The organism is Arenibaculum pallidiluteum (assembly GCF_017355985.1).
GTDB classification, from domain to species: Bacteria; Pseudomonadota; Alphaproteobacteria; order Azospirillales; family Azospirillaceae; genus Arenibaculum; species Arenibaculum pallidiluteum.
This window is the reverse complement of the sequence record NZ_JAFIQU010000006.1, coordinates 1-54369: the sequence shown is the minus strand read 5'-3', so window position 1 is coordinate 54369 and position 54369 is coordinate 1. Positions and strand designations below refer to the sequence as shown.

The 54369-nt window shown below is 70.8% G+C and carries 55 protein-coding genes and 2 tRNA genes (1 of these 57 only partly in view); 26 read left to right on the top strand and 31 right to left on the bottom strand.

Translation table 11 applies throughout. From position 1 onward, the window contains the following. Both gltB and JUB13_RS14070 read right to left on the bottom strand, forming a co-directional pair. Positions 1-4275 carry the 5' portion of a glutamate synthase large subunit gene (gene gltB, locus JUB13_RS14075; protein ID WP_207479941.1) on the bottom strand. Its footprint begins 276 nt before the window's first position, so only the first 4275 of its 4551 coding nucleotides appear in the window; it begins with the start codon at positions 4273-4275; its stop codon lies off the left edge, out of view. Between the two features lie 29 nt (positions 4276-4304). Next, the gene (locus JUB13_RS14070; RefSeq protein ID WP_207480512.1) at positions 4305-5759 is read right to left on the bottom strand and encodes an NAD(P)-dependent oxidoreductase; all 1455 of its coding nucleotides are present in this window, start codon (positions 5757-5759) and stop codon (positions 4305-4307) included. A gap of 341 nt (positions 5760-6100) precedes the next feature. Here JUB13_RS14070 and JUB13_RS14065 point away from each other — a divergent pair, with 341 nt between their 5' ends. Beyond that, the gene (locus JUB13_RS14065; protein ID WP_207479939.1) at positions 6101-7258 is read left to right on the top strand and encodes a sensor histidine kinase; all 1158 of its coding nucleotides are present in this window, start codon (positions 6101-6103) and stop codon (positions 7256-7258) included. Here JUB13_RS14065 and JUB13_RS14060 read toward each other — a convergent pair. Continuing rightward, positions 7248-8219: a complex I NDUFA9 subunit family protein gene (locus JUB13_RS14060; RefSeq protein ID WP_207479937.1), complete on the bottom strand. Its 972-nt coding sequence runs from the start codon at positions 8217-8219 to the stop codon at positions 7248-7250. The two genes, JUB13_RS14065 and JUB13_RS14060, sit on opposite strands and share 11 nt — an antisense overlap. 236 nt (positions 8220-8455) lie before the next feature. Here JUB13_RS14060 and JUB13_RS14055 point away from each other — a divergent pair. The 7 genes from JUB13_RS14055 (at position 8456) to rpoN (ending at position 14474) form a co-directional block, all read left to right on the top strand. Beyond that, a tRNA-Leu gene (locus tag JUB13_RS14055) sits at positions 8456-8542 on the top strand. A 97-nt stretch (positions 8543-8639) separates the two neighbouring features. Then, positions 8640-9251: a ribonuclease D gene (locus JUB13_RS14050; RefSeq protein WP_207479935.1), complete on the top strand. Its 612-nt coding sequence runs from the start codon at positions 8640-8642 to the stop codon at positions 9249-9251. A gap of 187 nt (positions 9252-9438) precedes the next feature. Then, the gene (locus tag JUB13_RS14045) at positions 9439-10410 is read left to right on the top strand and encodes a KpsF/GutQ family sugar-phosphate isomerase (RefSeq protein WP_207480510.1); all 972 of its coding nucleotides are present in this window, start codon (positions 9439-9441) and stop codon (positions 10408-10410) included. A gap of 1 nt (position 10411) precedes the next feature. After that, positions 10412-11107, top strand: a complete 696-nt coding sequence (gene lptC, locus JUB13_RS14040) for an LPS export ABC transporter periplasmic protein LptC (protein ID WP_207479933.1) — start codon at positions 10412-10414, stop codon at positions 11105-11107. Next, positions 11104-12117, top strand: a complete 1014-nt coding sequence (locus JUB13_RS14035) for an LptA/OstA family protein (protein ID WP_236024946.1) — start codon at positions 11104-11106, stop codon at positions 12115-12117. The genes lptC and JUB13_RS14035 overlap by 4 nt, the downstream gene beginning before the upstream one ends. Further along, positions 12114-12911, top strand: coding sequence for an LPS export ABC transporter ATP-binding protein (gene lptB / locus JUB13_RS14030; protein ID WP_207479931.1), 798 nt, complete (start codon positions 12114-12116; stop codon positions 12909-12911). Before JUB13_RS14035 ends, lptB begins: the two co-directional genes overlap by 4 nt. A gap of 15 nt (positions 12912-12926) precedes the next feature. Further along, a complete protein-coding gene (gene rpoN / locus JUB13_RS14025; protein ID WP_207479929.1) occupies positions 12927-14474 on the top strand; it encodes an RNA polymerase factor sigma-54 in 1548 nt (515 codons plus the stop codon). Positions 14475-14504: 30 nt separating this feature from the next. On the opposite strand, the gene bla is transcribed toward rpoN, so the two are convergent. Then, on the bottom strand, positions 14505-15365 hold the full coding sequence (gene bla / locus JUB13_RS14020; RefSeq protein ID WP_407928146.1) for a class A beta-lactamase: 861 nt from the start codon (positions 15363-15365) through the stop codon (positions 14505-14507). Between the two features lie 230 nt (positions 15366-15595). On the opposite strand from bla, the gene JUB13_RS14015 reads away from it, so the two are divergent. Continuing rightward, positions 15596-16468, top strand: coding sequence for a LysR family transcriptional regulator (locus JUB13_RS14015; RefSeq protein WP_207479927.1), 873 nt, complete (start codon positions 15596-15598; stop codon positions 16466-16468). 26 nt (positions 16469-16494) lie between these two features. Here JUB13_RS14015 and JUB13_RS14010 read toward each other — a convergent pair whose 3' ends face one another. After that, the gene (locus tag JUB13_RS14010) at positions 16495-17046 is read right to left on the bottom strand and encodes a DUF3016 domain-containing protein (protein ID WP_207479925.1); all 552 of its coding nucleotides are present in this window, start codon (positions 17044-17046) and stop codon (positions 16495-16497) included. A gap of 189 nt (positions 17047-17235) precedes the next feature. Here JUB13_RS14010 and JUB13_RS14005 point away from each other — a divergent pair, with 189 nt between their 5' ends. Further along, positions 17236-17556, top strand: a complete 321-nt coding sequence (locus tag JUB13_RS14005) for an antibiotic biosynthesis monooxygenase family protein (protein WP_207479923.1) — start codon at positions 17236-17238, stop codon at positions 17554-17556. Positions 17557-17647: 91 nt separating this feature from the next. Beyond that, positions 17648-18253, top strand: coding sequence for a gamma carbonic anhydrase family protein (locus JUB13_RS14000; RefSeq protein ID WP_207479921.1), 606 nt, complete (start codon positions 17648-17650; stop codon positions 18251-18253). Positions 18254-18283: 30 nt separating this feature from the next. Here the strand turns inward: JUB13_RS14000 and JUB13_RS13995 are convergent, their stop codons facing one another. The 3 genes from JUB13_RS13995 to JUB13_RS13985 all read right to left on the bottom strand — a co-directional run bounded on the left by JUB13_RS13995 (position 18284) and on the right by JUB13_RS13985 (position 22188). Beyond that, positions 18284-19216 carry an NADP-dependent oxidoreductase gene (locus tag JUB13_RS13995; protein WP_207479919.1) on the bottom strand — a complete coding sequence of 311 codons (933 nt, stop codon included), beginning with the start codon at positions 19214-19216 and terminating at the stop codon, positions 18284-18286. Between the two features lie 154 nt (positions 19217-19370). Then, a complete protein-coding gene (eat, locus tag JUB13_RS13990; RefSeq protein WP_207479917.1) occupies positions 19371-20930 on the bottom strand; it encodes an ethanolamine permease in 1560 nt (519 codons plus the stop codon). Positions 20931-21126: 196 nt separating this feature from the next. Next, positions 21127-22188: a zinc-binding metallopeptidase family protein gene (locus tag JUB13_RS13985; RefSeq protein WP_207479915.1), complete on the bottom strand. Its 1062-nt coding sequence runs from the start codon at positions 22186-22188 to the stop codon at positions 21127-21129. Between the two features lie 593 nt (positions 22189-22781). Here JUB13_RS13985 and JUB13_RS13980 point away from each other — a divergent pair. Continuing rightward, positions 22782-23657 (top strand): hypothetical protein, encoded by an 876-nt coding sequence (locus JUB13_RS13980; protein ID WP_207479913.1) that lies wholly within the window; start codon positions 22782-22784, stop codon positions 23655-23657. A 26-nt stretch (positions 23658-23683) separates the two neighbouring features. Here JUB13_RS13980 and JUB13_RS13975 read toward each other — a convergent pair whose 3' ends face one another. The 3 genes from JUB13_RS13975 to JUB13_RS13965 all read right to left on the bottom strand — a co-directional run bounded on the left by JUB13_RS13975 (position 23684) and on the right by JUB13_RS13965 (position 27292). Continuing rightward, positions 23684-26083 (bottom strand): adenosylcobalamin-dependent ribonucleoside-diphosphate reductase, encoded by a 2400-nt coding sequence (locus JUB13_RS13975; RefSeq protein WP_207480503.1) that lies wholly within the window; start codon positions 26081-26083, stop codon positions 23684-23686. A gap of 178 nt (positions 26084-26261) precedes the next feature. Next, positions 26262-27014, bottom strand: coding sequence for a lysophospholipid acyltransferase family protein (locus JUB13_RS13970; RefSeq protein ID WP_207479911.1), 753 nt, complete (start codon positions 27012-27014; stop codon positions 26262-26264). Between the two features lie 89 nt (positions 27015-27103). After that, positions 27104-27292: a hypothetical protein gene (locus JUB13_RS13965; RefSeq protein ID WP_207479910.1), complete on the bottom strand. Its 189-nt coding sequence runs from the start codon at positions 27290-27292 to the stop codon at positions 27104-27106. 211 nt (positions 27293-27503) lie between these two features. Between JUB13_RS13965 and JUB13_RS13960 the strand changes: the two genes are divergently transcribed. Continuing rightward, a complete protein-coding gene (locus JUB13_RS13960) occupies positions 27504-27971 on the top strand; it encodes a hypothetical protein (protein WP_207479908.1) in 468 nt (155 codons plus the stop codon). Positions 27972-27986: 15 nt separating this feature from the next. Here JUB13_RS13960 and JUB13_RS13955 read toward each other — a convergent pair whose 3' ends face one another. The 4 genes from JUB13_RS13955 to ftsE all read right to left on the bottom strand — a co-directional run bounded on the left by JUB13_RS13955 (position 27987) and on the right by ftsE (position 30731). Beyond that, positions 27987-28265, bottom strand: coding sequence for a hypothetical protein (locus JUB13_RS13955; protein WP_207479906.1), 279 nt, complete (start codon positions 28263-28265; stop codon positions 27987-27989). 248 nt (positions 28266-28513) lie between these two features. Further along, positions 28514-29197, bottom strand: coding sequence for a YdcF family protein (locus JUB13_RS13950; RefSeq protein WP_207479904.1), 684 nt, complete (start codon positions 29195-29197; stop codon positions 28514-28516). Then, positions 29194-30072 carry a cell division protein FtsX gene (locus JUB13_RS13945; protein ID WP_207479902.1) on the bottom strand — a complete coding sequence of 293 codons (879 nt, stop codon included), beginning with the start codon at positions 30070-30072 and terminating at the stop codon, positions 29194-29196. The genes JUB13_RS13950 and JUB13_RS13945 overlap by 4 nt, the downstream gene beginning before the upstream one ends. Further along, the gene (gene ftsE, locus JUB13_RS13940) at positions 30069-30731 is read right to left on the bottom strand and encodes a cell division ATP-binding protein FtsE (protein WP_207479900.1); all 663 of its coding nucleotides are present in this window, start codon (positions 30729-30731) and stop codon (positions 30069-30071) included. Before ftsE ends, JUB13_RS13945 begins: the two co-directional genes overlap by 4 nt. Before the next feature lie 191 nt (positions 30732-30922). Here ftsE and JUB13_RS13935 point away from each other — a divergent pair, with 191 nt between their 5' ends. The 3 genes from JUB13_RS13935 to JUB13_RS13925 all read left to right on the top strand — a co-directional run bounded on the left by JUB13_RS13935 (position 30923) and on the right by JUB13_RS13925 (position 32380). Beyond that, positions 30923-31588, top strand: a complete 666-nt coding sequence (locus JUB13_RS13935) for a DUF3426 domain-containing protein (RefSeq protein ID WP_207480501.1) — start codon at positions 30923-30925, stop codon at positions 31586-31588. A gap of 100 nt (positions 31589-31688) precedes the next feature. Next, positions 31689-32087 (top strand): response regulator, encoded by a 399-nt coding sequence (locus JUB13_RS13930; protein ID WP_207479898.1) that lies wholly within the window; start codon positions 31689-31691, stop codon positions 32085-32087. Positions 32088-32182: 95 nt separating this feature from the next. Beyond that, positions 32183-32380 carry a hypothetical protein gene (locus JUB13_RS13925; protein WP_207479896.1) on the top strand — a complete coding sequence of 66 codons (198 nt, stop codon included), beginning with the start codon at positions 32183-32185 and terminating at the stop codon, positions 32378-32380. Positions 32381-32434: 54 nt separating this feature from the next. On the opposite strand, the gene JUB13_RS13920 is transcribed toward JUB13_RS13925, so the two are convergent. From JUB13_RS13920 to argH, 4 genes are all read right to left on the bottom strand, one after another. Then, positions 32435-35059 carry a TIGR02302 family protein gene (locus JUB13_RS13920; RefSeq protein WP_207479894.1) on the bottom strand — a complete coding sequence of 875 codons (2625 nt, stop codon included), beginning with the start codon at positions 35057-35059 and terminating at the stop codon, positions 32435-32437. A 202-nt stretch (positions 35060-35261) separates the two neighbouring features. Next, positions 35262-36521: a diaminopimelate decarboxylase gene (gene lysA / locus JUB13_RS13915; RefSeq protein WP_207479892.1), complete on the bottom strand. Its 1260-nt coding sequence runs from the start codon at positions 36519-36521 to the stop codon at positions 35262-35264. Further along, the gene (locus JUB13_RS13910; RefSeq protein ID WP_207479890.1) at positions 36518-36766 is read right to left on the bottom strand and encodes a hypothetical protein; all 249 of its coding nucleotides are present in this window, start codon (positions 36764-36766) and stop codon (positions 36518-36520) included. The genes lysA and JUB13_RS13910 overlap by 4 nt, the downstream gene beginning before the upstream one ends. Beyond that, a complete protein-coding gene (argH, locus tag JUB13_RS13905; RefSeq protein ID WP_207479888.1) occupies positions 36763-38190 on the bottom strand; it encodes an argininosuccinate lyase in 1428 nt (475 codons plus the stop codon). Before argH ends, JUB13_RS13910 begins: the two co-directional genes overlap by 4 nt. Positions 38191-38241: 51 nt before the next feature. Here argH and JUB13_RS13900 point away from each other — a divergent pair, with 51 nt between their 5' ends. Continuing rightward, positions 38242-38826: a TlpA family protein disulfide reductase gene (locus JUB13_RS13900; RefSeq protein WP_236024945.1), complete on the top strand. Its 585-nt coding sequence runs from the start codon at positions 38242-38244 to the stop codon at positions 38824-38826. Between the two features lie 21 nt (positions 38827-38847). Here JUB13_RS13900 and JUB13_RS13895 read toward each other — a convergent pair whose 3' ends face one another. The 6 genes from JUB13_RS13895 to JUB13_RS13870 all read right to left on the bottom strand — a co-directional run bounded on the left by JUB13_RS13895 (position 38848) and on the right by JUB13_RS13870 (position 43678). Continuing rightward, a complete protein-coding gene (locus JUB13_RS13895; protein WP_207479884.1) occupies positions 38848-40017 on the bottom strand; it encodes a hypothetical protein in 1170 nt (389 codons plus the stop codon). Between the two features lie 117 nt (positions 40018-40134). Continuing rightward, positions 40135-41007 (bottom strand): 3-hydroxybutyryl-CoA dehydrogenase, encoded by an 873-nt coding sequence (locus JUB13_RS13890; RefSeq protein ID WP_207479883.1) that lies wholly within the window; start codon positions 41005-41007, stop codon positions 40135-40137. A gap of 37 nt (positions 41008-41044) precedes the next feature. Continuing rightward, a complete protein-coding gene (locus JUB13_RS13885; RefSeq protein WP_207479881.1) occupies positions 41045-41992 on the bottom strand; it encodes an electron transfer flavoprotein subunit alpha/FixB family protein in 948 nt (315 codons plus the stop codon). Between the two features lie 2 nt (positions 41993-41994). Next, positions 41995-42744 carry an electron transfer flavoprotein subunit beta/FixA family protein gene (locus JUB13_RS13880; protein ID WP_207480499.1) on the bottom strand — a complete coding sequence of 250 codons (750 nt, stop codon included), beginning with the start codon at positions 42742-42744 and terminating at the stop codon, positions 41995-41997. Positions 42745-42912: 168 nt separating this feature from the next. Then, on the bottom strand, positions 42913-43476 hold the full coding sequence (locus JUB13_RS13875; protein WP_207479879.1) for a cob(I)yrinic acid a,c-diamide adenosyltransferase: 564 nt from the start codon (positions 43474-43476) through the stop codon (positions 42913-42915). Position 43477: 1 nt separating this feature from the next. Continuing rightward, on the bottom strand, positions 43478-43678 hold the full coding sequence (locus JUB13_RS13870) for a twin transmembrane helix small protein (protein ID WP_207479877.1): 201 nt from the start codon (positions 43676-43678) through the stop codon (positions 43478-43480). A gap of 271 nt (positions 43679-43949) precedes the next feature. Between JUB13_RS13870 and JUB13_RS13865 the strand changes: the two genes are divergently transcribed. Next, positions 43950-45068, top strand: coding sequence for a TRAP transporter substrate-binding protein (locus JUB13_RS13865; protein ID WP_207479875.1), 1119 nt, complete (start codon positions 43950-43952; stop codon positions 45066-45068). A 27-nt stretch (positions 45069-45095) separates the two neighbouring features. Here the strand turns inward: JUB13_RS13865 and JUB13_RS13860 are convergent, their stop codons facing one another. After that, positions 45096-45833, bottom strand: coding sequence for a TetR/AcrR family transcriptional regulator C-terminal domain-containing protein (locus JUB13_RS13860; protein WP_207479873.1), 738 nt, complete (start codon positions 45831-45833; stop codon positions 45096-45098). Between the two features lie 62 nt (positions 45834-45895). On the opposite strand from JUB13_RS13860, the gene JUB13_RS13855 reads away from it, so the two are divergent. The 4 genes from JUB13_RS13855 to JUB13_RS13840 all read left to right on the top strand — a co-directional run bounded on the left by JUB13_RS13855 (position 45896) and on the right by JUB13_RS13840 (position 48795). Then, entirely contained in the window at positions 45896-46708 is an 813-nt protein-coding gene (locus JUB13_RS13855) for a GNAT family N-acetyltransferase (RefSeq protein ID WP_207479871.1), read from the top strand. A 135-nt stretch (positions 46709-46843) separates the two neighbouring features. Then, positions 46844-47314, top strand: a complete 471-nt coding sequence (locus JUB13_RS13850) for a hypothetical protein (RefSeq protein WP_207479869.1) — start codon at positions 46844-46846, stop codon at positions 47312-47314. Positions 47315-47491: 177 nt separating this feature from the next. Further along, positions 47492-47818 (top strand): hypothetical protein, encoded by a 327-nt coding sequence (locus tag JUB13_RS13845; protein WP_236024944.1) that lies wholly within the window; start codon positions 47492-47494, stop codon positions 47816-47818. 125 nt (positions 47819-47943) lie between these two features. Then, a complete protein-coding gene (locus JUB13_RS13840) occupies positions 47944-48795 on the top strand; it encodes a DUF4743 domain-containing protein (protein ID WP_207479867.1) in 852 nt (283 codons plus the stop codon). On the opposite strand, the gene gluQRS is transcribed toward JUB13_RS13840, so the two are convergent. Further along, on the bottom strand, positions 48792-49640 hold the full coding sequence (gene gluQRS, locus JUB13_RS13835; RefSeq protein ID WP_207479865.1) for a tRNA glutamyl-Q(34) synthetase GluQRS: 849 nt from the start codon (positions 49638-49640) through the stop codon (positions 48792-48794). The two genes, JUB13_RS13840 and gluQRS, sit on opposite strands and share 4 nt — an antisense overlap. 3 nt (positions 49641-49643) lie before the next feature. Then, entirely contained in the window at positions 49644-49955 is a 312-nt protein-coding gene (locus JUB13_RS13830) for a hypothetical protein (RefSeq protein ID WP_207480556.1), read from the bottom strand. 81 nt (positions 49956-50036) lie between these two features. On the opposite strand from JUB13_RS13830, the gene JUB13_RS13825 reads away from it, so the two are divergent. The 3 genes from JUB13_RS13825 to JUB13_RS13815 all read left to right on the top strand — a co-directional run bounded on the left by JUB13_RS13825 (position 50037) and on the right by JUB13_RS13815 (position 51995). Next, complete coding sequence (locus JUB13_RS13825) at positions 50037-50738, top strand: alpha/beta hydrolase (RefSeq protein WP_236024943.1); 702 nt, start codon at positions 50037-50039, stop codon at positions 50736-50738. Positions 50739-50939: 201 nt separating this feature from the next. Next, complete coding sequence (locus JUB13_RS13820; RefSeq protein WP_207479863.1) at positions 50940-51503, top strand: HNH endonuclease; 564 nt, start codon at positions 50940-50942, stop codon at positions 51501-51503. Between the two features lie 81 nt (positions 51504-51584). Beyond that, positions 51585-51995: a DUF3293 domain-containing protein gene (locus tag JUB13_RS13815; RefSeq protein ID WP_207479861.1), complete on the top strand. Its 411-nt coding sequence runs from the start codon at positions 51585-51587 to the stop codon at positions 51993-51995. Between the two features lie 64 nt (positions 51996-52059). On the opposite strand, the gene JUB13_RS13810 is transcribed toward JUB13_RS13815, so the two are convergent. Both JUB13_RS13810 and JUB13_RS13805 read right to left on the bottom strand, forming a co-directional pair. Then, on the bottom strand, positions 52060-52617 hold the full coding sequence (locus JUB13_RS13810; RefSeq protein ID WP_207480494.1) for a demethoxyubiquinone hydroxylase family protein: 558 nt from the start codon (positions 52615-52617) through the stop codon (positions 52060-52062). Positions 52618-52730: 113 nt separating this feature from the next. Continuing rightward, complete coding sequence (locus tag JUB13_RS13805; protein WP_207479859.1) at positions 52731-53249, bottom strand: disulfide bond formation protein B; 519 nt, start codon at positions 53247-53249, stop codon at positions 52731-52733. A gap of 167 nt (positions 53250-53416) precedes the next feature. Here JUB13_RS13805 and JUB13_RS13800 point away from each other — a divergent pair. Continuing rightward, positions 53417-53503: transfer RNA gene (locus JUB13_RS13800), tRNA-Leu, on the top strand. Positions 53504-53613: 110 nt separating this feature from the next. Here the strand turns inward: JUB13_RS13800 and JUB13_RS13795 are convergent. Beyond that, entirely contained in the window at positions 53614-53973 is a 360-nt protein-coding gene (locus tag JUB13_RS13795) for a cysteine hydrolase family protein (RefSeq protein ID WP_207479857.1), read from the bottom strand. Positions 53974-54369: the final 396 nt, after the last annotated feature.

Below are 54369 nucleotides of genomic sequence, written 5' to 3'. Positions count from 1 at the left end.
GCCGCCCGTCATGCCGGCGGCGAAATTGTCGCCGACCGCCCCCAGGATCACGGCCACGCCGCCCGTCATGTACTCGCAGCCGTTGGAGCCGCAGCCCTCGACCACCACCGAGGCGCCGGAGTTGCGGACGGCGAAGCGCTCTCCCGCCTGGCCCGCCGCGAACAGCTTGCCCGCGGTGGCGCCGTACAGGACGGTGTTGCCGATGATCGTGTTGGCGTTGGACGCCAGCTTCGAGGACACGGTCGGCCGCACCACGATGGTGCCGCCCGACAGGCCCTTGCCCACGTAGTCGTTGGCGTCGCCGAAGACCTCGAGCTTCAGGCCGTGCACGGCGAAGGCGCCCAGCGACTGTCCGCAGGAGCCGCGCAGCCGGACGGTGACGTGGCCGGGCTGCAGCCCCGTCATCCCGAACTTCCGCGTGATCATGGAGGACAGGCGCGTGCCGATCGCCCGGTGCGTGTTCCGGACATTGTAGGCGAGCTGCATCTTCTCGCCGTCCTCGAAGAGCGGCCGGGCGTCCGCGATGATGCGCGCGTCCAGCGTGTCCGGCACCTCGTTCCGGCCCTGCACCGTGCAGTACCGGGCGCCGTCGCCGGGGTCGACCTGGGCGAGCAGCGCGTTCAGGTCGAGGTCGTCCAGGTGCTCCGCGCCGCGGCTGACCTGGTGCAGCAGGTCGCTGCGGCCGATCACCTCCTCCAGGGAGCGGAAGCCAAGCCCCGCCAGGATCTCGCGGACCTCCTCGGCCAGGAAGGTGAAGAGGTTCACGACCTTCTCGGGCGTGCCGGTGAACCGCTTGCGCAGCTCCTCGTCCTGCACGCAGACGCCGACCGGGCAGGTGTTGGAATGGCACTGGCGCACCATGATGCAGCCCATGGCGATCAGGGCCGCCGTGCCGATGCCGTACTCCTCCGCGCCCAGCATGGCGGCGATCACCACGTCCCGGCCGGTCTTGATGCCGCCGTCCGTGCGCAGCCGCACGCGGTGGCGCAGCCGGTTCAGGGTCAGCACCTGGTTGGCCTCGGACAGACCCATCTCCCAGGGCACGCCCGCGAACTTGATCGAGGTCTGCGGGCTGGCGCCGGTGCCGCCGGAATGGCCCGAGATCAGGATGATGTCGGCATTGGCCTTGGCCACGCCCGCGGCGATGGTGCCGATGCCCGAGCGCGCCACCAGCTTCACGCAGACCTTGGCGTCGGGGTTGATCTGCTTGAGGTCGTAGATCAGCTGCGCCAGATCCTCAATCGAGTAGATATCGTGGTGCGGCGGCGGGCTGATCAGCATCACGCCAGGGGTCGCGTGGCGCAGGCGGGCGATCATCTCGGTGACCTTGAAGCCGGGCAGCTGCCCGCCCTCGCCGGGCTTGGCGCCCTGGGCCACCTTGATCTCGATCTCGCGGCACTGGTTCAGGTACTCGGCGGTCACGCCGAACCGGCCCGAGGCGATCTGCTTGATCGCCGAGTTCCAGTTGTCGCCGTTGCGGTCGGGCTTGAAGCGCGCGGAATCCTCGCCTCCCTCGCCGCTGTCGGACTTGGCGCCGATGCGGTTCATGGCGACGTTCAGCGTTCCGTGCGCCTCTGGGCTGAGCGCGCCCAGCGACATTCCTGGCGTGATGAAGCGCTTGCGAATCGAGGTGATGCTCTCGACCTCGTCGACGGCGATCGCGCTCTTGGGCGAGCGGAACTCCAGGAGGTCGCGGAGCTGCATGGGCGGCCGCTTGTTCACGGCCTCCGTGTAGCGCTTGAAGGTCTGGTAGCTGTCGGTGCCCACCGCCTGCTGCAGCGTGTGGATCAGCGCGGCCTCCCAGGCATGGCGCTCGCCGCCGCGGCGGTACTTGTAGAAGCCGCCGACGGGCAGCGCGACCGCGTCCTCGCTCCAGGCGATCTGGTGCTGCTCCAGCACCTTCTTCTGGATGCCGGCCAGGCCGATGCCGGAGATGCGGCTGACCATGCCGGGGAAGCAGTCGGCGACCAGCGCGCGGGACAGGCCCACGGCCTCGAAGTTGCAGCCGCCGCGATAGCTGCTGATGATCGAGATGCCCATCTTGGACATGATCTTCAGCAGGCCCTCGTCGATGGCCTTCTTGAACCGCGCGAGGCACTTCTCCAGCGGCATGTCGCCGAACAGCCCGCGGCGGTGCCGGTCGGCGATGGCCTCCTGGGCGAGATAGGCGTTCACGGTGGTGGCGCCGACGCCGATCAGGACCGCGAAGTAGTGCGTGTCCATGCACTCGGCCGAGCGCACGTTCAGCGAGGTGAAGGTGCGGAGCTGCTGGCGCACGAGGTGGCTGTGCACCGCGCCCGTGGCGAGGATCATGGGGATCGGCGCCCGCGCGGCCGAGGTCGCCTCGTCCGTCAGGATCACGTGCTCGGCGCCGCCACGCACGGCGTCCTCGGACTGCTGGCGCACGCGCCGCAGCGCGTCGCGCAGCGCGTTGGGGCCGGCGGCCGTGTCGAAGGTGCAGTCGATCTCGGCCGCGGTGTCGCCCATGTAGCGGCGCATGGCCCGGAACTCGGCCGTGGTCAGCACCGGGCTCTCGAGCTGGAGCAGCCGGCACTGCGAGGAGTCCTCGTCCAGGATGTTGCCGAGGTTGCCCAACCGGGTGCGCAGGCTCATCACCCGGCGCTCGCGCAGGGAATCGATGGGCGGGTTCGTGACCTGGCTGAAGTTCTGCCGGAAGAAGTGGTGCAGCCCGCGGTACTTGTCGGAGAGCACGGCAAGCGGGCCGTCGTCGCCCATGGAGCCGATGGCCTCCTTGGCGTCCTCGACGGTCGGGTGGAGGATCACCTCGAGATCCTCGAGCGTGACTCCGACGCCGAGCTGGCGCTTGCGCAGCTCGTCCCGGGACAGCTCGGCGGCCTCGGCCGGGGCGGCCTGGACGAGCGTGTCCAGCTCGGTCGTGTTGCGCGTCCAGTCCGAGAAGGGCCGGCGGCCGGCCAGAAGGTCCTTGATCTCGGTGTCGCGGTACAGCCGGCCGTCCTTGAGGTCGACCGCGATCATCTGCCCGGGGCCGAGGCGGCCCTTCTCGACGACCGCGTTCTCGTCGACCTTGACCATCCCCGTCTCGGAGCCTGCGACCAGAAGCCCGTCGGAGGTGACGGTGTAGCGCATCGGGCGCAGCCCGTTGCGGTCCATGCCGCCGATCACCCAGCGGCCGTCATAGGCCGCCAGCGCCGCCGGCCCGTCCCAGGGCTCCATCACCGAGTTGGCATAGCTGTAGAGGTCGCGGTGCGCCTGCGGCATCACCGGCCGGTTGGACCAGGCCTCGGGGACCAGCATGGTCTTCGCCATGGGCGCCTCGCGCCCGGCATGGACCAGCAGCTCGAACACGGCGTCGAGCGCGCCGGAATCCGACGTGCCGTTGGGGATCACCGGCTTCAGGTCGTGGATCCAGTCGCCGAAGGCCTCGTGGGCCATGCGCGGCTCGTGCGCCTTCATCCAGTTCACGTTGCCCTTCAGCGTGTTGATCTCGCCGTTGTGGGCGAGGCAGCGGAAGGGCTGGGCCAGCGGCCAGGTGGGGAAGGTGTTGGTGGAGTATCGCTGGTGATAGATCGCGAAGTTGGAGACGAACCGCTCGTCCAGCAGGTCCGGGTAGAAGGTCGTCAGCTGCTCGGCCAGGAACATGCCCTTGTAGATCAGCGAGCGGGCGCTCAAGGAGCAGATGTAGAAGTCGTTGATCTGCTCGGCCCGCACGGCGGTCTCGATCCGCCGCCGCAGGATGTAGAGCTCGAGCTCGAAGCGCGCGGCCGGGACGCCCTTGGCGTTGCCGATGATGATCTGCTCGATCTCGGGCCGGGTGGCGTTCGCCTTCTCGCCGATGATGTCGACGTTGATGGGCACCTGCCGCCAGCCATAGATGTAGTAGCCGAAGCTCAGCACCTCGGTCTCGACGATGCAGCGGCAGCGTTCCTGCGCGTCCTGGCTCAGGCGCGGCAGGAAGACCTGGCCGACCGCGAGGTCGCGCTCGGGCGCCGTATGGCCGATGGTGGTCACGTGGTCACGGAAGAACGTCTGCGGCACCTGGATGTGGATGCCCGCGCCGTCGCCGGTCTTGCCGTCCGCGTCCACAGCGCCGCGGTGCCAGACCGCCTTCAGCGCCTCGATGCCCTTCTCCACGACGACGCGCCGCGGCTGCCCGTCCAGCGCCGCGATGAAGCCGACGCCGCAGGCGTCGTGCTCCTCGGCCAGGTCGTAGCCGTTGGCGGCCTCGAGCTGGGCGCGGCCTTCGACGAACTCGCGCGCGAACCGCTCGCCCTGGTTCTCGATCATCTCGCTCATGGTCGTTCCTCTCGGATCCAGGGGAGGGGTCATTCGGCGGCGACGGCCGATGCGGCCGGCGCCAGGGCCTTGCGGCCGAGATAGGCATGGATCTGCTCCGCGACGTCGCGCCCGTCACGGATCGCCCAGACGACCAGGCTTGCGCCGCGCACGATGTCGCCGGCGGCGAAGACGCCGTCCAGGCTGGTCATCATGGTACGGAAGTCGATCTTCAGGGTGCCCCAGCGGCTCACGGTCAGGCCGGGCTCGCCGAAGAGCTGGGGCATGTCCTCGGGATCGAAGCCCAGCGCCTTGATCACCATGTCGGCCTTCAGGTCGAACTCCGAGCCCTCGACGACCTGCGGGGTCTGCCGGCCGGTGGCATCGGCCACGCCCAGATGGATGCGCACGGCGCGAACGGCCTCGACCCGGTCGCGCCCGAGGAAGGCCTGGGGCGCCGACTGCCAGACGAACTCGACGCCCTCCTCCTCGGCATTGGCGACCTCGCGCTGCGAGCCCGGCATGTTCCTGCGGTCGCGGCGGTACAGGCAGCGCACCGACCGGGCGCCCTGGCGCACCGCCGTGCGCACGCAGTCCATGGCGGTGTCGCCGCCTCCGATCACGACCACGTCCTTGCCGGCGGCGTTCAGGGTGCCGTCGGCGAAGGCTGCGACCGTGTCGCCGAGACCGACCTTGTTGCTGGCGGTGAGGTAGTCCAGCGCCGGCACGATGCCGGACAGCGCGCTGCCGGGGGCCTCCAGGTCGCGCGCCTTGTAGACGCCCGTGGCCACCAGCACCGCGTCGTGGCGCTGGCGCAGCTCGGCCAGGGTGACGGTGCCGCCGATATCGGTGTTGGGATGCAGGCGCACGCCCTGCTCCTCGAGCTGGGCGACGCGCCGGGCGACGACGTCCTTCTCCAGCTTGAAGCCGGGGATGCCGTAGACCATCAGCCCGCCGATGCGGTCGTAGCGGTCGTAGACATGGACCTGGTAGCCCTTGGCACGCAGCATCTCGGCCGCCGCCAGGCCACCCGGCCCGCCGCCGATGATGCCGACCGACTGCGCGCGCTCGCGCAGGGGCTTGCGCGGCTTCACCCAGCCACGCTCCCAGGCGGTGTCATTGATGAACCGCTCGATCGCGCCGATGGTGACGGTGCCGTGCCGGGACTGCTCGATCGTGCAGTTGCCCTCGCACAGCCGGTCCTGCGGACAGATGCGGCCGCAGATCTCGGGAAAAGTGTTGGTGGCCGACGAGACCTCGTAGGCCTCCTCCAGCCGCCCCTCGGCCGTGAGCTTCAGCCAGTCCGGGATGTTGTTGTGCAGGGGGCAGTGCACCTGGCAGAACGGCACGCCGCATTGCGAGCAGCGGTTGGCCTGCTCCTCCGCTCCCGGGACGTCGAAGTCGCCGTAGATCTCGTTGAAGTCGGTGCGGCGCAGGTCGGCGGCGCGTTTTTCCGGCATCCGCTTGTCGGTGTGGACAAAGCCGAGCATCCGCTGCTGCGCCATCGCTGCCTCCAGGACCTTCATGTCGTAGTTCCGGCGTGCGCGGGCAAGCTTCTTGCGTCGGCATCCGGCGATCATGGCTATACGCTATGAATTCGGCACAGGCGAGCAAAAAATTGCAGATGGTTACCTGGTGCTGACCTAAATCCGTGGCGATCCGACTGGCGCTCGCTTTTTGTGCAGCGCGCGGCCGCGAAGAAAGGTCCGAAATGGTACTATCCGAATTTCGCGGATCGGCACTCGTTCGGAAGGCTGGGGAGCTACATCCGGCCTAGGGAATTCGGAAGCATAGGCCCGGGCCCCGTCCTGTGAGAGGGTCAAGGCGCAACTGACAATCCGCTGCCATGCCCAGCCCCGGCGTCCAGGACCCTGAAGGCTCATCCGGCGACGGCAACCGTGCCGACCTGATCCACCTTGCCCTCAGGTCCGCATGCATGGCGGCCTGGGACTACGACTACGGCAGCCGGCGGCTCGATGCCTCACCGGAACTCGCCGCGATCTTCGGCCTGGCCCCGGGCTCCGGAATCGCGACCCTCGCCGAGTGGCAGGACCGCGTGCATCCGGAGGACCGGTCGGCACCGGACTTCGTCCTATGGGCGGAAGCCGTGCCCGGGCGCTGTCCCAGCGGAGCCGAGTACCGCATCCTGGTCGGGGACGGGGCCGCGGAGGCAGCCGGGACGGGGGCGGTGCGCTGGGTCTCGGCGACCGGAACCATCGTCCGCGATGGCTCAGGGCAGCCGATCCGCGCCGTCGGCATCCTCCGCGACGTGACGGAGCAGCGCCGCGTCGCCGGGGAGCGCGAGGCCGCCCTGCGGGGACGGGCCGAGGCGCTGCAGGAGCTCAGCCACCGGGTCAAGAACTCACTCCAGGTCGTCGCCTCGATGATCCGGCTCCAGGCGAGCCGCGCGCCCGAGGGCCCGGTGCGGCGGGCCATGACCAGCCTGTTCGACCGGATCGCGGCGATCTCGGACGCCCATGCGCGGATGTACATGAACGGCGCCGTCGGCACGCTCGACCTTGGCGTCTATGTCGAGGACCTCTGCGGACGCCTCGGGCAGGGGGCCTCGCGGGAGATCCCGGTGTCGGTCGCCGGGACGCCGGTGCAGCTCGAGGCCGACCGGGCCGTGCCGCTGGGCCTCGTGGTCAGCGAGCTCGTCTCGGCCGCGATGCGCGGCGCGGAGCCCGGGAAGCAGGGCGAGGGTGCCTGGCCGGAGGTCGCGCTGAACCACGACGCCGGGGGCTGCCGACTGACCATCCGCGGCATACTGGCGCTGGACGACCAGCCCGGCGTGGACGGGCTCGGCCTGACCCTGGTCCGTCTCCTGGTGCGTCAGGCCGAGGCGGACCTGATCCTGGACAGGACAGGGGCGCGGATCATCCTGACGCTCCCCGACGGCCGGTCGCCGGCGCCGCGCGCGGGCGACGCCGCGCCGAATCCGGTGGCCGCTCAGCGATCCGCGCGCGCGGCCGCGTCGGCGGGTCCCGACAGGATCAGTGGGTGACGCCGCCCGAGCTGCGCTGGCCAGCAAAGCGGCCGCCGATGCGGAAGCGCTCGAGATAGCTCGGCAGCACCAGCTCGGCCGCGGTCGGCATGATGCCGAGCGCGCGCAGGTCGGCCGCGCCGGGGGAGACCACGTTGTCGCGCTTGAGCAGCTCGACCTGGTCGGGGGTCAGCGGCGGGTTCGGCAGCAGGGCCAGGATCTTCGCGAGCCGTGAGGCGGTGCCCCAGGACAGGTCGACCAGCCGCTTGCGCCGGCGGGTGACGGACAGCATCAGCTCCATCAGCTCGCGGAAGGTGTAAATGCGCGGGCCGCCCAGCTCGAAGGTGCGGCCCCGGGTCGCGGGATCCATCAGCGCCGCCATCACCGCGTTGGCGACGTCATTCACGTAGACCGGCTGCATCAGCGTCTTCCCGCCCCCGATCAGGGGCAGGAAGGGCGAGAACTGCGCCATGGTCGCGAACCGGTTGAAGAACTCGTCCTCGGCCCCGAAGACCACGGAGGGGCGCAGGATCGTCGCCTCGGGAAAGGCTTCAAGCACGGCCTTCTCGCCCTCGGCCTTGCTGCGGGCGTAAAGGGACGGCGAGGACGGATCGGCACCGAGGGCCGAGACGTGGATCAGGCGGCTTGCGCCGGCGGCCTTGGCCAGGCGGGCGATGCGCGCGGGCCCCTCCGCGTGGCAGAGGCGGAAGCTCTGGTTGCCGGATTCGAAGAGCACGCCGATCAGGTTCACGACGAAGTCGGCACCCTTCACGGCGGCAGCCACGCTGTCGTCGCGGCTGACGTCGACGGCGATGGGCGTGATCTGCCCGACCGTGCCCATCACGCGCAGCCAGCCGGACCGGCTCGGCCGGCGCGAGGCCACGCGCACGATCGTGCCCGTGCGGGCGAGTTCCTGGACGAAGTGGCGCCCGAGAAAACCCGAGCCGCCGAAGACGGTCGCGACCCGATACTTGAACGACATGCTGCTCCACCCCTTCCGGCTTCCGGCAGGGCGCGGCGTCTCCGCGGGATCGGCACGCTCCCCCGGGCACCCTGCGGATGGTGCTTATATAGAATGCGCGTGCGGTGGGCCAGAGGCAGGGGCGCCGCGCCCCGAGGGGGCGTCAGATCGGGCCGCCCGCGCGGCGCGAAAGTGTTTGACAGGCCCGGGACGGGGACCTATATCACCGCTCCACCGGCGGGGGCACCCGCCGGTGAGCCCAGGTGGCGGAATTGGTAGACGCGCTGGTTTCAGGTACCAGTGGCAGAAATGTCGTGGAGGTTCGAGTCCTCTCCTGGGCACCACCGCCTTCGTTTGGCCGCTTGATCCCAAGCCCCTGAGGGGCCCCCGGATCAGGGCGGCCTTTCTGTTTCAGGGCCATGGTTCCGAGGACCGCACGCCGTGTCCATCAATCTTCATGACGGCGACCTGCCGGATGGTCTCGATCTCGGCCCCGTTGTGGCCGTCGACACCGAGACGATGGGCCTGAACCCTGCCCGCGACCGCCTCTGCCTCGTCCAGATGTCCGCCGGCGACGGGGTCTGCCACATGGTGCAGATCCGCCCCGGCAGCCCGCCCGGCCCGAACCTGCAGCTCCTGCTTGCCGATCCCGACGTCACCAAGCTGTTCCATTTCGGACGCTTCGACATCGCCGTCCTGAAGGCCTATCTGGACGTGGTCGCCGCGCCGGTCTACTGCACCAAGATCGCATCCAAGCTGGTGCGGACCTACACCGATCGCCACGGCCTGAAGGACCTCTGCCGCGACCTCCTCGGCGTCGAGCTGAACAAGCAGCAGCAGTCCTCCGACTGGGGCGCCGACGAGCTCAGCGCCGAGCAGCTCCGCTACGCCGCCGACGACGTCCTGCACCTGCACCGGCTGCGCGAGCGCCTGGACGCCATGCTGGAGCGCGAGGGGCGGACCGAGCTGGCCCGCCAGTGCTTCGAGTTCCTGCCGGTCCGCGCGCTACTCGACCTTGGCGGGTGGGAAGACCCGGACATTTTCGCCCATTGAAGCGTCGGCGGGACGCTGCATCTATAGGGCTGCTGTAGGGCTGCCGCCCTTTACCCGTCGCCGGGCAGTGGGCATACTCAGCCCGGCGGGCCTGGCCCTCACCGACGCGCCAGACGAGGACCCGTTGAACGAGCTCTCCCAGACCATCGATCCTGCCGCCTGCGTTCAGGCCGGAGCCGCGGAATCCCTGTCCTCTGGACGCGACGGCGATGCCGATCGCCGCGTGGCCGTCCGGGTGCTGGGCACCGAGGCCGAGGCGCTGCAGGCGCTGGCCGAGTCCCTGGACGGGAGCTTCTCGCGGGCCGTCTGTCTGCTGGCCGGGATCGAGGGGCGCGTCACCGTCACCGGCATGGGCAAGAGCGGCCATGTGGCGCGCAAGATCGCGGCCACGCTGGCCTCGACCGGCACGCCGGCGCAGTTCGTCCATCCCGCCGAGGCCAGCCACGGCGATCTCGGCATGATCACCGCCGCGGATGCGGTGATCGCCCTGTCCAACTCCGGCGAGACGACCGAACTCTCGGACATCGTCGCCTATACCCGCCGCTTCGGGATCCCGCTGATCGGCATGACCCGGCGCGCCCGATCGTCGCTGGCCGAGCAGGCCGACGTCGCGCTCCTGCTGCCGCAGACCCCCGAGGCCTGCCCGCTCGGGCTCGCCCCCACCACCTCGACCACCATGATGATGGCGCTGGGCGACGCGATCGCCGTGGCGCTGCTGGAGCGGCGGGGCTTCTCGGCCGCGGACTTCCAGGTGTTCCATCCCGGCGGCTCGCTGGGCCGCCAGCTCCTGCGCGTGCTCGACGTGATGCATTCGGGCGAGGCCCTGCCGCTGGTCGGCGAGGACACCCCCATGGGCGAGGCGCTGCTGGTCATGTCGGCCAAGAGCTTCGGCTGCGTGGGCGTGGTGAACGGCGAGGGGCGCCTGGTCGGGATCGTCACCGACGGCGACCTGCGCCGCCACATGTCCCCGCGCCTGCTCGAGGAGCGCGCGGCCGACGTGATGACCCGCGATCCCAAGACGATCCGGGCGGGCGCCCTCGCGGCCGAAGCCCTGGGGCTGATGAACGCTCGGACGATCACCAGCCTGTTCGTGACCGACGAGGGCAGGCCGGTCGGCATCCTGCACATCCACGACTGCCTGCGGGCCGGGGTGGCCTGAGATGAGCGTCGAAGAAGCGCCGCGCCCGCGGCGAACACCGTCCATGCAGCGCGCCCGCCAGACGCAGTCCGTGTTCTCGCGCCCCTCCGGCGGCCGGCGCGGGCAGGTGCCCGGGCGCGTCTACACCCGGTTCGTGGGCCTGCTGAAGGTCGCGCTGCCGGCCCTCGCCGTCGGCATCCTGATGCTGCTCGTGGCCTGGCCCCGCCTTCACGAGGGCGGCCCGCCGCCGGCGCCCCCGCAGGCGGCCGACACGCTGGAGATGAGCCATGCCCGCTATGTCGGCGTGGACGAGCAGCAGCGCCCCTTCTCCGTCGATTCCGAGAAGGCCGTACGCTCGGCCGAGGCACCCGAGGTGATCGACCTCGTGAAGCCCCGGGCCGAGATGACGCTTGAGGACGGGACCTGGGTGTTCCTGAGCGGGGACCAGGGCCGCTACAACGAGAAGACCGGGAAGCTGCTGCTGCTCGGCCATGTCGACCTGGTCCACGACAAGGGCTACGAGTTCCGCACCGACGAGGCCCATGTGGACGTGGGCGCGGGCAACGCCTGGGGCGACCGACCGGTCGAGGGCCAAGGCCCGTTCGGCGAGATCTTCTCCCAGGGCTTCCGCCTGTTCGACAAGGGCAAGACCATCGTCTTCCTGGGTCAGGCCCGGCTCAACCTGGCGCCGGGCGCGAGCGGCAAGGTGCAGCGATGATGGCGCCGGGCCTTCGCTTGGGTGCAGTGCTCGCGGCTGCGGCGCTGGCGGTGACGCTGGGTTCGTCGGCGGGCTGGACGCCGGCCTTCGCGCAGCAGCCCGCGGCGCGCGCTCAGCAGCAGGCCCCTGCGGCCGAGCAGGGGCCTGGCGCCAGGCCTGCCGCGCCGCCGCCGGCGCCCGCCACGGCGCCGGTGCCGGGCGGGCTGGGCGGCGGCAAGAGCCTGCCCATCGCGGTCGATGCCGACAACGCCATCGAATGGCACCAGGAGCAGAAGGCCTATGTGGCGCGGGGCAATGCCGTCGCCACGCGCGGGGACCTGTCCGTCGCGGCCCCGGTGCTGATCGCGTACTACCGCGAGATCGCGCAGGGCGGCACCGAGATCTACCGCCTGGCCGCGGACGGCGGCGTGCGGATCAAGACGCCGACCCAGGAGGTGCAGGGCGATCGCGCGGTCTACGACATCGACCAGCAGGTGGCGGTCGTGACCGGCGGGAACCTGAAGCTGACGACGCCGCGCGACGTCGTCACCGCGCGTGACAGCCTGGAGTACTGGGAGGGCCGCCAGCTCGCCGTCGCACGGGGCGATGCTGTCGCCGTGCGCGAGCGGAACAAGGTCCAGGCCGACTTGCTGGTCGGCCAATTCGCCGAGACGACACCTGGCCAGCTCGAGATGGAGCGCATGGACGCGCAGGGGAACGTGACGATCACGACGCCGACCGACATCGCGCGCGGGCGCGAAGGCACGTACAACCTGCGCACCGAGATTGCGACCTTGACCGGCAATGTCCGCCTGACCCGCGGGCCCAACCAACTCGTCGGCGACGCGGCGGAGGTCAACATGCGCACGGGGGTGAGCCGCCTGGTGACGCTGGCCGCGGGGCAGGGCGGCACCGCCGGGGCACGGGTCCGCGGCCTCTTCCTGCCCGGCCAGCAGCCGGGACAGGCGGCGCCCGCGCCTGCCCCGAACCAGGGTGCCCCGTCGGGTGGCGCATCGGGGGCGCCGCGATGACCCCGCCGGATACCGTTCCGCGCACGGGCCAGGGGGCGGGCCAGGGGAGCGCCCCGCGCCTGGTCGCCAACAACCAGGGTCTCGTCGCCAGCAATCTCGGCAAGTCCTACAAGCGGCGGCCGGTGCTGCGCGACGTCTCGGTCAGCGTCCAGCGCGGCGAGGCCGTCGGCCTGCTGGGGCCCAACGGCGCCGGCAAGACCACCTGCTTTTACATCGTGACCGGCCTGATCTCGGCGGATTACGGGCGCATCTCGCTGGACGGGCAGGACGTGACGACGCTGCCGATGTACCGGCGCGCGCGGCTCGGCATCGGCTACCTGCCGCAGGAGGCCTCGATCTTCCGCGGGCTGACGGTCGAGCAGAACATCCGCGCCGTGCTGGAGATCGTCGAGCGGAACCGCGACGCGCGCGAGGCCATGCTCGACGAGCTGCTGGCGGAATTCTCGATCTCGCATCTCCGCCGTACGCCGGCGCTGGCGCTGTCGGGCGGCGAGCGGCGACGGGTCGAGATCGCCCGTGCGCTGGCCTCCCAGCCCCACTTCATCCTGCTCGACGAGCCCCTCGCCGGCATCGATCCCATCGCGGTCGGCGACATCCGCGAGCTCGTCAGCCACCTCCGGCACCGTGGCATCGGTGTGCTCATTACCGATCACAATGTGAGAGAAACGTTGGAGATCGTCGATCGGGCATACATCTTGCACGACGGTATGGTATTGATGGAAGGACGCCCCTCGGAGATCGTGGCACACCAGGACGTGCGCCGGGTCTACCTGGGCGAAAAGTTCAGCCTCTAGGGATCCTTCCTTCTCATGGCGCTTTCGCAACGTCTCGACCTGCGCCAGTCCCAATCGCTCGTCATGACGCCCCAGCTGCAGCAGGCCATCAAGCTGCTGCAGCTCTCCAACGTCGAGCTGGCGGAATTCGTCGACCGCGAGATGGAGCAGAACCCGCTGCTCGAGCGCGACGAGGGGCAGGGCGACGGACCGGCACCGGATGGCGCCGAGGCGGCGCGCTCGGAGACGCGGGAAGCCGAAGAGCGTGCCGCCCAGCCCGAGCTGGACCCCACCCGCATGGACGCGGCCCAGCTGACGGGCGGCGACCAGTTGCCCGGGGACGAGCACGCGCCGCTCGACACCGACTACGAGAATGTCTGGACCAACGGCAGCCTCTCGGACGGGAGCGGCGGCGAGAGCTTCGGGGACTGGAGCGGACGCGGTGGGCGTTCCGACTTCGAGGACGACGAGTTCGGGCTCGAGCAGACGCTGACCGGCACGCTGGGCCTGCGCGACCACCTGTCCGAGCAGCTCGGGCTCGAGATCCAGGATCCCGTGGACCGGCTGATCGGCAGCGCCCTGATCGACCTCGTGGACGAGGCCGGCTACATGACCGGCGACCTCGACGACCTGGCGGCGCAGCTCGGCGTCGATACGCACCGGGTCGAGGCCGTGCTGCTGCGCATGCAGCGCTTCGACCCGCCGGGGGTCTTCGCCCGCAGCCTGCGGGAGTGCCTGGCCCTGCAGCTCCGCGAGCGCAACCGCCTGGATCCCGCGATGCAGGCGCTTCTCGACCATCTGGAGCTGCTGGCGGCGCGCAACGTGCCCGCCCTGCTGAAGGTCTGCGGGGTCGATTCCGAGGACCTCTCCGAGATGGTCGGCGAGATCAAGGCCCTGGATCCCAAGCCGGGGCTGCGCTTCGACCATCAGGTCGCGCAGACCGTCGTCCCGGACATCCTGATGCGGGCGGCGCCGGGCGGCGGCTGGATCGTCGAGCTGAACTCCGACACCCTGCCCAAGGTGCTGGTGAACACCCACTACTTCGCCCGCGTCTCGGCCAAGGCCCGCGACAAGGGGGAGCGGGAGTACCTGGCCGAGCGCTACAACTCCGCCAACTGGCTCGTGAAGTCGCTGCACCAGCGGGCCGGCACGATCCTGAAGGTGGCGACCGAGATCGTGCGCCAGCAGGACCGCTTCTTCCTGAAAGGCGTCCAGTACCTGAAGCCGCTGATCCTGCGCGACATCGCGGAGGCTATCGGCATGCACGAATCGACCGTCAGCCGCGTCACCACCAACAAGTTCATGGCGACGCCGCGCGGCCTGTTCGAGCTGAAGTACTTCTTCACCTCGGCCATCGCGTCGGCCGACGGCGAGGCCGCACATTCCGCGGAATCGGTGCGCCACCGCATCAAGGCGCTGATCGACGGCGAGAAGCCCGACGAGATCCTCTCGGACGACCGGCTCGTGGAGATCCTGCGGGGCGAAGGGATCGACATCGCCCGGCGCACGGTCGCCAAGTACCGCGAGGGCCTGCGCATCCCCTCCTCGGTCCAGCGCCGCCGCGAGAAGGCTCTCGGGATCTAGCCGCGAGCCCACCCGGGCAAGCGGCTGGTCTCAGCCGGTGAGAGCTCCGTGCAGCGCGCGGCCGATCTCGGCGATCCCCGCATTGCGGTCGGCGAAGGATGCCGCGGTCTCGGTCATGTAGACGGTGACGATCACCGGCTTGCGTCCCGGCGGCCAGATCACGGCGACGTCGTTCATGGTGCCGTGATCGCCTCCGCCGGTCTTGTCGCCGACCCGCCAGTCCTTTGGAAGACCCGCGCGCAGCTTGGCGTCGCCGGTCTTGTTGGAGACGAGCCAGGCCGCGAGCTGCGCGCGCGAGGGGCCGGACAGCCGGTCGCCGAGCACCAGCAGGCGCAGGTCGGCGAGCATGGCCTCGGGCGTCGTGGTGTCCCGCGGGTCACCGGGCGTCGCCTCGTTCAGCTCGGTCTCCCAGCGGTCGAGGCGCGTCGCCGTGTCGCCCAGGGAGCGCGCGAAGGACGTCAGGGCCGCCGGCCCGCCGAGGCTGCGCAGGATCAGGTTGCCGGCGGTGTTGTCGCTTCGCGTCACGGCGGCCTCGCAGAGCTCGGCGAGCGTCATGCCGTCGCCGCCGGTGCGGCCCTCCGTGACCGGCGAATAGGTCACGACGTCCCGGGCCTCGAAGCGGATGCGCCGGTTCAGGTCTTCCTGGCCGGCGTCGACCCGCGCCAGCACGGCGCCGCTGGCGAGCGCCTTGAACGTGCTGCACAGGGGAAAGCGCTCGTCCGCGCGATGGCGCCATTGGCGCCCGGTCTCCGTATCGAGGATGGCTGCGCCCAGTCGCGCCCCGAGCCGCCGCTCGACCTCGGCGAGCTTCGCCGCGAGGCCGTCGGATCCCGGCGCCGCGAGGAGGATGCCGGGGCGTGCGGTCACGCCGCCGGCCAGGAGGGTTCCCATGACTGCCGAAAAGCCGCGCCGAGTCAGCATTGCCCGCACGTTACGCTCCATGAAAAGGTCCGGATCGAAGGCATGCCCGCCGGCGTCCCGCAGTGCTTGAGACCACTTTGAATTTGTGGCTAAGCAATCGTTCGGGACGCGCCGGGCGCCGGGAGCCCGAGATTTGGCCGGTTTGACCGATGCGGCAAACCACGTTATTTGGGGCGAGCCATAAACTTGATTAGGCCATCATGGTCCGGCCGTATCTGCCCCTGAATGCCTTGCGCGCCTTCGAGGCGTCGGCACGGCACCTGAGCTTCACCCGTGCGGCCATCGAGCTCTGCGTCACGCAGGCAGCCGTCAGCCACCAGGTCAAGGTCCTCGAGGGCCGTCTGAACGTCACCCTGTTCAAGCGCCTGCCGCGCGGCCTGATGATCACCGCCGAGGGCGAAGCCCTGCTGCCGGTGCTGCGGGAATCCTTCGACCGGATCGCGGACATGATGGACCGGTTCGAGGGCGGCCACGTCCGCGAGGTGCTGATGATCGGCGCAGTCGGCACCTTCGCCGTTGGCTGGCTTCTGCCGCGCCTTGCGGAATTCCGGGAGAAATACCCGTTCATCGACCTGCGCCTGTCCACGAACAACAACCGTGTCGACATGGCGGCCGAGGGGCTGGACTACGCGATCCGCTTCGGCAACGGCGCCTGGCACAGCATCGAGGCGGTGCCGCTGTTCGAGGCGCCGCTCTCCGCGCTGTGCATCCCGGAGATCGCGGAGCGGCTGCGGGACCCCGCGGACCTGCTGAAGCAGACACTGCTGCGCTCCTACAGGGCGGGCGAATGGCCGAGCTGGTTCGCGGCGGCGGGCGTCGACAGTCCGCCCCTCCTGTCGAAGGGAATCGTCTTCGATTCGTCCCTGGCCATGATGGAGGCGGCGCTCCAGGGTGCGGGTGTCGCTCTCGCACCGCCCATGATGTTCTCCCGGCAGATCACCAAGGGCGAGATCGAGAAGCCCTTCGACGTCTACACCTCGGCCGGGAGCTACTGGCTCACGCGGCTGAAGTCGCGCTCCCCGACCGCTGCGATGACGGCCTTCCAGAACTGGATCCTGTCTGCGGTTGCGTGAGGCCCGCACCGGGCGCGAGCCCGTCCTCAGCGGGCCGCGGCGCCGGGCGACGTTCCGGCGAGCGCTTCCTGGGAAAAGCGCCGGCGGAACCACTCGTCGAGCATGGCCTTCTCGTAGCGCAGGGCATCACTGCGCGACAGGGCGGCCACGCCCATGAGATAGTTCGGGTCGGAGACCGTCTCCTCGGCGGCGGCCAGCACCTGCCCGTTCCGGCGCAGCTCGTAACGCAGGCGCATCCGCGGCCAGGTGGCGTCCTGCAGGACCCGGACATGATCGGCGAAGGGGCGCCACCACTCGATGCGGCCTGCCAGGTCGATGTCCAGGACCGTGAGGGCGAGGGCTTGGCCCGGCGCCAGATGGCGCTCCCCGAGCTGCTCGAGATGACGGCGGATGGCCTCCAGCGTCGTCTCGCGCCGCGTCCTGGTCCTGGTGCCGTCCAGGTCCAGGTCGGCATAGGTCCCGGGGGCCTCGAAGACGACGCTCACGGCGGCGTCGGACGGCGCTGCCCGGGCGGCCGCAAGGACGCCGGCCAGCAAGGCAGCCGGAAGGGAGATGGCAAGTGCGATGAGCCGCAGCATCCGCATTGGGAACCCCGTCGGCCGCACGCGACAATGCAGCATATTGCTCCTGATACTCAGTCGCAATAGCCTGGGCTCGCAGCGTTACCGACAGCCTGTGCTGACGGCTCGTGCCACCGGGGGCGGCGACCTCCGGAACGCCGCTCGACATCTTACCCGATCAGGCCGATGCAGGAAGGAGCCGCCGACATGTTCATCGCAATGAATCGCTTCAAGGTCCGGTCGGATGCGGAGCAGGACTTCGAACAGGTGTGGCTCGGCCGCGAGGTCCGCCTGCACGAGGTTCCGGGCTTCGTCTCCTTCGAACTGCTGCGCGGACCTCGGCGGGAGGACCACCGTCTCTACGCCTCCCACACGGTCTGGCAGTCCGAGGACCATTTCGTCGCCTGGACCAAATCCGAGGCCTTCCGCGCCGCCCATGGAGGGGCCGGTGGCGCCAAGCCGCTCTATCTCGGTCATCCCGAGTTCGAGGGCTTCGAAGTCATCCAGGCCATCGCCGGGAAGACGTGAGGTCCGGGCGGCGCTGCCGCCACGCCCATGATGCGAAAGACATTGGATCCCGGCCGTCCTGGCGGCCGGTCCACAGGGATGGAGGGATAGGATGCTGATCGAGCACGAGGGCGTGCGCCCGCGGGTAGACCCGACGGCGCGGATCGCGCCCAATGCCACGATCTGCGGCGACGTGACGATCGGCCCCGGGAGTTCGGTCGGCTTCGGGGCCGTGATCAGCGCCGAAAGCGGCCCGGTCGTGATCGGAGCGGATTGCGTGATCATGGACACGGCCGTGCTGCGCGGCGTCCGCGGCGCGCCGCTGACGGTCGGCGATCGCGTGCTGGTTGGGCCGCGGGCTTATCTGACGGGCTGCGCCGTGGCTGAGGAGGCGTTCCTCGCCACCGGGGCGACGGTGTTCAACGGGGCGCGCATCGGCCGCCGGGCCGAGGTCCGCATCAACGGCATCGTGCATCTGCGCACCGTCTTGCCCGAGGGGGCCGTGGTCCCGCTGAACTGGATCGCCGTCGGCGATCCCGCCGAGATCCTGCCGCCCGATGCGCATGAGCGCATCTGGGAGATCCAGAAGACGCTGGACTTCCCGCGCGCCGTCTTCGGCGTCGAGCGCCCGCCCGACGGCGAGTCGATCATGCCCGTCGTGATGCCCCGCTACGCGCGGGCGCTGGCCCGTCGCCATGCGGACGACCGGGTTCTGTAACGCGTCCGAAGCCCCCGCGGGCACGCACCGTCACGGCGCCATCGTCAGCACCACCTTGCCCCGGAGATGGCCATGCTCCAGGGCGTCCTGCGCCGCGCCGACCCGCTCGAAGGGGAAGGTTCTCGCGACCGTCACGCGCACGGCGCCGTCGTCGATCAGGCGGCCGATCTCGGCGAGCGCCGCGGCATCCGGCTGCGCCACGTAGCCGCTGGCCCGCACGCCGTGCGCCGCAGCCTTCGCCTCGTCCGGCTGGCCCAGGCTCGACACCAGGATGCCGCCCTTGCGCAGCACGGCCCAGGACCGCTCGCGGGTCTCGCCGGACACGAGGTCGAGCACCATGTCGAGGTCGCGGACCTCGTCCTCGAAGCGCTGCCCCTTGTAGTCGATGACCTGATCGGCGCCGAGCGCGCGGGCGAAGTCGAGGTCGCCTGCGGAGACCGTGGTCGCCACATGGGCGCCCCGTGTCTTCGCGAACTGGACCGCGAAATGGCCGACGCCGCCCGCACCGCCATGGATCAGGACGCGCTGTCCGGGGCCGAGCCCGCCATGCTCGAACAGCCCCTGCCAGGCCGTCAGCGCCGCCAGAGGGACGGCGGCCGCCTGCACGTGGTCCAGCGAGGCCGGCTTCGCCGCCATCTCGACTGCCTTCACCACGGCGTATTCGGCATAGGCCCCGCGCTCGCGCCCCAGCAGCGCGAAGACCGCGTCGCCCTTGCGCAAGGTATGGGCGCGCGTGCCGCAGCTCTCGACGGTCCCCGAGAGGTCGCGCCCCAGGATCTTCGGCAGGTCTCCCTCGCGCACGGCCGGATAGCTTCCCGACCGGGTCTTGTAGTCGACGGGGTTCACGCTGGCCGCATGGATGCGGACGAGAACCTCGTCGTCCTCGGGCTGCGGAATGGGGACCGCATCCCGCTCCAGCACCTCCGGCCCGCCGAACCGATGGATGCGCACGGCTGTCATCATCGCTGCCTCCTGCCGCGGTATCCGGGACATGCTCCGGGGCATGCCCGCCCCGCAGGGCAACAGAGGCCGCGCGAAGCGCCGCGCTTTCGCGATGGGAGTATTCCGGAGGGAGGGGCGCGGGGCCGTCCCTCCCTCCGGGACTCTTCCCCGGCCTCTACCCGGGATGGCCGGCTTGGCCGCCGGAGAGGGCGAACTCCTCCTCGGGCGACAGGATCAGCTTGTGCCGCCCGACTAGCGCGAAATAGCTCAGCCCGGCCAAGTACCAGATCGCGGCGCCGATGACCCCCGCGCGATAGACCGGGTCCAGGAGCTGGAAGTAGATCGTGACGGCCGCGATCACGATCGTCGCCACGGCGCCCGGGATGCCCAGCGGACTGAGATAGGGCCGTTGGATGTGGGGGAGCTTCCGGCGCAGCCGGATGAAGGCGGTGGCCTGCATGATGTAGGAGATCATCGCGCCGAAGACCGCCATGTTCAGCAGCGTGCCGCCGATGAAGGCCGCGCCCCGCTCGGCCCCGGCGACGACCCACACGATTATCAGCACGGCGAGCCCCGCGAGCCCGCCCGCGACCAGGGCGACATGGGGTGTCTTGCGGGTCCCGTGCGTTACCGAGAGCCAGGACGGGAAGTAGCCGGCCCGCGACAGTGAGTAGATCTGCCGGCCATAGGCGAAGATGATCGTGTGGAAGCTCGCGATCAGGCCGACCACGGCGACCAGCGCCAGGATCCTCGCGATGCTGTCCCCGTAGATCGCCTTGAACCCGTCCAGCAGCGGCTCGCCCGACTTGCCCAGCGCGAAGGCGCCATTGGGAATGCCGCTATTGAGGAAGAGCACGAGGAAGGCCGAAAGGATCAGCGTGCAGATGCCGAGGATTAGGCCCCTGGGCATGTCGCGCTTGGGATCGACGGCCTCCTCCGCGGCCAGCGGAAGCTGCTCGATCGCGAGGAAAAGCCACACCGCGAAGGGCATGGCGGCGAGGGCGCCGCCGAGACCGAAGGGCAGGAACGCGCCGCCGCCTTCCGCGAGCTCGACCGGCTGGCCCGCGGCGTCGAGGCCGACGTTCAGCGCCCAGCGGGAGAACTCGAAATGGGGCGCCGCGGAGATCCAGAACACCGCCAGCACGCCCAGGGCCAGCAGCGTGACGACCAGCGACAGACGGAAGGACAGCTCGACGCCGACCAGGTTCAGCCCCACGAAGACGAGATAGGCGCCGACCCACCAGACCGGCTGGAAGCCGGGCCCCGTGCCGAAGATGCTGCCGAGATAGCTTCCGATGAAGAAGACGATCACCGCCGGCGTCAGGATGAACTCCATGTTCTCGGCAAGGCCGGTGACGAACCCGCCCCACGGACCCATGGCGGTGCGCGAAAAGGAGTAGGCGCCGCCGGTGTGCGGCAGGGCCGGTGACATCTCGGCGATGCAGAAACACAGCCCGAGATACATCGTCATGATCAGCAGGGTGGCGATCATCATGCCACCGAAGCCGCCGACCGACAGGCCGAGATTCCAACCCGAGAAGTGGCCCGAGATCACCGCGCCGACCCCCAGAGCCCAGAGCGACCAGACGCCCGCGTAGCGCTTCAGCCCGCGCCGCTCGAAATAGCTGCTGTCCACCGCGTTGTAGGTCACACCGCCAGCCTTGCGCTGGTCGGTCCCGGCCGGGGTGGTCCCGGCCAGATCGATCGCCGGGCCGGTCATGGATGGATCCGTCATTCGCCTCTCCCTGTTCTGTTGCCGACCTCCGCCTGAAAGCAGTTCTCTCCGGACATGCAGTGTTCTCGCCGGACGGGATCCGGCGCGCCTGCTGTCCAAGAGTATCCATGGCGCAGCCCGGCCGTGAAGCCGCATGTTCGTCTTGCGGCCGGAAATGTCCGGGACGGCGGAGCGGGAGAGGGAGGGCGCGTCTGCTTCAGCGCCCGTGGACGAGGTCGTGCATCCAGGTGAGCTTCTCGATGACGGCTGGCGCCAGGATGAACGGGTAGAGGTCGGGCTGGCCCATGCTCCGGTTCAGGCTGTTGATCGCATAGGTCAGCGGCAGCCATGCGTCGATGACGTCGGCCATGGTGCCGGACTGGTAGGGGTTGAAGTCGACCTCGGCCTGCAGCTCGGCGCCCTCGCGGATCCGGGGCCGGATCCTGATGCCGAAGGAGCGGGCGGTCTCCAGCGTGTCGATGATGTGCAGGTAGTGGGCCCAGGTCTCCGCGAAATCCTCCCAGGGATGGGCGGTCGCGTAGCTGCTGACGAACCGTTCCCGCCAGTCGGCCGGGGCCCCGTTGGCATAGTGCCGCTTCAGCGCCTCGCCATAATCCTCGCGCTCGTCGCCGAACAGCGTCCGGAAGCTTTCCAGCGCCGGCGTGTCGCGCACCAGCCGGTCCCAGTAGTAGTGGCCGATCTCGTGGCGGAAATGCCCGAGCAGCGTGCGGTAGGGCTCTCCCATCTCGGTGCGCCGGCGTTCGCGCTCGGCATCGTCGGCCTCGGCCACATTCAACGTGATCAGGCCGTTGTCGTGCCCGGTCAGGACCGTCGTCGCGGGGCCGGGACCGTCCGTCGCATCGGCCAGGAAGTCGAAGGCTAGGCCGTTCTCGGGATCCTCGGTGCGGCTCTTCAGAGGCAGGTGCAGCTTCAGCAGGCTGTAGACCAGGTGGTGCTTGGCCAGCTCGATCTTGCGCCAGCGCAGGAGGTTCTCGGGCACCGCGAGGTCGGGGATCGTCCGGTTGAACCGGCATGCGGCGCAGTAGTCGCCGCCGTCATCGGTCTCCAGGAGCCAGTTGCAGGCCTCGTGCCCAGCGTTCAGGCAGAGGCGCAGGCTCCGGTCCGGCGCGGCTAGGGGGCGCCAGCGCTCGCCATCGGGCTTCAGCGCCGACAGGGTCATCGCATCTGAAAGGAAGCCCAGGCGGAGACCGCAGCGCTCGCAGACGGTGTTCTCGAAATAGATGGGCTGGCCGCAGTTCTGGCATTCGAAGAGTTTCATGCGCGCGCTCCGCCCAGGGCACCGGGATCCGTGCCGTTCGATCTCGTCCAGGGGAAAACGCCGGACCGGCCGCGGGGTTGCCGGCCTTCGTTCGGGACGGGCTATTCCGTCCATGTCCTCCCGCAGCGCAGACATCGCACCCGGATCCGGCCCGCAGGACGCTCGGCCGATACCGCGCGCTCGGCATCGCCCGCCGGAGTCGCGACCGTCGGTTCGGGGCACGCCTCGCCGGTTTCCTGGTTCCTGCGCGTGCACGGCGCGCGATGCGGTACGTCCACGATCACCGCCTCAGCCGGGAATGGTGGGCAGTGATCGCTACCACATTCCGCGCCGCATTTGCTGCAACGCACAAGAGTTAGCGGGGCCTCCCCATACCGTCCGGGGGGCGCCGCCTGCGGCCAGCCGTGCCGCAACGGGGTGGACATCACGGCGCACCTGCCTTAAGGGCAGAAGACGGATCGGCGCCCCGCCCGATCCCAGGAGTCAGGTGATCGATTTTGTTCCGCTCGTCATACCGTGATTGGCTGGCGCACGAAATAAAACCTCCGGATATTGTTCTTGCCGACGGTAATTACGACGGCGCCAAGCTGGTGATGGGCTACGCGACTGGCTACGATACGGAGAAAATCTCCGTATTCGTGCGCTCGTTGCGCGAGCATAGCGACTGCAGGATCGCGCTTTTCGTCAGGGAAGCCGATTTCGGCGCGCTCTCCGGCTTCTTCCGGGAGCACGGCGTAGATGCCGTTCTGGTCGAGGGGGGCAGCCAAGCTCGACGGTTCCAGCCCCACATCGTGCTCGGGCGGTTCATGGGCTACGTGTCCGCCCTGCGCAGCTATCCGGCTGCGAGCAGGGTCCTGCTGACCGATATCCGCGACGTCATGTTCCAGGGGGATCCCTTCCCGGCGGGGTCGCCGCCGCTGGAGCTGTTCGTCGAGTACGAGCGCGGAACGATCCGCGAGCATGGCGCCAACTATCGATGGATGCGGCGCGCCGTCGGCGACAGCCTGACCCGGCGCTTGGCGGGATGTCCCTGCATCTGCGCGGGAACCATCCTGGGCCATCGGGAGAACGTCCTGGCGCTGCTGAACGTGATGCTGATCATGGCCGCCATCCCGCGCTCCTCGCTGACGAGGACCTTCGGGATCGACCAGTCCATCCTGAACTTCGCCGCGCATTCCGGCGCCTTGCCCAACGCCGTCATTCGGCAGAACTATGGGCATGTGGCGACGATCGGCAAATCCAATGGGGCGGGGTTCTCGATCGCACCGGACGGCAGGGTGCTCAATCCCGACGGCTCTGCGAGCGCGATCGTCCACCAGTACGACCGCCACCCCTCCATCCACAGGGCCGTCGCCAGGAAGTACGGCCTGCCGGAGCCCCGGCAGGAGGGCAGGGTCGGGGCGGGCATGGCGGGCCGGCTGAGGCGGCTCTTGATGGTCGTCTCGCGGAGCATCCCGGAGATGCGCTGAGGCGAGATCCGCCGTTCAGGCGGAGCCTAGCCGCATTTGGAATAGCCGCAGTTCAGGCAGAGGTCGCAGCCCTCCTGGCGGCGCAGCGTGGCCTGGCCGCATTTCGGGCATTGCGGGATCCGGGCCGAGCCCGCCGCGGGAGCCGGCCCGCCTGCGGCCGCGGCAGCGGCGGCATCGGGTGTGCCCGCCGCGACGGCCTGGCGCAGGGGCTCCGCCTGCGCGTCGCCCTCGCCGCCGGGCAGGAAGCCGATCGCCCGCATATGGCGCTCGATCACCTGTCCGATGGCGGCCAGCAGCGAGGGCACGTAGCGGCCGCCAACCCATTGGCCGCCACGCGGGTCGAAGACCGCCTTCAACTCGTCCACCACGAAGGACACGTCGCCGCCGCGCCGGAAGACCGCGGAGATCATGCGCGTCAGCGCCACGGTCCAGGCGTAGTGCTCCATGTTCTTCGAGTTGATGAAGACCTCGAAGGGCCGGCGGCGGCCGCCCTCGACGATGTCGTTCAGCGTGATGTAGAGCGCATGGTCGCTCTCGGGCCAGCGCAGCTTGTAGGTCTCGCCCGGCAGGGCTTCGGGCCGGTCCAGCGGCTGGGTCATGTAGACCACCGAGGATTCCGCGTCCCGGCCCGCCGCCGTTGCGGCAACCGCGGCCGTTGCCGCCCCGGCGGGCTCGCTTTCAAGGGGCTCGCTTCCAGCGGGTTGGGCCGTGGCGCGCTCGCCTGGCCCGTCCGCCTTCACCGCCAGCACCGAGCCGGTCACCGGGTTCGGCCGGTAGGTCGTGCACCCCTTGCAACCGAGCTCGTAGGCCTGGGCATAGACATCCTTGAACGCCTCGAAGGACAGGTCCTCCGGGCAGTTGATGGTCTTCGAGATGGAGCTGTCGACGTAGCGCTGGGCGACCGCCTGCATGACCAGATGCGCCGAGGGGTCCAGCCCCTGGGCGTCGATGAAGTAGTCCGGCAGCGGGGCATCCTCGCCGAAGCTCGCGCGGAAGAGCCGGTAGGCGTGGTCCGTGACCTCCTCCTCGCGCCGCGTGCCGTCGGGCATCAGGACGGTCCGCGTATAGCGGTAGGCGAAGACCGGCTCGATCCCGGAGGAGATGTTGTCCGCGAAGAGCGAGATCGTGCCGGTGGGGGCGATCGAGGTCAGCAGCGCATTGCGGATCCCGTGGCTCCGGATATCCTCGCGCAGCTCCGGCTCCAGCGTTCTCAGATTCGCGCTTTCCAGGAAGGGCTCGGCATCGAAGAGGGGGAAGGCCCCCTTCTCGCGGGCGAGATCGATGGAGGCGCGGTAGGCCGTCCTGCGGATCGCGCCCAGCCAGGTCTCCGTCAGGGCGACCGCCGCCTCGGTGCCGTACCGCGCGCGGCACAGGATCAGCGCGTCCGCGAGGCCCGTGACGCCGAGGCCGATTCGGCGCTTCGCCCTCGCCTCGGCCTGCTGCTCGGGCAGCGGAAATCGCGAGACGTCCACCACGTTGTCCATCATGCGTACGGCCAGCGGCACCAGCGTCTCAAGCCGCGCCATGTCGAGCCGGGCCTTCTCGGTGAAGGGGTCGAGCACCAGCGCCGCCAGGTTCACCGATCCCAGCAGGCAGGCGCCGTAGGGCGGCAGCGGCTGCTCGCCGCAGGGATTGGTGGCCTCGATCGTCTCGCAGTAGTGCAGGTTGTTGAGCTGGTTGATACGGTCGATGAAGATGACTCCGGGCTCGGCATAGGCGTAGGTCGCCCGCATGATGCGGTCCCAGAGCTCGCGCGCCCGCACGGTCCGGTAGGTGTGCCCGCCATGCACCAGTGGCCAGGCGGCGTCCTGCTTGACGGCCTCCATGAAGGCGTCCGTGACCAGGACCGACAGGTTGAACATGCGCAGGCGGCCGGGCTCGCGCTTGGCATCCACGAACAGCTCGATGTCGGGATGGTCGCAGCGCAGCGTCGCCATCATGGCGCCGCGGCGGGCGCCCGCGCTCTGGATCGTCCGGCACATCGCGTCCCAGACATCCATGAAGCTCACCGGGCCCGAGGCGTCGGCGCCGACGCCCAGCACGGGTGCGCCCTTGGGCCGGATGGGCGAGAAGTCGTAGCCGATGCCGCCGCCCTGCTGCATGGTCAGCGCGGCCTCGCGCAGATGGTGGAAGATGCCGTCCAGGCTGTCGTCGATCCGCCCCATCACGAAGCAGTTGAAGAGCGTGACGGCACGCCGCGTGCCAGCCCCGGCCAGGATGCGCCCCGCCGGCAGGAAGGCGAAGTCCCGGAGCGCTTCCATGAAGCGCTCCTCCCAGGCCGGAGGGTCCGCCTCGACGACGGCGAGGGCGCGGGCCACGCGGCGCCACGTGTCCTCGACGGTCCCGTCCACCGGGACGCCGTCGAGCCCCTTCAGCCGGTACTTCATGTCCCAGATCTGGGTGGAGATCGCGGCGAGCGGCTGCATGGCGCGAGGCTGCATGACGGTGGGCTCCCGAGCGGCCGGTTCCGAACCCAGGCAAACACGGCCGGACCGGAAACGATGCGTTGCCTTTTTGTTCCTGTGCCAGGATAGCGCGGGACGCGGTGACGATCCAGCAATGGCGATCCAGCGGCGGCCGGCGGGGGCGTCCGCCGGGCGGCGCTCAGGCTGCGGCGTTCGTCGTGATGCCGGGCGTCGGCGGGCCACCGGCCGAGACCACCAGCCGGTCGGTTGCCGCCTCGAGCCGGGTTTCGAGCTCGGCCATGGCCTGCGCGCGCGTCAGCCCCGGCAGGATCGGCGGCAGGAACTCGACCACGATGCGCCCCGGGCGCTTGCGGAAGCTGCGCCGCGGCCAGTAGACCCCGGCGTTCAGCGCCATGGGAACGATAGGGATGCCGAGATCCTCGTAGAGGATCGCGGCGCCCGGGCGGTAGGGACGGGCCGTGCCGGGCGCGACGCGGGTTCCCTGGGGGAAGATCACGATCGGCCGGCCCTCGGCCGCGGTGCGCCGGGCGCCCCGGAGCATGGACGAAACGGCCTTGCCGCGTGCGCCGCGGTCCACGGCAATCATCTGCGCCTTGGCGGCGTACCAGCCCCAGATGGGGATCCACAGCAGCTCTCGCTTCAGGACGATGGCCGGGTCGTGCACCAGCAGGTGCAGCTTCATGGTCTCCCAGGCGGACTGATGTTTGGCTGCCAGGACGAACGGGCCCTTGGGCAGGTGCTCCGCCCCGCGGACCTCGTAGTCGAGGCCGAGGATGTGCCGCTCCAGGAAGTACACCGAGCGCAACCAGAACAGCACGGCCTGGATCATGCGCGGCCGGGGCAGCAGCAGGGACCAGAGAATCCCGAAGCACATGAAGCCGGTCCAGCCATAGAAGGCGATGTTGAAGAGCAGCGAGCGGATCAGGATCACGGGCCGGGAACCGAAGGAATGCGGGGCGCCCAGTGTTAGACGCCGCAACGCCCGGGGGCAAGCCGGCGATGCCCGGCCTGCCGCCGGCCTCAGGCCGCCCGTCCTTGCGCTGTGTCGTCGGCCAGGGTTGCCTCGACGCGGCGCAGCCGGTCCGAGACCAAAGCTCGGTCCTCGGCCGTCAGCAGGCCGTGCGCCGCTGCCGCGTGCAGCAGCGCCGCGGCTTCGTCCAGCATGTCGATGGCCGTATTCAGGACGGCCCGCGAAGATGTGTCGCTCACCGGTTGGCCCTGCTGCGCGGTTCGGCGTCCGCGTAAAGCCCGCGGCGCAGGCGGGGCGACGCCTGCATCGGCGTTACGCCGCCTGCCGCGGGCCCGCGGCGCTGCGGAGCGGACAGGAAGCGAAACTCTTGCGCTACCCCGCCCGCCGCGATGGCGCTGCGTCCGGCGGAGGCTGTTGAATGCCGCGGCGAGTTCATCGTCGGAGCCCCTGATGCCAGTGCCGTCGCGTCCGCGCGGAACGAAGCCAAAGCCCGCATGGATGGTGCTTGCCTGCCTGCTGTCGGCCTGCGTCGCGCATGGTCCTCTGCCCGCCGACGGCCTGGGCGTGTCCGCGGCCGCGCCTGCCGATCCCGTGACGTCGAGCCGCATCGTGCGCAATCACGTCCGGCTGGCCGTGGCCGGGCTGAGCTGCGGGCCCCATTGGCGGGACCCCGGCGCCGCCGCGCGATATGCGGCCTTCGCCGAGCGCAACGCGCGGACGCTCGAAGGCGCCCAGCGCGTGGTGACCGCGCATCTCGGCAGCCGGTCGGAGTTCGATACGGAGCATACGGAGCTTCACAATCGCGAGCTGCTGCGCCTGCGGCGGATGGGCGCCGGCGCCTACTGCGCGGAGATGCGGGCGCCTTTCTACGCGGCCATGGATGGCTCCCGGGTGGATCTCGCCGCCGTCCCGCCGTGACGCGACTGCCGGGGATCAGTGCGCGATCAGCCGCCCGGGCAATGCGCCCCCGCCGGCGGAAACCGAAATGGCGGCGCCGGTCGCGAGATCGCCGACGTCGAGCGTGCCGGCATCCGGTCCGTCCGCAACCAGGGTCTCCTGCGGCGGCACCATAGCGAGGCCGATCAGGCAGGCCAGCATCACGGCTGCCAGCGCAAGCGCAGCACCCCGGATCCGCCTTTGCCCCGTGAGATCCTGGCCCGGGGCGTGGAGCAGGAGGTTGTCGTCCCGGAGGTATTCGTCTTTACGCAGCATCCTTGTCTTTCCTCCCAAGTCTTCTTGTCCGGGAGTGGCGTCTTGGCAGGCCGGCCCGGCGGGGAAGCCGCCGCAAGGCGAACTCCGGATTCCCGCGATTTTCGGCGAAGCGAAGACCGCGTTCAAAGGCCCGCCGGAGAAAATGCGGGCGTTGCGGAAGTACCCAGGCCGATAGTTCGAAAAGCTGTGATCTTATCCAGACATCCGAACGTTCGGGCTGCCCTCCGGGCAGCGGGGCTCCGTCGGCGTCAGGAACGATGTCCGACGGCCTCGACGGACAGGGACGCGGAGCGCCTGAGATCCTGCAGCGAGTGGAAGTCCAGGAGAAGCGTCGCCCGGCAGGCGCTGGCCAGGAACTTGGTATATTCAGCCGCCAGCAGGCGCAGCGTTCCCGGCCGCCGCCACCATTCGTCCAGCCGCACCGACGCGGGCGCGATCGGGTGGGGGACGATGTGCGCCTCGGGCAGGGCGCGGCGGAACTCGAGCATGCTGCGCCGCATGTGGTAGTTGGCGGTGACCAGCCGCAGGGAGCCAAGGCCCTCGCGCCGCATCCATGCGGCCGTCTCCTCGGCATTGCCGATGGTGTCGCCCGCGGCGTGGCCGAGCACGATGCAGCACTCGGTCGAGTCCTCGGGCAGGGCTGCCGCCTTCAGCAGATCGTCGAGCTCGACGCCGCGATGCACCCCGGACACGAAGAGGCGGCGGCCCAGCCCGCGCGCAAGCAGGTCGACGCCGGCCGCCAGCCGCTCGCTTCCGCCGGTCAGGACGACGATCGCGTCCGTCGCCTCGTGGGGCTGCGGCGCCTCGCGCGGGAGGGAGGCGACGAACCACAGCATTCCCATTCCCCAGGCCGTCGCCAGGATGGCCAGTGCCGCGGCGGTGGCTCCGGCCCAGCGGCGCAGCGCCGTCGGAAAGGCCGCACTCCCCGTCATGGCAGGCGGCCCAGCGCCCGCAGGACCGTCAGGCGGGCGGTCAGCGCCGCGAGCGCGGCGGCGGCCAGGGGCACGAGGACCAGCGCCGCCCAGGCGCCCGCCGGTGCGGCCGGCACGCTGTCCCCCGCGGCCAAGCCGAACGCCGCCAGGGTCAGCGCGGCCGCGGCGCCGCCGACCAGCGCGCCGCGTCCCGCGAGGCGCAGGACATGGCGCTGGAACTGCCCGGCCACGTAGCCGTCCGTAGCGCCCACCAAGTGCAGCAGCTCAACCACCTGCGCATGGATCGCGAGGCCCGCCCGGGCCACGAAGACCACGGCCAGGGCCAGGGCCGCGCCGACCAGCACGACCACGGCCAGCGCAATGGCCTCGATCGTCCGTGCCAAGCGCAGCGCCTCGCCGAGCCAGGCCTGATGGTCGTCCACGCTGGCGCCGGGCGCCGCCTCGGCCAAGCGGGTGCGCAGGGACGGAATGTCCACCGCGGCGCCGGGGGCCAGCGTCACGTCGATCAACCCCGGCAGCGGCAGCTCGCGCAGCAGGTTGCCGTCGCCGCCCAGCCAGGGCGAGAGCAGGCCGCCCACCGCCTGGGCGTCCAGCGGCTCGGCGGCGGCAACCCCGGGGGTCTCGCGCAGGACGCCAAGCGCCGCGTCGAGCCGGGCCTGCAGCGAGGCGGGGCCGCGGCCTGCAGCCGGCGCGACCTGCACCGTGAGAGAGCCCGACAGCCCGCTGTCCCAGCGCTGCGCCAGCCCATGCACGGCGGCCGCGCCGGCCAGCGCCAGGATCGCGAGATAGGCCATCAGCGCGACGATCCAGGGCAGGAATCGCCCGGCCTCGTCGCGCTCCAGAGGCAGGTCGTAGCGAGCAGCCCGCCGCCTCACGGGGACGCCCCGCTCAGCCGGCCATCCTCCAGCACCAGGCGCGGGTGGCGGAAGCGATCCAGCAGCGCCTCGTTGTGCGTGGCGATCACCACCGTGGTGCCGAGCTTGTTCAGCTCCTCGAACAGGTGGAGCAGGCGCCGGCCGGTACGATCGTCGACATTGCCCGTCGGCTCGTCCGCCAGCAGCAGGGACGGGCGCGTGATCACCGCACGGGCGATGGCGACGCGCTGCTGCTGCCCGCCCGAGAGCGTGGCCGGCAGTCCGTCCAGGTGATCGCCGAGGCCGACCCAGCGCAGCAGCTCGGCCACGTGCTCGCGCAGCTCGGCCTCCCGGGCGCCTGCGACGCGCAGCGGCAGGGCGACGTTGTCCAGCGCCGACAGGTGGTCGAGAAGGCGGAAGTTCTGGAAGATCACGCCGATGCGCCGGCGCAGCGCGGGGAGTTCGTGGCGCGGCAGCGTCGCGACATCCCGCCCGAACAGGGTGACGAGGCCGCGGGTCGGCCTCTGCGCCAGATACATCAGGCGCAGCAGCGAGGACTTGCCGGCGCCGCTGGCCCCGGTGAGGAAATGAAAGCTTCCGGGCGGGAGCGAAAAGCTGACGTCGCGCAGCACCTCGGGTCCCGACCCGTAGCGCATCCCGACATTCTCGAAACGGATCACCGCACCTCGCTGACGCTCGCCGCAGCCTATGGGCCGCAGCCTTCGGGCCACGGGCGGCCGGAGGATGCCATGGCCTCCGAAAGCAGTCCATGCCGCGGCCGCCCGTTATTTGTGCAGCCGTGCCGTCATTGCTTAATACCTCTTTAGTTCCTATAAGGCAGGGTGACCGCGGTATCGCAATATCATCCCCGATGATCGTCACCTGCCCCGCCTGCTCGACGCGCTATCTGGTGGACCCCGCCTCGCTCGGCAGTGAGGGGCGGACGGTGCGCTGCGCGCGTTGCGCGCACAGCTGGATGCAGCGCCCGCCGGTCGAGCCTCCAGCCTTCCCCCGCGAGGAGCTGGAGCCGCCGCCCGCCGCGGTCCGGCCGATCCCGCCGGGCTCGAACCTGCCTGCCCGGCCGGGCCATGCCCGGCGCAGGAAATCGTCCAACGCCACCTGGTGGGCCGTCCTCGCGCTGGTGGTGGGCGGCCTCGGGCTCGGGCTGGTCGTCGGGCGCGAGCAGGTGGCCGCCCTGTGGCCCGCGGTGACGCCGCTCTACGAGGCGGCGGGCCTGTCGATGGAGACGCTGGGCAGCGGCCTCGAGCTGCGTGGCGTGCAGTCCGAACGGCGGCTCGAGAACGGCGCGACCGTCCTGGTGATCACCGGGCAGATCGCCAATGTCTCCGAGCGCGAGCGGCCGGTGCCCGGCCTTCAGGGAACCGCCTTCGGGCCCGGGCGGCGCGTGCTGCAGAGCTGGGAGATCCAGCCCTCGCGCACAGAGCTCTATCCAGGCGAGATCGCGACCTTCGAGTCCGTCCTCCGGAACCCGGACGAGGCGATCTCCGAAATCGCGATCAGCTTCCGCCCCCGCTGACGGTCCGCGGGCCGTTCCCTCCCTGAGGGCTCGCGGCGCTGGCGTCCGGCAAGGTCCTGGCCTTAGGCTTGCCCATCGCGGTGCAGCGGGGATGCGGGGCGTGGCACAGAGCGGTGGCGAGCGGGAGCCCTTCCGGGCGCTGGTGGCGGATGACGAGGAAGCCATGCGCGCCTTCGTCGCGCGGGCCCTGACCAGGGCCGGATTCCGGGTCACCGAGGTTCCCGATGGCCAGCGCGCGCTGGAGGCGCTGGGCGAGGAACGCTACGACCTGCTGGTGACAGACATCGTGATGCCCGTGATCGATGGGATCTCGCTGGCCCTGATCGCCACCAAGGACCAGCCCGACCTCAAGGTGCTGCTGATCACGGGCTATGCCGAGGAGCGCAGGCGCGCCATGAACCTGGAAGCGCTGATCCATGGCGTGCTGGAGAAGCCCTTCAGCCTGAACGACCTGACGCGCGAGACGCTGGCCGCGCTGGGCCGGCGCGCCGAGGGCTAGCGCGACGAGCCACAGTCCTATACGCAATTTCGAGTTGACCCTACCGCAAAGGGGTTCAATATGGGGCTGCTATTTAGTTATGCAGCGGGGCCGCAGTGTCGTCCAAGGCGCATGACGCCGCCCCTTCTGCGGCGCATCCCAACACGGTCTCCGTCCCGATCAAGCCCACCATGGCGATGATCGAGGCGGCATCGCGCCTGGTGCGGCTGACGCCGCGCGAGATCGTCGAGCTCTACAACGCCATGGTCAGGGCAGCGCTGGCGCCCGATGCGCAGGCCGACGACATGCGCTGACCGGCAGCCCCCGAAGGGGGGCGCCGGATCGATTCCCCGCCAGCCTGACCGCCGTCAGAACTGCCGCAGCAGCCGGTCGATGTAGTCGCGCTCGAGCTTCGGCCGCGCGCCCTCGCCGGCGCGCCGGCGAAGCTCGTCCAGGATCTCGCGCGCCCGCTGCAGGTCGCCCTCGTCCGGGATGCGGACCGAGTTGGTGTCCTGGCCGAAGCCCTGGTTGTCGCGCATGCGGCCCAGCGGGTCGCGGTTGGCGCGGCGGAACTGCTGGCGGCCGGGCTGCCCCATCATGTCCTGGCCCTGACCAGGCATGGGCATGCCCATCATCTGCTGCGCCATCTGATCCATCATCGACTGCAGACCCTGCTGCAGCTCGTCCACCGCCTGGGTCTGCGGGCCGACGGCATCGCCGGGCTGCCCCTGCTCGAGGGCCTGGGCGGCGTCGCGCATGGCCCGCTCCGCCCGGCCGAGGGGCCGCGGGATCTCGCCGCCCATCTCGCCGAGCTGGCGCATCAGCTCGCCGAGCTGGCGGCGTAGCGCCTCCTGCTCGGCCGAGCTCATCTGGCCGCCGCCCTGACCCTGCTGGCCCTGCTGGCCTCGCTGCCCCTGCTGGCCCCGCTGTCCCTGTTGCTGGCCGCGCTGGCCCTGCTGCCGGTTGGGCTGGCGTCCCTGCATGCCTTGCTGTCCCTGCTGCCCTTCCTGGCCCTCCATGCCCTGCTGCCCCTGCTGGGACTGCTGGAAGCTCTGGTCCAGCAGCTCCTGCTGGCGCCGCAGCAGATCCTGGAGCTGGTTCATGGCCTGGGCCTGCTGGCTCTGCTGGGGCGACATCTGGCCCATCATGCCGGCGCGCAGGTTCTCCATCATCTGCTGGAGCTGGCTCAGCATCTGCCGGGCGGCGTCGCGGGCACCGGTCTCGGCCATATTGCGCATCTGGTCCATCATCCGCTGCAGGTCCTGGCGGTCGACCATCTGCGACATCATGCCCGGCGGGATCTCCATCATCGGCTCGCCGCGCTCCATGGCCTCGCGCATCTGCTCCTCGAGCGCCGCCATGAACTCGTCCATGGCACGCTGGAGCTCGTCCATCAGGCGGTTCAGCTCCTCGTCGCTGGCGCCGCGCTCCAGCGCCTCGGCCAGCGCCTGCTGAGCATCGCGCAGCGAGCGCTCGGCGACGTTCATGCCACCGTCCTCGATGCGGTTGGCGAGGTCCCACAGCAGCTGCTGAACGGCCTGGGTCGCCTCGGGCGAGCGTTCGAGGACGAGCCGGTTCGCGGCCAGGCGCAGGCCGAGATAGACCACCGCGTCCTCGCCGTAGCGGTCGGGACGCGCGCCGATGATCGCGAGGTTGCGCGCGATCTCCTCGCGCTCGGCCTCGGGCTGGAGGGTCAGCCTGCGGCGCTCCTCGATGATCAGCCGCGCGATGGGATGGTTGAAGCGCCGCTCTGGCAGGACGAAGGTCACCTCGTCGGCGGTCCCGGTCTGGCCGAGCCCGTCCGTGGCCGTCAGCGTCAGGGTCACGGGCAACCCGGCCCAGGGATGGGCCGCCAGATCCTGGAAGCTCGTGCTCCGGCCCTCCTTGCCGCGGGCAGGCGGGGCGGGAAGCTTCAGCTCCAGCGGCGCGGCCGTCGCGGCCGCGGCCTGCTCGCCGTGCAGGCGCAGCTGGCCCGACACCGCGGCGATGCCGTAGTCGTCGAGCACGGAATAGGCGAGCTTCAGCGCGCCCCGCTCGGTGGGGGAGGGCGGCTCGGTCAGGCGGACCGTGGGCGCCCGGTCGGGGATGATCTCGATCGGCCAGGCGCCGAGCGTGTCGCTGCCCTGCTGCACGGCGATCCGATTGCCCGCGGAGACCGTGCCGGCGACCTGCCAGCTCGTCGGCTCGACCGTGTCGAAGGGCTGCTCCCGGCCGTCGACGTTCAGCGTCGGGGTGCGGCTGCCGCCGTTCACGCGCGCCAGCACGGCGCTGCCCACGGGGACCATCACCGTCATGGCGGGCTCGCCAGGCGGCTGCGTCTTCAGGAAGATCGGCGGCAGGCCGGTGTATTCCGGCGGGGTCAGCCAGATGTCGAGAGCCGCCGTCGCGCGGGCGCCTCCGCCGAACTCGGGCAGGACGGCCGCCGCCAGGCGGGGGCGCCAGTCGCCCCAGGTGCCTGCGCCCGCGACGACCAGGATCAGCAGCACGGCGGCGCGCAGAGCCCAGGGATCGCGCGCGGCCAGGTTCGGGTGGGGCAGGCGCAGACGCAGCCGGCGGGCCTGGGCGGCCAGCCGCTCCTGGTGCAGGCGCCACAGGGCGGCCGTGGCGGGATCGCCGGCGCCCCCGGCCAGCCGGTCCCGCAGGCCCGAGAGCGGCCGGTGGGCGAGATCGCTGTCGCGCTCCAGCCGGCGCAGCGCCGCACCCTCGCCCGGGCGGCGGGCATGCCGCGCAGCGCGCGCGAGCGCGCCCAGGAAGGCGAGCGCAAAGAGCGCCAGCAGGGCCGCGTGAAGCCAGGCCGGCAGCACGGGCAGCACGCCGAATAGCGCGAGCGCCAGGAACAGTCCGGCGATGGCGGCCGCAGGCCAGAGTGCAGGCCAGAAGCCTTCCCAGAACAGGGCGGCCTGGGCCAGCCTCAGCCGTCGCCGCGGCACCAGCGCCGCGCCGGGCGCCGCATCGTCCTGCCGTTCCGCTCCGCGCTCCCGGATCTCGGGCATGCTTCCGCCTCCTGTCGGCCCCATGGGAGGCGGGTCCACGGTGCGGGCGGCGCCGCCGGGCCGCGGACCCGACCCTGCGGGATCCATTCAGAGCGGGTCTTCATGACCAAACGAAGGCCGTCGGTCGGAATACCGCTCCCCCGGTCCCCGAAAGTCACCGCGGATTGATACGATCCAGCGTCCAGCCGGATCGCGATCCGCCCTAGAGCCAGGCGGGGATGGCCTCCGCCGCCAAGATCTCCTCGATGGTCGGACGCCGCCGGACGACGGCGAAGTCCGATCCGTTCACCAGCACCTCGGGGATCAGAGGGCGGGTGTTGTAGGTCGACGCCATCACGGCGCCGTAGGCGCCCGCCGACAGGAACGCCACCAGCTCGCCCTCCGCGACCGGCGGCAGGGGCCGCTGGACCGCGAAGGTGTCGGTGCTCTCGCAGACCGGTCCCACCACGTCGATGGGTTGCACCGCCGATCCGGGACCGGGTTCCTTGACAGGAACAATAGTGTGCCAGGCATCGTAAAGCGAGGGGCGCATCAGGTCGTTCATGGCCGCATCAAGGATCAGGAAGTTACGGCCTACCCCTTCCTTGCGGTAGATGACGCTGGAGACCAGGATCCCGGCATTCCCGACGAGCGCGCGGCCGGGCTCCAGCGTGACGTGGCAGCCCAGGGCGCCCGCGACCTCGCGCACGATGCGGGCGTACTCGCCGTGGGACGGCGGCGCCTCGTCACGGTAGCGGATGCCGAGCCCCCCGCCGAGATCCATGCGCCGGATGTCGTGCCCGTCCTCGCGCAGGACGCGGACCAGCTCGGCCACCCGCTCGAAGGCCATGCGGAAGGGCTCGAGCTCCATGAGCTGGCTGCCGATATGGACCGCGACCGACACCGGCCGGATTCCCGGTAGCGCCGCGGCCTCGGCATAGACCGCGCGGGCCAGGTCGATGTCGATCCCGAACTTGTTCTCCTTGCGGCCGGTCGAGATCTTGGCGTGGGTGCGGGCATCGACGTCGGGGTTCACGCGCACCGCGACGGGCGCCCGCCGGCCGAGCCCGGCCGCGACGGCCGACAGGGCCCGCAGCTCGGGCAGGCTCTCGACGTTGATCTGGTAGATCCCGGCCTCGACCGCCTCCGCCATCTCCGCGGCGGTCTTGCCGACACCGGAGAAGACGATGCGCTCGGGCGGGATGCCGGCGGCCAGCGCCCGGCGCATCTCGCCGACCGACACCACGTCGGCCCCAGCGCCCCGCTGCGCCAGCGTGCGGATCACGGCAAGGTTCGAGTTGGCCTTCACCGCATAGCAGATCGTGACGTCCGACCCCGCGAAGGCATCGGCGAAGGCATGCCATGCCGCGTCCAGCGCGGCCGTCGAGTAGCAGTAGAAGGGGGTCCCGACGCTCTCGGCGATCCGGGGCAGTGGGACCGCTTCGGCGTGCAGGACGCCGCCGCGGTAGGTGAAGGCGTTCATCGTATGGGAGCCTGGGAGTTCGCGGCCGGGGAGGCCTGGGTGTTCGGGGCCTGTGCGGTCGGCGCCGGGGTGTTCCGGGCCTGGGGCGCCTCGGGCGGCTGCGGCCTGTCATATTTCGGGTTGGGATAGGGCGCCGGGAAGCGGACGGGATCGCTGCCCTCGGGCGCGCGCAGCGCGCCCGGTCGCTTGCCGCAGGCCGCCAGCGCGGCGGGCAGCAGCGCCAGGAGAAGCAGGCGCCGGTTCACAGGAACCGCTCCCGCGCGGCGCCCGCCGCCTTCCGAACAGCCTCGGGCGCGGTCCCGCCGTGGCTGGTCCGGCTGGCGACCGAGGCGTCGACGCTCAGCACGTCGTAGACCGCCTCGGTGATCCGTGGCTCCACCGCCTGCATGGCGGCGAGGTCCAGCCGGTCCAGGCCGACCCCGCGCTCTTCGGCCGCCTTCACGATCCGGCCGGTGATGTGGTGCGCCTGCCGGAACGGCATGCCGAGCACCCGGACGAGCCAGTCGGCGAGGTCGGTCGCGGTGATGAAGCCGCGCTCGGTCGCGGTGCGCATGGAGTCCGGCTGCGGTTCCATGTCGCGCACCATGCCGGCCATGGCGGCGACGCACAGCGCCAGCGTGTCGTCGGTCTCGAAGACCGGTTCCTTGTCCTCCTGCATGTCCTTGGAATAGGCCAGCGGCAGGCCCTTCATGGTGACGAGCAGGCCGTTCAGCGCCCCGATCACGCGGCCGGTCTTGGCGCGCACCAGCTCGGCGGCGTCGGGATTCTTCTTCTGCGGCATGATGGAGGAGCCGGTCGTGAAGGCGTCGCTGAGCCGCACGAAGCGGAACCCGTGCGAGCACCAGACCACGATCTCCTCGGCCAGGCGGGAGAGGTGCACCGCGGCGATGGAGGCGGCGGCCAAGTATTCCAGCGCGAAGTCGCGGTCCGACACGCCGTCCAGCGAATTCGCCATGGGGCGGTCGAAGCCGAGCGCGCGGGCCGTGGCATGGCGGTCGATGGGGAAGGAGGTGCCGGCCAGCGCCGCCGAGCCCAGCGGGCTTTCGTTCAGCCGCGCCCGGGCATCGCGGAAGCGCCCGCGGTCGCGCCCGAACATCTCCACATAGGCCAGCAGGTGATGCCCGAAGGTCACGGGCTGCGCCGTCTGTAGGTGGGTGAAGCCCGGCATCACCGTCGCAGCGTGCGCCTCGGCCTTCTCGATCAGCGCCGCCTGAAGGTCCCGCAGGCCCTGGTCCATGCGGTCCATGGCGTCGCGCACCCAGAGGCGGAAGTCGGTCGCGACCTGGTCGTTTCGCGACCGGGCCGTGTGCAGCCGGCCCGCCGGCTCGCCGATCAGCTCGGCCAGCCGGGCTTCCACGTTCATGTGGATGTCCTCGAGCTCGGTCTTGAAGGAAAAGGCTCCCGCCTCGATCTCCTCCCTGACGCGGTCCAGGCCCGCCCGGATGGCGGCGGCATCCTCGCGCCCGATGATCCCCTGCTCGGCCAGCATGGCGGCATGGGCCTTGGAGCCCTCGATGTCCTGGGCGTAGAGGCGCTTGTCGAAGCCGATCGAGGCGTTGATGCGCTCCATGATGGCGGCGGGGCCGCGCGCGAAGCGGCCGCCCCAGAGCTGGTTCGCGGCCTTGGGCGCGCTGTCGGACGGCTTGCTTTTCGGGTCGTCGGCGGTCATGGATCGCAGATGGGGAGGGTTGTGGCCGAAGCCATGGGAAGGCACGTCAGTATGCGGAAAATCCTTGCCGCCGCAATGCTCGTGGCCCTGGCCGCGGGCGGGGTCTGGTGGTCGGCCGCGCGCGGCGGCGCGCCGGCAACGGACCTGCCGAAATGGTCGGCCATCGACCCGCCGACCCCGGCGCCGCAGCTCGCCTTCACCGATGGCGACGGCCGGCCGGTCAGCCTCGGCGACTTCGGCGGGCGGGTGGTGCTGCTGAACCTGTGGGCCACCTGGTGCGCGCCCTGCGTGGAGGAGATGCCCGCCCTGGACCGCCTGCAGGCAAAGCTGGGCGGCCCGGACTTCGCGGTCGTCGCCCTGTCCCTGGACCGCGGGGGCCGCGACAAGGTGGAGCCCTTCCTGCGCGGCCTGTCGCTCGAGAACCTCGCGCTCTATCTGGACCCGCGCGCCGCCTCCACCGCCGCCCTGGCGGCCCGGGGCCTGCCCACGACCTTCCTGATCGACCGCCAGGGCCGTCTGGTCGGCAAGGCTGAGGGCGCGGTCCCCTGGGACTCCCCCTCCGCCTTCCGCCTGATCGAGCACTACATGGGACGTGGCGAGGGCGGTGCCGGTGGGGCCGTGCGCACCAGCGGCTGAGCGCCCCCCACTCCGCCGCGTTCAATATTCCGGCGCCGCGTTCGCCGGCAGGCGGGGGCCGGCTGCCCCAACATCCGCGCCCGTCCGCAGCGCCGGCGACAGCGCGATCTCGCCGGGACCGGCGTCGGCGGCCAGCGCCAGGGCCGCGGCGACTCCGGATCCAGGGTCGCCTGCGGGTTCGTCGGCACCGGGACGTGGGATGCGGGCGAGCGCGACTCCGACCCCGGGGCATCCGTGCCGGGGATCCGCCGCGGCGCCGGCCGCTTCGGACAGCGCCCGGGCAGCGTGGATCGCCGCCTCCGCGGACGGGAAGGCCGCGGCCAGGTGGTGTCCCGGCCGGCTGCAGGGCTCTCCGCCAAAGGCGCGCATCACCGCCTCGACCGCTGGCAGGTGGCGCGGCTCCAGAGGCGCGATGGCCACCACGACGGCCCATCCGTCCGCCTCGCCGGCCGGCTCCGCCTCCCAGGCGTCGGCCCAGCGGGTCAGCGCGCCGACGAAGGCATCGCCGGGCGTGGCGCCGCTCGCGAGGTCGGCCTGCCCGGCACGGTAGAGGTCCAGATGAGCCGGCGAGACCAGGAACCCGTCCAGCACCGAGGCGAAGCGCCGCGCCTCGGCCGCGTCCTCCCCCAGCAGGGCCATGCAGGCATCGAGCACGGCGCGGGCCTCGAGGCCCAGCGCCGCGGCGCGCGCATCGGACGCCCCGGCGGCGTAGAGCCGGCAGGCCAGGCGGATGGGGCGCCGGGCGACCGGGGCGCCGACGGCGCGCAGCCGGTCGAGGTTCGCCGCCATCAGCCGCAGCACCGGCAGGAGCGCCGCCTCGTCCGGGCCCTGGGCCGCCGGCGCGGAGAGCATCCGCCCGGGCTCCATGGGCGGCAGGGGCCCGGATTGGGCATCCGGCATCGCGGGCGGCGCTTCGAGCCGGATCGCGCCGTGCATCAGCAGCAGCCCCGAGACCAGCAACACGCCCATGGCGCCGCCCGTCGCCAGAGGCTGGCGGCTGCCGAGATCGAGGATGCCGAGGCGGAGGACGAGGAGGGCCGAGAGGCTGAGCGCCACCAGCGCGCCCGGCAGGGCCAGGCGGCGCAGCGGACCTGCCCGCACCGCCGGCTCGGGCAGCGGATGCAGGAGCACCAGCGGCAGCCCTGCGGGACCGTTCCTTTCCTCTGCGCGCAGGTTCGGGACATCGGACATGTCCCCGAGACTACCACGAATGGGTGGGCGGCGCTGCCGTCCAGCGCAGGGCGCCTGAAACGCCAGGAGCCCGTCCGCGCGGGCGGACGGGCTCCTGCGTGCGGCGGATCGCCGGTCTCAGCGGGTCGGGACGGGAGGCGTCTTCGAATAGTCGTAGAAGCCGCGGCCGCATTTCTTGCCGACCCAGCCGGCCTCGACATACTTCACCAGCAGCGGGCAGGGCCTGTACTTGCTGTCCGCCAGCCCCTCGTAAAGCACGTGCATGATCGCAAGGCAGGTGTCGAGCCCGATGAAGTCGGCGAGCTCCAGCGGGCCCATGGGATGGTTGGCGCCCAGCTTCATCGCCGTGTCGATCGCCTCGACCGAGCCCACGCCCTCGTAGAGAGTGTAGACGGCCTCGTTGATCATGGGCAGCAGGATCCGGTTCACGATGAAGGCCGGGAAGTCCTCGGCCACCGCCGTGGTCTTGCCGAGCTTCACGGTCACCTCGCGCACCGCCGTGAAGGTCGGCTCGTCGGTGGCGATGCCGCGGATCAGCTCGACGAGCTGCATCACCGGCACCGGGTTCATGAAGTGCATGCCGATGAACTTGGACGGCCGGTCCGTGCAGGCCGCCAGGCGCGTGATCGAGATCGACGAGGTGTTCGTCGCGACCAGCGCCTCGGGCTTCAGGTGCGGCACCAGCGATTTGAAGATCTGGCGCTTGATCTCCTCGTTCTCGGTCGCCGCCTCGATCACCAGGTCGCACTGGCCGTGGGCCGACAGGTCGGTTCCCGTCCCGATGCGTCCCAGCGCCGCGCTCTTCTCGGCTTCGGTGGCCTTGCCCTTGGCGATCGCGCGGTCGATGTTCCTCGAGATGTTGCCGACGGCCCGGTCGAGCGCCTGCGCGTCGATGTCCGTCAGCATCACCTGGAATCCCGCCATGGCGCAGACATGGGCTATGCCGCTGCCCATCTGCCCGGCGCCGATCACGCCTATCTTCTCGATCATCTAACGATCCTTGCGAAGGTGAAACGTTGAGACCCGCTCAACGCACCTTGTTCAGCGTTTCCGTAAGCTCGGGCACGGCCTTGAAGAGGTCGGCGACGAGGCCGTAGTCGGCGACCTGGAAGATGGGCGCTTCTTCGTCCTTGTTGATGGCGACGATGACCTTGCTGTCCTTCATGCCCGCAAGGTGCTGGATCGCGCCCGAGATGCCGACCGCGATGTAGAGCTCGGGCGCCACCACCTTGCCGGTCTGCCCGACCTGGTAGTCGTTGGGGACGTAGCCGGCGTCCACCGCGGCGCGCGAGGCGCCGACGGCCGCTCCCAGCCTGTCGGCCAGGGCGTTCAGGATCGCGAAGTTCTCGCCGGAGCCCATGCCGCGGCCGCCGGAGACGACGACGCGCGCCGCGGTCAGCTCCGGCCGCTCGGACTTGCTGAGCTCCTCGCCGAGGAAGCGCGACTGGCCGGCATCGGCGCCGGCGGGGATGCTCTCGACCGTGGCCGAGCCGCCGGTGGCCGCGGCCGCCTCGAAGGCGGTGCCGCGCACCGTGACGACCTTTACGGCGTCCTGGGACTGCACGGTCGCGATGGCGTTGCCGGCATAGATCGGTCGCTCGAACGTGTCGGGCGAGACGACGGCCGTGATCTCCGAGACCTGGCCGACGTCCAGCAGGGCGGCGATGCGCGGGGCGACGTTCTTGCCGAAGCTGGTGGCGGCCGCCAGCACGTGGGAATAGCCGCCGGCGCGCACACGCTCGACCACCAGCGGGGCCAGGTTCTCGGCGAGCCCGTGGTCGAGATGGGCGGCCTCGGCCACCAGCACCTTGGAGATGCCGGCGACCTTGCCGGCCGCCTCGGCCGCGGGGCCGCACTGGGCACCGGCCAGCAGCAGGTGGATCTCGCCGCCGATCCGGGCGGCGGCGGTGACGGCGTTCAGCGTCGCGGACTTGAGCTCGCTTCCGGCGGTCTCGCCGAGGACAAGGATGGCCATGATCAGATCACCCGCGCTTCGTTCTTGAGCTTGTCGACCAGGGTCGCGACGTCCGGCACCTTGACGCCGGCCTTGCGCTTGGGCGGCTCAGCCACCTTCAGCGTCTTCAGCCGGGGCGCCAGGTCGACGCCGAGATCGCCCGGGGCGAGCTGGTCGATAGGCTTCTTCTTGGCCTTCATGATGTTCGGCAGCGAGGCGTAGCGCGGCTCGTTCAGGCGGAGGTCGGTCGTGACCACCGCCGGCAGTGCGATCTCCAGCGTCTCGAGGCCGCCGTCGACCTCGCGGGTCACCGAGACCTTGTCGCCGCCGGGCTGCAGCTTGGAGGCGAAGGTCCCCTGCGGCCAGCCCAGCAGCGCGGCCAGCATCTGGCCCGTCTGGTTGGCGTCGTCGTCGATGGCCTGCTTGCCCAGGATCACGAGCTGCGGGCTCTCGCGCCCGACGATCACCTTCAGTGCCTTGGCGACCGCGAGGGGCTGGAGCTCCTCGTCCGTGAGCACGTGGACGGCACGGTCCGCGCCCATGGCGAGCGCCGTGCGCAGCGTCTCCTGGCAGCCCTGCGGGCCGAGGCTGACGGCCACGACCTCGGTCGCCGTGCCGGCCTCCTTCAGACGCACGGCCTCCTCGACGGCGATCTCGTCGAAGGGATTCATGGACATCTTGACGTTGGCGGTCTCCACACCCGAACCGTCCGCCTTGACGCGGATCTTCACGTTGTAGTCGACCACCCGCTTCACAGGGACCAGGACCTTCATCGTCATCCTTGTTCTAGCTTGGCCGGGTCCCATACAGGCGGGAGCGCCCCGGCAACTTGGCGCATCCTCGGCAAAGCCCGGCCGCGGGGTGTGGCGAACGATAGGGTTCGGCGCCAATCCTTGTCAATCCAGGCATCCGGCGGCATCCGACCAGCCGGCCGGCGGGAATCAGCGGTTCGCGCCGGGTACCCAGAGCACGTCGCCGGCACCCCTGCCGTTGATCCACCGGCTCGCCACGAACAGGTGGTCGGACAGCCGGTTCAGGTACTTCACCGCCGGCGCGCCGACGGGCTCGCGCAGGGCGAGCTCCGTCGTCAGGCGCTCGGCGCGGCGCACCACCGTGCGGGCCAGGTGCAGGTGGGCCGCGGCCGCGCTGCCGCCGGGCAGGACGAAGGAGTCCAGCGGCGCGAGCTCGGCGTTCATGGCGTCGATCTCGCGCTCCAGGCGGTCCACCTGCGCCTCGGTCATCCGCAGCGGCTCGTAGGCCAAATTGTCGCGTTCGGGCGTGCACAGATCGGCGCCGAGATCGAACAGGTCGTTCTGGATGCGCGCCAGCATGGCGTCCGCCTCGGGATCGGCATGCAGCCGGGCGATGCCGATCACCGCGTTGGCCTCGTCGACGGTGCCGTAGGCCTCGACGCGCAGATCGTGCTTGGGCACCCGTGTACCGTCGCCCAGGGACGTCTCGCCCCTGTCGCCGCCGCGGGTGTAGATGCGCGTGAGCCGGACCATCTCAGCTCTTCGAGCCCAGCATCATGGCGAGCGCCAGCAGCAGCAGGGCCAGCCCCTGGAGCATGACGCGCCAGCGCATCATCCGGTTGCCGTTGCGGGCGTTGAAGTCGCCGCCCCGGGCCATGCCGAAGATGCCGATGAAGAGGCTGACCACGACGCCCAGCATCGCGAGCCCGCCGAGTAGGGCGAAAAATCCGTTCATGACGGCGCAATATGGGACGTTGCGGCGGCGCGGAACAGCCCCCGGATGGGACCGGGCGTGGTCGACCCTGCGGCGCGTCCACCTGTCGCGCCTGATGCGGATGATGCGTCGCGGAAATGGCTCGACTATCGAACATACTTTAGCTTATGGATTCGTCGACCCTGGTTATGGGATTGCAGTGCAGGGATGCGCCTGGCGCATCCCGCCACGCGAAGAGGCGCGGACTTCAACCCACGCGCCCCGCGGTCACAACACAGAGGAGGCTCAAGACTTGGAAAGACGTAAGTTTCTGAAGACCGCCGGTGTCGGCGCCATCGCGACCGCGGGCGCCGGCACCGTCGCGGCCCCCGCGATCGCGCAGAGCACGCCCGAGATCCAGTGGCGCCTGGCCTCGAGCTTCCCCAAGAGCCTCGATACGATCTACGGCGCCGCGGATCTCGTCGCCAAGCGCGTGGCCGCCGCGACCGACGGCAAGTTCCAGATCCGGCCCTATGCCGCGGGCGAGATCGTCCCCGGCCTACAGGTGCTGGATGCCGTGCAGAACGGCACCGTCCAGTGCGGGCACACCTGCTCCTACTATTATGTCGGCAAGGACCCGACCTTCGCCTTCGACACCGCCGTGCCCTTCGGTCTGAACGCGCGCCAGCAGAACGCCTGGATGTACGAGGGCGGCGGCATGCAGGTGTTCCGCGAGTTCATCAAGGACTACAATGTCATCCACTTCCCCGCCGGCAACACGGGGACGCAGATGGGCGGCTGGTTCCGCAAGGAGATCAAGTCGGTCGCCGACCTGTCGGGCGTGAAGATGCGCATCGCCGGCATCGCCGGCCAGGTGATGGCCAGGATGGGCGCGGTTCCGCAGCAGATCGCGGGCGGCGACATCTATCCCTCGCTGGAGAAGGGCACGATCGACGCGGCCGAGTGGGTGGGCCCCTACGACGACGAGAAGCTCGGCTTCTACAAGGTCGCCAAATTCTACTACTACCCCGGCTGGTGGGAGGGCGGCCCGCAGCTCACGATGTACGTGAACCAGCAGGAATGGGACAAGCTGCCCAAGACCTATCAGGCGATCTTCGAGGCCGCCTGTGCCGAGGCCAACGGCGTCACCCAGGCCAAGTACGACGTGCAAAACCCGACCGCGCTGAAGCGGCTGGTGGCCGCCGGCACGCAGCTCCGCCCCTATCCGCGCGACGTGATGGAGGCCGCCTACAAGCACACCTTCGAGCTCTATGCCGAGCTCTCGAAGACGAACCCGAAGTTCAAGAAGGTCTACGACAGCTGGAAGCCCTTCCTGGACGAGCAGCAGCTCTGGTTCCGGGTGGCCGAGTTCACCTACGACCAGTTCAACCTGTCGGCCGGCGCCCTCGCCGCGAACCGCAAGAAGAGCTGAGGCGCGGGCACGTCCCGACCGCGGCAATCAGGGCCCCGGCCGCAAGGCCGGGGCCTTTCGCGTCTCGCGGCGCCTGCGGCCGGGCGGGACGTGCCTTCGTCCGCCGTGCCCGCGCGGCAGGCGCGCGATCCCCGCCAGCAGCAGGTCGAGCCCGAAGTCGAAGGCCTCGTCCAGCGCCCCGATCGCGAGGTGCGGTGCGAGCGCCGCCACGCCGGGGAATTCGGGCATCCTCGCCGCGGGATCCGCGATCAGCGCCCCTTCGGTCTCCCGCGCCTGACGGAGCGTCGCGGCCAGGGCCAGCCCGGCACCGTTCACGAAGCCGCCGACCGCCCGGAAGATCCAGGCGGCCTGGCGTGCCGAGAACCCGGCGCCGAGCAGGACCTGGGCGTTCGCCTCCAGGAAGGCGAAGCTCGCCCTGGCGTTGAAGCGTCGGCCCGCGAGCAGGACGAAGGCCTCGGGGTGCCGGAGCGCGAGCGCACGGTATTCGCCTGCGACCTGTCGCAGCCAGGGGCTCCAACCCTCGCCGTCGCGCGGGCAATTGGGCATCGGGATCTCGGCGATCAGCCGCTCGACCACGGCGTCGAGCAGCGCGCCCTTGGCCGGGAAATGATGGTAGAGCGCCATCGCCTCGACGCCCAGCCGGGCGCCGAGCCTGCGCGTCGACAGGCCCTCAAGCCCGTCCTGGTCGATCAGGCGTAGGGCTTCCTCGGCGATCCGCTCACGCGTCAGACGCGGCCGGCGCGCGTCGTCACTCGTTGGTTCCATCCTTGACACCTTACAGCGTAAAGCTCAACGTGTCGTGACCTTACATCGTAAAGGTCGGGATCATGCCGGAGAGGGACCGCATCATCGAGGAGATCGAGGTCGCAGCCTGGCGGGACCAGTACGAAGCCGTCCCGCCGGAAACCGCCGCGGCCCTGGGCCTCGCCAGCGCGGAGCTGGGCGGAGGGCTGCAGATCTGCCTGCGCGCCGCACCCGTCGGGCTCTTCAACCGGTGCGTCGGCCTGGGGCTCGACGGCCCCGCCGGTCCGGAGGTGCTGGACGAGGTCGCTCGCTTCTTCCGCGACGCCGGCCAGCCCGACTGGTGGGTCCAGCCGGCGCCGTTCTCGGGCCTCCCCGACCTCGCGGCCGCCGGCTGGCGCATCGCGGCCCCGCCCTGGGCCAAGTTCGTGCGGGGGGTGGCGCCGCCTCCGGTCGCCGCGACGTCGTTCGGGATCGAAGCGGTCGGACCCGACCGGGCCGGGGATTTCGCCGACGCGGTGGTCGCGGGCTACGACGTTCCCGACCTCTTCCGCCCCTGGCTCGTGGCGCTGGTCGGACGGCAGGGCTGGACCACCTATGTCGCCCGCGATGGCGGCGCCGGCGGCACCGCGGTGGCGGCCGGCGCCATGTATCGACACGGCGACGCCGCCTGGCTCGGCATCGCGGCGACGCGGCCCGAGTGGCGCGGCCAGGGCGCCCAGTCCGCCATCCTTGCGCGCCGAATCGCCGATGCGCTGGAGGCGGGGGCGCGGATCCTGACCACCGACACGAGCGTGCCGAAGCCCGGGCAGACGGCGCCTTCCTACGCCAACATCCTGCGCGCGGGCTTCACTGTGGCGTATCTGCGCCCCAACCTCGCGCCGCCCGCCGCGGCCTGAGGACCCTGCTCGCCCGGTGCGGCCGAACCAGACGCCGACCAGCGCGGTGAGCGCCAGGCCGCTGCTGCGGGGGCCTTCGACGCGCCAGCAAGGCCGGGCCTTTTCTCTTCCAGCTTGCCGCTGCATGCTCGGCGCATGAGCGAAGCGCCGCGCCAGTACGCCGTCCAGCGCACCATCGGCCGGACCTGGACCACGCTGGACCTGCGGCCCCGGCGCGAGGAGGCGACGGCGCTCTTCGCGGAGACCGTGCGCACCCGTCCGCGCCACGTGCTGCGCCTGATCCAGGTCGACTTCAAGCCGGGCTCGACCTGCGGCGAGTTCGACTGGCTTCTCCTGGACCTCTACGACCCCCGGAAGCTCGGCCTCGTGCCCGACCTGGCGCCCGAGGCGCCCGGGTCGGTCTCCGGGCCGCTTCCCGGATCGCTGCCCGGATCGCTCCCCAGGTCGCTCCCCGAACCGGTCCCCGGGCGGGGGCGCCAACCGACCCGCCGCCGGGGCCGCGAGGCCGTGCGCACGCCTTGGGCGCTCTATGCCGGCTTCTTCGCGCTCGGCGCCGCGGCGGTCGCGGCGGCATGGCTCGCGGTCCTCGCGCGCGCTGGCGGATGACGGGCGGCATCGGCGGGCATGAGGGGGCGGCGTTGACGTCCGCGGTCCCTTTCGCCTAGGCTGGTCCCATGGTTTCGACGACCTTCGCGACGATTCGGCGAATTAGCGGCCCGGTCCTCCTCTGAGGGCCGGGGAAAGTTCCGCGCATCCGCACCGAATCGACCAGAAGGTCCTGCCATGTCCATGTCCGCCTCCATGCCTGCGCTCGCGGCCCCCGCCGCCGAGGCGCGCCCCCATGATCCCGCCCGCACCGCCTGCTTCGCGGTGCATGCCGCCAGCGATCCCGGCGTGATGCCGCGCGTGCTGGAGCTGTTCGCCAAGCGCGGCCTCGTGCCAAGCTCCTGGCACAGCCGCGTCTCGCTGGGCGGCGAGGAGCTGGTGATCGACATCCAGATGCAGGGGATGGTCCGGCAGGAATCGGACTATGTCGCGGCCTGCCTGCGCGGCATCCCGTCGGTGGATTGCGTCCTGACCTCGGAGCGGTTCCTGGCGGCGGCCGAATAGCGGCCGTCGCAGCCCGCTCCCTGGCCTGCTTCCTGGGCCGATCCATCCCGGGAGGGCGTAAGCCCTTCCGGGATGTCCGAATATCACTTTGCCGGGCGCCGCGTCCCGCGCTTGAATGCCGGCCCATGAGCTATCTCCGCCATCTCCAGGCCTGCAACGCCCACGACCCGTCCCTCTACCGGCCCTTCATGGTGGGGGGACGGCGCCTGGGCGCGATCCGCCACGCCTTCGCCGAGACGCTGGCCGCCTTCCCCGACGTCTTCGCGGTCTCGGCCGAGGCCGTCGTCCTGTCGGACCGCTTTGCCGATTTCGAGTTGCGCAGCGCGGCCGTGGCCGGAGTGCTGCGGCGCTTGGCCGAGCAGGGCAGGTTGCACCCCAGGAACGAGGACTATGCGGTCCTCGGCCGCTGGGGCGAGGCGCCGGCGCTGAAGCTCGACCGCGGCGCGGTGCCCTATTTCGGCATCCGCTCCTTCGGCCTGCACGTGAACGGCTTCGTCCGGCGCCCGGACGGGCTGCATCTCTGGATCGGCCGGCGCGCGGCCGACCGGCTGGTGGCGCCGGGCAAGCTCGACAACCTGATCGCGGGCGGCCAGCCCTACGGGCTGAGCCTTGCCGAGAACCTCGTCAAGGAGGCGCGGGAGGAGGCGGGCCTGGATGCCGAGACCGCGCAGCGCGCGCTGCCCGTGGGCGCGCTGAGCTACCGGATGGACAACGGATACGGGCTGAAGCCCGACACGCTGTTCGTCTACGACCTGGAGCTGCCCGACGGCTTCACTCCCCGGAACACCGACGGCGAGGTCGAGCGTTTCGAGCTCTGGCCGCTGGAGGAGGTCGCCCGCGCGGTGCGCGGGACCGACGACTTCAAGTTCAACGTGAACTTGGTGCTGATCGACTTCATGATCCGGCACGGCTTCCTGGGGCCCGAGCACCCGGAATACCTCGACCTCGCCCTCGGCCTGCGCAGGGCGGATCTCTAGGGACTATCGTCGGGGAAGCCGGCCAGGGCGCGCACCTCCGCCGGGGACCGGCCGGCCTCGCGCAGGGCGCGCAGGGCGGCGGCGCCGTCGCGCTTGGCCAGCCGCTCGCCGCGCTCGTTCACGAGCAGCCCGTGGTGGTGCCATTCCGGAACCGGCAGGTCCAGCAGCGCCTGGAGCAGGCGGTGCAGGTGCGTGGCGTGGAAGAGGTCCCGCCCGCGGGTCACCAGCGTCACCTCCTGGAGCGCGTCGTCAGCGACGACGCTGAGGTGGTAGCTGGTGGGCACGTCCTTGCGCGCCAGCACCGCATCGCCCAGCAGGTCGGGGCGCGCCTGCTGCGTGCCCTCGGCGCGGTCGTGCCAGGTCAGCGGCCCCGTCCGCGCCATGGCGCGGCCGACGTCCAGGCGCCAGGCATGGGCATCGCCCGCGGCGATCCGCGCCGCCCGCTCCGCGGCCGGCAGGTTCCGGCAGAGGCCGGGATAGAGCGGGCCGTCGGGCCCGTGGGGCGCGTGCCCGGCGCGGGCGATCTCGTCCGCGATCTCGCGCCGCGTGCAGAAGCAGGGATAGGCCAGTCCCTCGGCCACCAGCCGGTCGAGATGCCCGCGGTAGGTGCCGAGATGCTCGGACTGTCGGCGCACCGGCTCCGGCCAGGACAGGCCGAGCCAAGCCAGGTCCTCGCGCAGGGCGGCGTCGAATTCCGGGCGGCAGCGGGCTGGGTCGATGTCCTCGATGCGCAGCAGGAATGCGCCCTCGGCCGCATGCGCGCAGCGCCAGGCGAAGAGCGCGGAATGGGCGTGGCCGAGATGCAGGAGGCCAGTGGGGCTGGGAGCGAAGCGGGTGCGGATCACGCCTCAGAGATAGGGATTGTCGGTGATCGGAGTCGAGGGGATCGGCAGGCCCGCCAGGAACAGGTCCATGCGCCGGCGCAGCTCGCGGTCGAAGGCCTCCTCGCGCAGGCGACGCTCCTCGGCCCGCCGCGCGGCCCGGCGCGCCGCCAGGCTGATCACGACGCCGCCGGGGGCGGCATCCCGCGTGCGGGCTTCGCTCGCGGTCGACGAGCGAGCTTCGCCTGCCGTCAATACGCGGGCTTCGCCTGCCGTCAATACGCGGGCTTCGCCCGCGGCCGAATTGGCCGGTACGCTCTCGCCAGAAGGGGCGTCCATCCAGTCCTCCACGTCATGCAGGGTCCAGCATGGGGCCAGCATGGCGCCCTATTTCTTAAGAGCATGTTGCGGAAGAGCCTGTTGCGGACCGGCGGCGCGGCGGCTCTGCTGGCGCCCATGACTGCGCTTCCCCCCATCGCGGGCCCCCGCCGCGCGCCGCGCGCGGGCGGGGCGCCCACGGCCCTGGTCGTTCTGCTGCACGGGCTCGGCGCCGACGGCGAGGACCTGATCGAGATCGCCGACGTGATCGGCGATGCGCTGCCCCATACGGCCTTCGTCGCGCCCGACGCGCCCGAGACCTGCGACATGGCGCCCTGGGGCCGGCAGTGGTTCAGCCTGCAGCAGCGTACGGCAGAGCGCATGGCCTATGGCGCGGGCATCGCGGCGCCGGTGCTGGACGGCTGGCTGGACGCCCTGCTGGCCGAGACGGGCCTGGCGCCCGGGCGGATGGCGCTGGTGGGCTTCTCCCAGGGCACCATGATGGCCCTGCATGTGGCGCTGCGCCGGGCCGAGCCCGTAGCGGCGGTGCTGGGCTTCTCGGGGCGGCTGCTGGCGGGGGCGGACTGGATCCGCGGCATCCGGTCGCGCCCGCCGGTGATGCTGGTCCATGGCGAGGCCGACGAGGTGGTGCCCTTCGACGCCATGGCGGAGGCCGAGGCGGGGCTGCGCGCGGCCGGCGTGCCGGTGGAGGTGCTGGCGCGCCCCGGCCTCGGCCACGGGCTGGACGCGCCGGGCCTCGCGGCGGGACTGGCCTTCCTGCGCCGGAACCTGCCCGGGGCATGAGGCCGGATGGACTGGCGGGGTCCGGCGCCGCCCTGCCGCAAAAGGACCGGAGGTGCAGCAAAAGCGTTACAAGAGCATGAAGCTTTGAACGCCTCTCGCCCCCAGATGTTGAGTTCATAGGGAGATTGGACTAGATAAGTCGGGCGGTCGCACCGCATTCGGCCTGCGGCCGCTGGAGGCATCCAGAGGAGGGCGTGGGCTTTGGCTCCACCACCCGATCACTGTCCGGCCTTGGTGCTCAACGCGGATTTCCGTCCGCTGAGCTACTTCCCGCTGTCGCTCTGGTCCTGGCAGGAAGCCGTGAAGGCGGTCTTCCTGGACCGCGTCAACATCATCTCGGAATACGACCGCGTCGTCCGCTCGCCGAACTTCGAGATCCGGCTGCCCAGCGTGATCTCGCTGAAGGAATACATCCAGGCGACGCGTCGACCGGCCTTCACCCGCTTCAACGTCTTCCTGCGCGACCGCTTCGCCTGCCAATACTGCGGCCATTCCTTCCCGACCCAGGAGCTGACCTTCGACCACGTGATCCCGCGCTCACGCGGCGGGCGCACGACCTGGGAGAACGTCGTCACCTCCTGCTCGGCCTGCAACCTCGCGAAGGGCAACAGGCTTCCGCACCACTGCGGCATGATCCCATTGAGTCCACCATTCCAGCCCAGCGCCTACCATCTGCAAGAGAACGGCCGAGCCTTCCCGCCAAACTTCCTCCACGAGAGTTGGCGGGATTTTTTGTATTGGGACACCGAACTCGACCAGGGCTGAGGCCAGCCCCCCGGCTTCTTCCCTGTCCTTGCCCGTCTCCCGGAGCTTGCCCCGGCACAAGCCCGGCGCCATGGTCCCGCCATGGACCAGGACCTTCTGCGCGCCTACCGGGCGACGGCCTATCTCGCCTTCCCGCCGGGCGGTGCGCCGGTCGAGGCGCGACTCGACCGTGCCAGCCCCGCGCTGGATGCCCTGCTGGCCGCGCGCGGCGCGCTTTCGGGCGTCTTCGTCACCGCCTGGAACCCCATGAGCCGGCTCCGGCCCGAGGCCGAGAACCGCGCTGCCCATGCGCGCCTGGAGGTGGCGGTGGCGGCGCTGCGCCTGCCGGCGCTGCCCCATGCCGGGCGGGCCGACGACGGCGGCTGGGCGGAGGAGGGGCTGCTGGTCCTGGGGCTCGATCCCGGCGGGGCGCGCGATCTCGCCGGCCGCTTCGCCCAGCGCGCCGTGGTGCTGTGCCTGCCGGGGCTGCCGGCGGCGCTGCTCTGGACCTGAGGCGTCCGGGAGGCCCGCGGCGGCTCCACGGGGCCTGCGGACCCCGCCGGGCCCGCCGCTGTGCTCAGACCCGGCTCGAGATCCAGATCGCCGCGCGTGAGGTCGCCTTGATCACGGCGCTCAGCAGGGCATAGGCCGGGGCCTGCTCGGCCTCGTGGGCGATGCCGATGTCGCGGTGCTCGAGCTCCTCGGCGCGGAAGCGCTCGATCGAAGCCTTCAGCGGCGCCTCCTCGGGCGGCAGCCGCTCGGCCTGCTCGGCATAGTGGCCGTCGATCACCTCCTCGACCGCGACGGTGCAGGCCATGGCGGCCCGCCGGCCCATCAGGGCCGTCGCGGCGCCCAGCGCATAGCCCGCCACGTGCCAGACGGGCTGCAGCGCCGTGGGGCGGACGTGGCGCGCGGCGATCGCGCGCTCGAAATAGTCCAGATGCTCCAGCTCCTGGTCGCGCATGTGGCGCAGCATGGGGCCGACATCGGTGCGGCCCAGCACCGCGATCTGTCCCTCGTAGATGCGTCTGGCGCCGTATTCCCCGGCATGGTCGACCCGGACCAGCCGCTCCAGCTCGGCCCGGGGCGACGGGTCGCCCGGCAGCCCGGCCGGCAGGACGCGCCGGGGCGGCATGACGGCATCCGCGCCAAGGCCGGCATAGGCACTCATGCCAGCGGCAACACCAGCGGCATCCGGGCCGCCGCCCGGACGGGCATGCGGGGGCAGGGGCGTGTGTGCGGGAAGGCTCATGCGGTCCTCCGCGGATGCAGGGCCGCGCCGGCGGCCAGGAAGGCGAAGGCGGCCAGCGCGACGGAGATCAGCGCGTTGTACCCCGCCATGGAGATCCCGAACAGCGACCAGGCGATGTCGTCGCAGCGCACGACGGGGGCGTTCAGGATCTGCGCGCGCAGCGCATCGACCGTGGTCGCGCCGGTCCCGCCGGTGCAGGAGGCCAGCCCCTCCCACCAGCGCTGCTCGACGCCGACATGGAAGACGGCGATGCCCGCGCCCAGCAGCAGCACGACGCCCGACAGCGCCAGCAGCCCGCCACGCGCCCGGCTGCGCTCGCGCCCGCCGGCCAGCAGCGCCAGCAGGCCCAGCGCCAGCACGATGCCGTGGGGCCAGCGCTGGTAGATGCACAGCACGCAGGGCGCGAGCCCCACCACGTACTGGAAGAACACGGCGCCCAGCAGCAGGCCGGCGGAGGCGAGGATCAGCACCAGGGCGGGCCCGCGGCGCGAGCCCAGAAGTTCATGGAAGCTCATGGCCCGCGACTATGGCGCGAAGCGCAGAAGGGCGCCAGGGGGCCGGGGGGCGCAGCGATGCAGCCCTGGGCGGCGGCGCTGGCTGGCTGTGATGCCTCGCAGTTCTCGCCTGCGGCGAAGATCGTTGACCCCGCCGCCCGTGCCGATAAGATCCCCGCTCCCACGGGGCCCCTGTGGCGAAACTGGTAGACGCGGCAGACTCAAAATCTGTTGCCCGAAAGGGCGTGTTGGTTCGAGTCCGACCAGGGGCACCATTCTCGGCAATCCAGGCTGCACGCGACCTTCTTCCCGGCAGCCAGTCGGGAACGTCGCGCCGTGGGAGCCGATGTGTTGGGCGCGATGAGGTTGGTTGACCCACGGCCCGTCATGGCGGATTTGAGGCCGGACCTCGGACGAAACCGTCAGGCTCGGCCTGGCTGTGCAGAAGGCTACCGAAGTGGTGCCGCCAGAGCCTGGCGCCCAGGGCGCCGGTGCGGTCCAGCGACGAGCCGACGCTGAGCCATGTCAGCAGCGTGGGGTGGAGCCCCGCGTCGAAGAGCATGAAGCCTGCGGCAAGGCAGCAGGTCTCCGCCTGGATCCCGCAGACGAGCACGCGCTCGACGCCGCGGGACTTCAGGTGGTCGATGAGGGATGCCGGGGGCAGGTAGCCGTATTTTATGAAGGTCACGTCGGCCGCAACGAGGCTTTCGTCGTCGGTTCGGAGCTTCCATCCGAGCTGGCGCACGAAAGGGGTTACGGCCTCGTCGTGCCGTTCGACCGTGGCGAACCGTGTAGAGCTTCCGGCTGAGCGCCCTGATCCCGACGACGTCTTCCGGCACGTCGAAGCTGGGCTGGACGTCGACGACCAAGAGGGCGAGGGCGTGCCCGTTCCGCATCTCCGTCATGCGGCGAAACTACCAGATGGGGCCTGCACCGGCAGCATTGCTCGGCAACACTTCCCGCAGGTACACCCTGGCGCGGCACCCGACGGGAGCTGGCCTGCCGCCGGTCCTATCACGGGTCGTCTTCTGCGTGAGAGGTCGGAAAGAAGCCGCCCCCTCCCGGACCATTCGGCCTGGGAAGGGGCGCTGGACCTCGGGCATCGGGCGCACCCGTCAGTTGGCGTAGGCGCGGCTGAAGT

What these genes read in the sequence shown, in the direction of transcription:
- JUB13_RS14070 (WP_207480512.1), bottom strand. Translation starts at nt 5,759, where the DNA reads ATGGCGCAGCAGCGGATGCTCGGCTTTGTCCACACCGACAAGCGGATG.
- JUB13_RS14065 (WP_207479939.1), top strand. Translation starts at nt 6,101, where the DNA reads ATGCCCAGCCCCGGCGTCCAGGACCCTGAAGGCTCATCCGGCGACGGC.
- JUB13_RS14060 (WP_207479937.1), bottom strand. Translation starts at nt 8,219, where the DNA reads ATGTCGTTCAAGTATCGGGTCGCGACCGTCTTCGGCGGCTCGGGTTTT.
- lptC (WP_207479933.1), top strand. Translation starts at nt 10,412, where the DNA reads ATGAGCGTCGAAGAAGCGCCGCGCCCGCGGCGAACACCGTCCATGCAG.
- JUB13_RS14035 (WP_236024946.1), top strand. Translation starts at nt 11,104, where the DNA reads ATGATGGCGCCGGGCCTTCGCTTGGGTGCAGTGCTCGCGGCTGCGGCG.
- lptB (WP_207479931.1), top strand. Translation starts at nt 12,114, where the DNA reads ATGACCCCGCCGGATACCGTTCCGCGCACGGGCCAGGGGGCGGGCCAG.
- rpoN (WP_207479929.1), top strand. Translation starts at nt 12,927, where the DNA reads ATGGCGCTTTCGCAACGTCTCGACCTGCGCCAGTCCCAATCGCTCGTC.
- bla (WP_407928146.1), bottom strand. Translation starts at nt 15,365, where the DNA reads ATGGGAACCCTCCTGGCCGGCGGCGTGACCGCACGCCCCGGCATCCTC.
- JUB13_RS14015 (WP_207479927.1), top strand. Translation starts at nt 15,596, where the DNA reads ATGGTCCGGCCGTATCTGCCCCTGAATGCCTTGCGCGCCTTCGAGGCG.
- JUB13_RS14010 (WP_207479925.1), bottom strand. Translation starts at nt 17,046, where the DNA reads ATGCTGCGGCTCATCGCACTTGCCATCTCCCTTCCGGCTGCCTTGCTG.
- JUB13_RS14005 (WP_207479923.1), top strand. Translation starts at nt 17,236, where the DNA reads ATGTTCATCGCAATGAATCGCTTCAAGGTCCGGTCGGATGCGGAGCAG.
- JUB13_RS14000 (WP_207479921.1), top strand. Translation starts at nt 17,648, where the DNA reads ATGCTGATCGAGCACGAGGGCGTGCGCCCGCGGGTAGACCCGACGGCG.
- JUB13_RS13995 (WP_207479919.1), bottom strand. Translation starts at nt 19,216, where the DNA reads ATGATGACAGCCGTGCGCATCCATCGGTTCGGCGGGCCGGAGGTGCTG.
- eat (WP_207479917.1), bottom strand. Translation starts at nt 20,930, where the DNA reads ATGACGGATCCATCCATGACCGGCCCGGCGATCGATCTGGCCGGGACC.
- JUB13_RS13985 (WP_207479915.1), bottom strand. Translation starts at nt 22,188, where the DNA reads ATGAAACTCTTCGAATGCCAGAACTGCGGCCAGCCCATCTATTTCGAG.
- JUB13_RS13980 (WP_207479913.1), top strand. Translation starts at nt 22,782, where the DNA reads ATGGGCTACGCGACTGGCTACGATACGGAGAAAATCTCCGTATTCGTG.
- JUB13_RS13975 (WP_207480503.1), bottom strand. Translation starts at nt 26,083, where the DNA reads ATGCAGCCGCTCGCCGCGATCTCCACCCAGATCTGGGACATGAAGTAC.
- JUB13_RS13960 (WP_207479908.1), top strand. Translation starts at nt 27,504, where the DNA reads ATGCCAGTGCCGTCGCGTCCGCGCGGAACGAAGCCAAAGCCCGCATGG.
- JUB13_RS13955 (WP_207479906.1), bottom strand. Translation starts at nt 28,265, where the DNA reads ATGCTGCGTAAAGACGAATACCTCCGGGACGACAACCTCCTGCTCCAC.
- JUB13_RS13950 (WP_207479904.1), bottom strand. Translation starts at nt 29,197, where the DNA reads ATGACGGGGAGTGCGGCCTTTCCGACGGCGCTGCGCCGCTGGGCCGGA.
- JUB13_RS13935 (WP_207480501.1), top strand. Translation starts at nt 30,923, where the DNA reads ATGATCGTCACCTGCCCCGCCTGCTCGACGCGCTATCTGGTGGACCCC.
- JUB13_RS13920 (WP_207479894.1), bottom strand. Translation starts at nt 35,059, where the DNA reads ATGCCCGAGATCCGGGAGCGCGGAGCGGAACGGCAGGACGATGCGGCG.
- lysA (WP_207479892.1), bottom strand. Translation starts at nt 36,521, where the DNA reads ATGAACGCCTTCACCTACCGCGGCGGCGTCCTGCACGCCGAAGCGGTC.
- argH (WP_207479888.1), bottom strand. Translation starts at nt 38,190, where the DNA reads ATGACCGCCGACGACCCGAAAAGCAAGCCGTCCGACAGCGCGCCCAAG.
- JUB13_RS13900 (WP_236024945.1), top strand. Translation starts at nt 38,242, where the DNA reads ATGCGGAAAATCCTTGCCGCCGCAATGCTCGTGGCCCTGGCCGCGGGC.
- JUB13_RS13895 (WP_207479884.1), bottom strand. Translation starts at nt 40,017, where the DNA reads ATGTCCGATGTCCCGAACCTGCGCGCAGAGGAAAGGAACGGTCCCGCA.
- JUB13_RS13890 (WP_207479883.1), bottom strand. Translation starts at nt 41,007, where the DNA reads ATGATCGAGAAGATAGGCGTGATCGGCGCCGGGCAGATGGGCAGCGGC.
- JUB13_RS13885 (WP_207479881.1), bottom strand. Translation starts at nt 41,992, where the DNA reads ATGGCCATCCTTGTCCTCGGCGAGACCGCCGGAAGCGAGCTCAAGTCC.
- JUB13_RS13880 (WP_207480499.1), bottom strand. Translation starts at nt 42,744, where the DNA reads ATGAAGGTCCTGGTCCCTGTGAAGCGGGTGGTCGACTACAACGTGAAG.
- JUB13_RS13875 (WP_207479879.1), bottom strand. Translation starts at nt 43,476, where the DNA reads ATGGTCCGGCTCACGCGCATCTACACCCGCGGCGGCGACAGGGGCGAG.
- JUB13_RS13870 (WP_207479877.1), bottom strand. Translation starts at nt 43,678, where the DNA reads ATGAACGGATTTTTCGCCCTACTCGGCGGGCTCGCGATGCTGGGCGTC.
- JUB13_RS13860 (WP_207479873.1), bottom strand. Translation starts at nt 45,833, where the DNA reads ATGGAACCAACGAGTGACGACGCGCGCCGGCCGCGTCTGACGCGTGAG.
- JUB13_RS13855 (WP_207479871.1), top strand. Translation starts at nt 45,896, where the DNA reads ATGCCGGAGAGGGACCGCATCATCGAGGAGATCGAGGTCGCAGCCTGG.
- JUB13_RS13850 (WP_207479869.1), top strand. Translation starts at nt 46,844, where the DNA reads ATGAGCGAAGCGCCGCGCCAGTACGCCGTCCAGCGCACCATCGGCCGG.
- JUB13_RS13845 (WP_236024944.1), top strand. Translation starts at nt 47,492, where the DNA reads ATGTCCATGTCCGCCTCCATGCCTGCGCTCGCGGCCCCCGCCGCCGAG.
- JUB13_RS13840 (WP_207479867.1), top strand. Translation starts at nt 47,944, where the DNA reads ATGAGCTATCTCCGCCATCTCCAGGCCTGCAACGCCCACGACCCGTCC.
- JUB13_RS13830 (WP_207480556.1), bottom strand. Translation starts at nt 49,955, where the DNA reads ATGGACGCCCCTTCTGGCGAGAGCGTACCGGCCAATTCGGCCGCGGGC.
- JUB13_RS13815 (WP_207479861.1), top strand. Translation starts at nt 51,585, where the DNA reads ATGGACCAGGACCTTCTGCGCGCCTACCGGGCGACGGCCTATCTCGCC.
- JUB13_RS13810 (WP_207480494.1), bottom strand. Translation starts at nt 52,617, where the DNA reads ATGCCGCCCCGGCGCGTCCTGCCGGCCGGGCTGCCGGGCGACCCGTCG.
- JUB13_RS13805 (WP_207479859.1), bottom strand. Translation starts at nt 53,249, where the DNA reads ATGAGCTTCCATGAACTTCTGGGCTCGCGCCGCGGGCCCGCCCTGGTG.